Source organism: Mesorhizobium sp. WSM4823 (assembly GCF_055811195.1).
Map to the genome: position 1 here is coordinate 319,464 of NZ_JBVVQL010000003.1, position 54,655 is coordinate 374,118.

Annotated in this window: 58 protein-coding genes and 1 other RNA gene (2 of these 59 only partly in view); 24 read left to right on the forward strand and 35 right to left on the reverse strand. The window is 62.3% G+C overall.

Annotated elements, in window-relative coordinates; all coding sequences use genetic code 11:
• The 5 genes from serA to glmM form a co-directional block, all read right to left on the reverse strand.
• A protein-coding gene (gene serA / locus AC0L26_RS10250; protein ID WP_354492775.1) for a phosphoglycerate dehydrogenase crosses the window boundary here: on the reverse strand, positions 1 to 613 show its beginning. Its footprint begins 989 nt before the window's first position; only the first 613 of its 1,602 coding nucleotides appear in the window; the start codon lies at positions 611 to 613; the stop codon falls past the left edge of the window.
• Positions 614 to 682: 69 nt separating this feature from the next.
• Positions 683 to 1,858 carry a phosphoserine transaminase gene (locus tag AC0L26_RS10255; protein ID WP_473632407.1) on the reverse strand — a complete coding sequence of 392 codons (1,176 nt, stop codon included), beginning with the start codon at positions 1,856 to 1,858 and terminating at the stop codon, positions 683 to 685.
• A gap of 223 nt (positions 1,859 to 2,081) precedes the next feature.
• Positions 2,082 to 2,828 (reverse strand): outer membrane protein, encoded by a 747-nt coding sequence (locus tag AC0L26_RS10260; RefSeq protein WP_473632408.1) that lies wholly within the window; start codon positions 2,826 to 2,828, stop codon positions 2,082 to 2,084.
• 197 nt (positions 2,829 to 3,025) lie between these two features.
• Complete coding sequence (locus AC0L26_RS10265; RefSeq protein WP_473632409.1) at positions 3,026 to 3,856, reverse strand: outer membrane protein; 831 nt, start codon at positions 3,854 to 3,856, stop codon at positions 3,026 to 3,028.
• A gap of 225 nt (positions 3,857 to 4,081) precedes the next feature.
• A complete protein-coding gene (glmM, locus tag AC0L26_RS10270) occupies positions 4,082 to 5,434 on the reverse strand; it encodes a phosphoglucosamine mutase (RefSeq protein ID WP_126104543.1) in 1,353 nt (450 codons plus the stop codon).
• An 843-nt stretch (positions 5,435 to 6,277) separates the two neighbouring features.
• Between glmM and AC0L26_RS10275 the strand changes: the two genes are divergently transcribed.
• A complete protein-coding gene (locus AC0L26_RS10275) occupies positions 6,278 to 6,940 on the forward strand; it encodes a hypothetical protein (RefSeq protein ID WP_473632707.1) in 663 nt (220 codons plus the stop codon).
• Positions 6,941 to 7,266: 326 nt separating this feature from the next.
• On the opposite strand, the gene ftsH is transcribed toward AC0L26_RS10275, so the two are convergent.
• The 9 genes from ftsH to ybgC form a co-directional block, all read right to left on the reverse strand.
• The gene (ftsH, locus tag AC0L26_RS10280; protein ID WP_065011263.1) at positions 7,267 to 9,195 is read right to left on the reverse strand and encodes an ATP-dependent zinc metalloprotease FtsH; all 1,929 of its coding nucleotides are present in this window, start codon (positions 9,193 to 9,195) and stop codon (positions 7,267 to 7,269) included.
• A gap of 123 nt (positions 9,196 to 9,318) precedes the next feature.
• Positions 9,319 to 10,722 (reverse strand): tRNA lysidine(34) synthetase TilS, encoded by a 1,404-nt coding sequence (gene tilS, locus AC0L26_RS10285; protein WP_473632708.1) that lies wholly within the window; start codon positions 10,720 to 10,722, stop codon positions 9,319 to 9,321.
• Between the two features lie 58 nt (positions 10,723 to 10,780).
• Positions 10,781 to 11,908: a tol-pal system protein YbgF gene (ybgF, locus tag AC0L26_RS10290; RefSeq protein ID WP_473632410.1), complete on the reverse strand. Its 1,128-nt coding sequence runs from the start codon at positions 11,906 to 11,908 to the stop codon at positions 10,781 to 10,783.
• Between the two features lie 187 nt (positions 11,909 to 12,095).
• Positions 12,096 to 12,602: a peptidoglycan-associated lipoprotein Pal gene (gene pal / locus AC0L26_RS10295; RefSeq protein ID WP_095487393.1), complete on the reverse strand. Its 507-nt coding sequence runs from the start codon at positions 12,600 to 12,602 to the stop codon at positions 12,096 to 12,098.
• Between the two features lie 283 nt (positions 12,603 to 12,885).
• Positions 12,886 to 14,169 carry a Tol-Pal system beta propeller repeat protein TolB gene (gene tolB, locus AC0L26_RS10300; protein ID WP_473632709.1) on the reverse strand — a complete coding sequence of 428 codons (1,284 nt, stop codon included), beginning with the start codon at positions 14,167 to 14,169 and terminating at the stop codon, positions 12,886 to 12,888.
• A 67-nt stretch (positions 14,170 to 14,236) separates the two neighbouring features.
• Positions 14,237 to 15,394, reverse strand: a complete 1,158-nt coding sequence (locus tag AC0L26_RS10305) for an energy transducer TonB family protein (protein WP_473632411.1) — start codon at positions 15,392 to 15,394, stop codon at positions 14,237 to 14,239.
• 7 nt (positions 15,395 to 15,401) lie between these two features.
• A complete protein-coding gene (gene tolR / locus AC0L26_RS10310) occupies positions 15,402 to 15,860 on the reverse strand; it encodes a protein TolR (RefSeq protein ID WP_473632412.1) in 459 nt (152 codons plus the stop codon).
• A gap of 9 nt (positions 15,861 to 15,869) precedes the next feature.
• The gene (gene tolQ / locus AC0L26_RS10315; RefSeq protein WP_095487401.1) at positions 15,870 to 16,580 is read right to left on the reverse strand and encodes a protein TolQ; all 711 of its coding nucleotides are present in this window, start codon (positions 16,578 to 16,580) and stop codon (positions 15,870 to 15,872) included.
• 294 nt (positions 16,581 to 16,874) lie between these two features.
• Positions 16,875 to 17,348 carry a tol-pal system-associated acyl-CoA thioesterase gene (ybgC, locus tag AC0L26_RS10320; protein WP_473632413.1) on the reverse strand — a complete coding sequence of 158 codons (474 nt, stop codon included), beginning with the start codon at positions 17,346 to 17,348 and terminating at the stop codon, positions 16,875 to 16,877.
• Positions 17,349 to 17,480: 132 nt separating this feature from the next.
• Between ybgC and AC0L26_RS10325 the strand changes: the two genes are divergently transcribed.
• Positions 17,481 to 18,731, forward strand: coding sequence for a glycoside hydrolase family 5 protein (locus AC0L26_RS10325; RefSeq protein ID WP_473632414.1), 1,251 nt, complete (start codon positions 17,481 to 17,483; stop codon positions 18,729 to 18,731).
• 6 nt (positions 18,732 to 18,737) lie between these two features.
• Here the strand turns inward: AC0L26_RS10325 and AC0L26_RS10330 are convergent, their stop codons facing one another.
• The 8 genes from AC0L26_RS10330 to AC0L26_RS10365 all read right to left on the reverse strand — a co-directional run bounded on the left by AC0L26_RS10330 (position 18,738) and on the right by AC0L26_RS10365 (position 24,244).
• Entirely contained in the window at positions 18,738 to 19,646 is a 909-nt protein-coding gene (locus tag AC0L26_RS10330) for a metallophosphoesterase (RefSeq protein WP_473632415.1), read from the reverse strand.
• Between the two features lie 128 nt (positions 19,647 to 19,774).
• Positions 19,775 to 20,815, reverse strand: a complete 1,041-nt coding sequence (ruvB, locus tag AC0L26_RS10335) for a Holliday junction branch migration DNA helicase RuvB (RefSeq protein WP_473632416.1) — start codon at positions 20,813 to 20,815, stop codon at positions 19,775 to 19,777.
• A 43-nt stretch (positions 20,816 to 20,858) separates the two neighbouring features.
• Positions 20,859 to 21,479, reverse strand: coding sequence for a Holliday junction branch migration protein RuvA (ruvA, locus tag AC0L26_RS10340; protein ID WP_473632417.1), 621 nt, complete (start codon positions 21,477 to 21,479; stop codon positions 20,859 to 20,861).
• A gap of 27 nt (positions 21,480 to 21,506) precedes the next feature.
• The gene (locus AC0L26_RS10345) at positions 21,507 to 21,926 is read right to left on the reverse strand and encodes a type II toxin-antitoxin system VapC family toxin (protein WP_473632418.1); all 420 of its coding nucleotides are present in this window, start codon (positions 21,924 to 21,926) and stop codon (positions 21,507 to 21,509) included.
• The gene (locus AC0L26_RS10350) at positions 21,904 to 22,173 is read right to left on the reverse strand and encodes an AbrB/MazE/SpoVT family DNA-binding domain-containing protein (RefSeq protein WP_473632419.1); all 270 of its coding nucleotides are present in this window, start codon (positions 22,171 to 22,173) and stop codon (positions 21,904 to 21,906) included. Before AC0L26_RS10350 ends, AC0L26_RS10345 begins: the two co-directional genes overlap by 23 nt.
• Positions 22,174 to 22,332: 159 nt before the next feature.
• The gene (ruvC, locus tag AC0L26_RS10355) at positions 22,333 to 22,842 is read right to left on the reverse strand and encodes a crossover junction endodeoxyribonuclease RuvC (protein WP_473632420.1); all 510 of its coding nucleotides are present in this window, start codon (positions 22,840 to 22,842) and stop codon (positions 22,333 to 22,335) included.
• A 75-nt stretch (positions 22,843 to 22,917) separates the two neighbouring features.
• Positions 22,918 to 23,448 carry a protease adaptor protein RcdA gene (rcdA, locus tag AC0L26_RS10360; RefSeq protein ID WP_473632421.1) on the reverse strand — a complete coding sequence of 177 codons (531 nt, stop codon included), beginning with the start codon at positions 23,446 to 23,448 and terminating at the stop codon, positions 22,918 to 22,920.
• Positions 23,449 to 23,839: 391 nt separating this feature from the next.
• Positions 23,840 to 24,244: a hypothetical protein gene (locus AC0L26_RS10365; protein WP_473632422.1), complete on the reverse strand. Its 405-nt coding sequence runs from the start codon at positions 24,242 to 24,244 to the stop codon at positions 23,840 to 23,842.
• 349 nt (positions 24,245 to 24,593) lie between these two features.
• On the opposite strand from AC0L26_RS10365, the gene AC0L26_RS10370 reads away from it, so the two are divergent.
• Positions 24,594 to 25,145, forward strand: a complete 552-nt coding sequence (locus AC0L26_RS10370) for a DUF2269 family protein (RefSeq protein ID WP_473632423.1) — start codon at positions 24,594 to 24,596, stop codon at positions 25,143 to 25,145.
• Positions 25,146 to 25,171: 26 nt separating this feature from the next.
• Here the strand turns inward: AC0L26_RS10370 and AC0L26_RS10375 are convergent, their stop codons facing one another.
• Together AC0L26_RS10375 and AC0L26_RS10380 are read right to left on the reverse strand one after the other, a co-directional pair.
• Complete coding sequence (locus tag AC0L26_RS10375; RefSeq protein ID WP_473632424.1) at positions 25,172 to 25,942, reverse strand: sulfite exporter TauE/SafE family protein; 771 nt, start codon at positions 25,940 to 25,942, stop codon at positions 25,172 to 25,174.
• 111 nt (positions 25,943 to 26,053) lie between these two features.
• Positions 26,054 to 26,503: an Lrp/AsnC family transcriptional regulator gene (locus AC0L26_RS10380; RefSeq protein ID WP_473632425.1), complete on the reverse strand. Its 450-nt coding sequence runs from the start codon at positions 26,501 to 26,503 to the stop codon at positions 26,054 to 26,056.
• Between the two features lie 133 nt (positions 26,504 to 26,636).
• Between AC0L26_RS10380 and AC0L26_RS10385 the strand changes: the two genes are divergently transcribed.
• From AC0L26_RS10385 to AC0L26_RS10395, 3 genes are all read left to right on the forward strand, one after another.
• Entirely contained in the window at positions 26,637 to 27,554 is a 918-nt protein-coding gene (locus tag AC0L26_RS10385; protein WP_473632426.1) for a DMT family transporter, read from the forward strand.
• Positions 27,555 to 27,688: 134 nt separating this feature from the next.
• Complete coding sequence (locus AC0L26_RS10390; RefSeq protein WP_473632427.1) at positions 27,689 to 28,336, forward strand: thiamine phosphate synthase; 648 nt, start codon at positions 27,689 to 27,691, stop codon at positions 28,334 to 28,336.
• Between the two features lies 1 nt (position 28,337).
• Entirely contained in the window at positions 28,338 to 29,369 is a 1,032-nt protein-coding gene (locus AC0L26_RS10395) for a tetratricopeptide repeat protein (RefSeq protein WP_473632428.1), read from the forward strand.
• Between the two features lie 14 nt (positions 29,370 to 29,383).
• Here AC0L26_RS10395 and AC0L26_RS10400 read toward each other — a convergent pair whose 3' ends face one another.
• Positions 29,384 to 30,103, reverse strand: coding sequence for a zinc-dependent alcohol dehydrogenase family protein (locus AC0L26_RS10400; RefSeq protein ID WP_473632429.1), 720 nt, complete (start codon positions 30,101 to 30,103; stop codon positions 29,384 to 29,386).
• Between the two features lie 374 nt (positions 30,104 to 30,477).
• Here AC0L26_RS10400 and AC0L26_RS10405 point away from each other — a divergent pair, with 374 nt between their 5' ends.
• From AC0L26_RS10405 to AC0L26_RS10445, 9 genes are all read left to right on the forward strand, one after another.
• On the forward strand, positions 30,478 to 31,332 hold the full coding sequence (locus AC0L26_RS10405) for a LysR family transcriptional regulator (RefSeq protein ID WP_473632430.1): 855 nt from the start codon (positions 30,478 to 30,480) through the stop codon (positions 31,330 to 31,332).
• A gap of 137 nt (positions 31,333 to 31,469) precedes the next feature.
• Positions 31,470 to 32,036, forward strand: a complete 567-nt coding sequence (gene efp / locus AC0L26_RS10410; RefSeq protein ID WP_352928213.1) for an elongation factor P — start codon at positions 31,470 to 31,472, stop codon at positions 32,034 to 32,036.
• A gap of 78 nt (positions 32,037 to 32,114) precedes the next feature.
• Positions 32,115 to 32,915: an inositol monophosphatase family protein gene (locus tag AC0L26_RS10415; RefSeq protein ID WP_354492743.1), complete on the forward strand. Its 801-nt coding sequence runs from the start codon at positions 32,115 to 32,117 to the stop codon at positions 32,913 to 32,915.
• 137 nt (positions 32,916 to 33,052) lie between these two features.
• Positions 33,053 to 33,745 carry a PAQR family membrane homeostasis protein TrhA gene (trhA, locus tag AC0L26_RS10420; protein ID WP_473632431.1) on the forward strand — a complete coding sequence of 231 codons (693 nt, stop codon included), beginning with the start codon at positions 33,053 to 33,055 and terminating at the stop codon, positions 33,743 to 33,745.
• 105 nt (positions 33,746 to 33,850) lie between these two features.
• A complete protein-coding gene (locus tag AC0L26_RS10425) occupies positions 33,851 to 34,876 on the forward strand; it encodes a MotA/TolQ/ExbB proton channel family protein (protein ID WP_352928221.1) in 1,026 nt (341 codons plus the stop codon).
• A gap of 1 nt (position 34,877) precedes the next feature.
• Positions 34,878 to 35,909 carry a peptidoglycan -binding protein gene (locus tag AC0L26_RS10430; RefSeq protein WP_352928224.1) on the forward strand — a complete coding sequence of 344 codons (1,032 nt, stop codon included), beginning with the start codon at positions 34,878 to 34,880 and terminating at the stop codon, positions 35,907 to 35,909.
• 321 nt (positions 35,910 to 36,230) lie between these two features.
• Complete coding sequence (locus AC0L26_RS10435; protein ID WP_473632432.1) at positions 36,231 to 36,647, forward strand: hypothetical protein; 417 nt, start codon at positions 36,231 to 36,233, stop codon at positions 36,645 to 36,647.
• A 214-nt stretch (positions 36,648 to 36,861) separates the two neighbouring features.
• Positions 36,862 to 38,346 carry a carboxypeptidase M32 gene (locus tag AC0L26_RS10440; protein ID WP_473632433.1) on the forward strand — a complete coding sequence of 495 codons (1,485 nt, stop codon included), beginning with the start codon at positions 36,862 to 36,864 and terminating at the stop codon, positions 38,344 to 38,346.
• 241 nt (positions 38,347 to 38,587) lie between these two features.
• A complete protein-coding gene (locus tag AC0L26_RS10445; RefSeq protein WP_473632434.1) occupies positions 38,588 to 40,492 on the forward strand; it encodes a DUF3857 domain-containing protein in 1,905 nt (634 codons plus the stop codon).
• Between the two features lie 13 nt (positions 40,493 to 40,505).
• Here the strand turns inward: AC0L26_RS10445 and AC0L26_RS10450 are convergent, their stop codons facing one another.
• On the reverse strand, positions 40,506 to 42,308 hold the full coding sequence (locus AC0L26_RS10450) for an ABC transporter transmembrane domain-containing protein (protein ID WP_473632435.1): 1,803 nt from the start codon (positions 42,306 to 42,308) through the stop codon (positions 40,506 to 40,508).
• 232 nt (positions 42,309 to 42,540) lie between these two features.
• Here AC0L26_RS10450 and rpmE point away from each other — a divergent pair, with 232 nt between their 5' ends.
• A complete protein-coding gene (rpmE, locus tag AC0L26_RS10455) occupies positions 42,541 to 42,762 on the forward strand; it encodes a 50S ribosomal protein L31 (RefSeq protein WP_354492736.1) in 222 nt (73 codons plus the stop codon).
• Positions 42,763 to 42,828: 66 nt separating this feature from the next.
• Here the strand turns inward: rpmE and AC0L26_RS10460 are convergent, their stop codons facing one another.
• Positions 42,829 to 43,470 carry a TetR/AcrR family transcriptional regulator gene (locus AC0L26_RS10460; RefSeq protein WP_473632436.1) on the reverse strand — a complete coding sequence of 214 codons (642 nt, stop codon included), beginning with the start codon at positions 43,468 to 43,470 and terminating at the stop codon, positions 42,829 to 42,831.
• 120 nt (positions 43,471 to 43,590) lie between these two features.
• Between AC0L26_RS10460 and AC0L26_RS10465 the strand changes: the two genes are divergently transcribed.
• Positions 43,591 to 44,424 carry an NAD(P)H-binding protein gene (locus AC0L26_RS10465; protein WP_473632437.1) on the forward strand — a complete coding sequence of 278 codons (834 nt, stop codon included), beginning with the start codon at positions 43,591 to 43,593 and terminating at the stop codon, positions 44,422 to 44,424.
• A 1-nt stretch (position 44,425) separates the two neighbouring features.
• On the forward strand, positions 44,426 to 44,905 hold the full coding sequence (locus tag AC0L26_RS10470; protein WP_473632438.1) for an anthrone oxygenase family protein: 480 nt from the start codon (positions 44,426 to 44,428) through the stop codon (positions 44,903 to 44,905).
• Positions 44,906 to 44,935: 30 nt separating this feature from the next.
• On the opposite strand, the gene AC0L26_RS10475 is transcribed toward AC0L26_RS10470, so the two are convergent.
• The 3 genes from AC0L26_RS10475 to AC0L26_RS10485 all read right to left on the reverse strand — a co-directional run bounded on the left by AC0L26_RS10475 (position 44,936) and on the right by AC0L26_RS10485 (position 46,600).
• Entirely contained in the window at positions 44,936 to 45,262 is a 327-nt protein-coding gene (locus AC0L26_RS10475; protein WP_473632439.1) for an Rdx family protein, read from the reverse strand.
• A gap of 40 nt (positions 45,263 to 45,302) precedes the next feature.
• The gene (locus AC0L26_RS10480; RefSeq protein WP_023800014.1) at positions 45,303 to 46,052 is read right to left on the reverse strand and encodes a YebC/PmpR family DNA-binding transcriptional regulator; all 750 of its coding nucleotides are present in this window, start codon (positions 46,050 to 46,052) and stop codon (positions 45,303 to 45,305) included.
• A gap of 224 nt (positions 46,053 to 46,276) precedes the next feature.
• Positions 46,277 to 46,600, reverse strand: a complete 324-nt coding sequence (locus AC0L26_RS10485) for an ArsR/SmtB family transcription factor (RefSeq protein ID WP_473632440.1) — start codon at positions 46,598 to 46,600, stop codon at positions 46,277 to 46,279.
• A gap of 51 nt (positions 46,601 to 46,651) precedes the next feature.
• Between AC0L26_RS10485 and AC0L26_RS10490 the strand changes: the two genes are divergently transcribed.
• The 3 genes from AC0L26_RS10490 to AC0L26_RS10500 are packed head-to-tail and all read left to right on the forward strand — an operon-like array spanning position 46,652 to position 48,009.
• Positions 46,652 to 47,134 (forward strand): SRPBCC domain-containing protein, encoded by a 483-nt coding sequence (locus tag AC0L26_RS10490; protein ID WP_473632441.1) that lies wholly within the window; start codon positions 46,652 to 46,654, stop codon positions 47,132 to 47,134.
• Positions 47,135 to 47,150: 16 nt separating this feature from the next.
• Positions 47,151 to 47,513 carry a hypothetical protein gene (locus AC0L26_RS10495; protein ID WP_473632442.1) on the forward strand — a complete coding sequence of 121 codons (363 nt, stop codon included), beginning with the start codon at positions 47,151 to 47,153 and terminating at the stop codon, positions 47,511 to 47,513.
• Positions 47,514 to 47,541: 28 nt separating this feature from the next.
• Complete coding sequence (locus AC0L26_RS10500; RefSeq protein WP_473632443.1) at positions 47,542 to 48,009, forward strand: SRPBCC family protein; 468 nt, start codon at positions 47,542 to 47,544, stop codon at positions 48,007 to 48,009.
• A gap of 12 nt (positions 48,010 to 48,021) precedes the next feature.
• On the opposite strand, the gene AC0L26_RS10505 is transcribed toward AC0L26_RS10500, so the two are convergent.
• From AC0L26_RS10505 to ssrS, 4 genes are all read right to left on the reverse strand, one after another.
• Entirely contained in the window at positions 48,022 to 48,786 is a 765-nt protein-coding gene (locus AC0L26_RS10505; protein WP_473632444.1) for a TerC family protein, read from the reverse strand.
• 71 nt (positions 48,787 to 48,857) lie between these two features.
• Positions 48,858 to 49,682 (reverse strand): TIGR00282 family metallophosphoesterase, encoded by an 825-nt coding sequence (locus tag AC0L26_RS10510; protein ID WP_473632445.1) that lies wholly within the window; start codon positions 49,680 to 49,682, stop codon positions 48,858 to 48,860.
• Between the two features lie 83 nt (positions 49,683 to 49,765).
• On the reverse strand, positions 49,766 to 50,353 hold the full coding sequence (locus AC0L26_RS10515; RefSeq protein WP_473632446.1) for a 5-formyltetrahydrofolate cyclo-ligase: 588 nt from the start codon (positions 50,351 to 50,353) through the stop codon (positions 49,766 to 49,768).
• A 99-nt stretch (positions 50,354 to 50,452) separates the two neighbouring features.
• A non-coding RNA gene (gene ssrS, locus AC0L26_RS10520) (6S RNA) lies at positions 50,453 to 50,608 on the reverse strand.
• Between the two features lie 178 nt (positions 50,609 to 50,786).
• Between ssrS and AC0L26_RS10525 the strand changes: the two genes are divergently transcribed.
• Positions 50,787 to 51,626: an AAA family ATPase gene (locus AC0L26_RS10525; protein ID WP_473632447.1), complete on the forward strand. Its 840-nt coding sequence runs from the start codon at positions 50,787 to 50,789 to the stop codon at positions 51,624 to 51,626.
• A 58-nt stretch (positions 51,627 to 51,684) separates the two neighbouring features.
• Here the strand turns inward: AC0L26_RS10525 and AC0L26_RS10530 are convergent, their stop codons facing one another.
• Positions 51,685 to 53,253 (reverse strand): MFS transporter, encoded by a 1,569-nt coding sequence (locus AC0L26_RS10530; RefSeq protein ID WP_473632448.1) that lies wholly within the window; start codon positions 53,251 to 53,253, stop codon positions 51,685 to 51,687.
• A 139-nt stretch (positions 53,254 to 53,392) separates the two neighbouring features.
• Here AC0L26_RS10530 and AC0L26_RS10535 point away from each other — a divergent pair, with 139 nt between their 5' ends.
• Positions 53,393 to 54,256: a LysR family transcriptional regulator gene (locus AC0L26_RS10535; RefSeq protein ID WP_473632449.1), complete on the forward strand. Its 864-nt coding sequence runs from the start codon at positions 53,393 to 53,395 to the stop codon at positions 54,254 to 54,256.
• A 66-nt stretch (positions 54,257 to 54,322) separates the two neighbouring features.
• A protein-coding gene (locus AC0L26_RS10540) for a GNAT family N-acetyltransferase (protein WP_473632450.1) crosses the window boundary here: on the forward strand, positions 54,323 to 54,655 show its 5' portion. Its footprint extends 114 nt past the window's final position; 333 of the gene's 447 nt are visible here — the first part of the coding sequence; it begins with the start codon at positions 54,323 to 54,325; its stop codon lies off the right edge, out of view.

A 54,655-nucleotide genomic window follows, 5' to 3' on the forward strand; every position in this document is an offset into this window, starting at 1 on the left:
TGTGCAGGGTGATGAAATCGGCGCGGGCGAACAGCTCGTCGAGTTCGACCTTCTCGACGCCGAGCTCCTCGGCGCGGCTGTCGGACAGGAACGGGTCAAAGGCGATGACGTGCATCTTCAGGCCGACGCCGCGCGTGGCGACGATCGAGCCGATATTGCCGCAGCCGATGATGCCCAGCGTCTTACCGGTGATCTCGACCCCCATGAAACGGTTCTTCTCCCATTTGCCGGCATGGGTCGAGGCATTGGCTTCCGGTATCTGGCGGGCCAGCGCGAAGATCATGGCGACGGCATGCTCGGCGGTGGTGATCGAATTGCCGAAGGGCGTGTTCATCACGATGATGCCCTTGCGGCTCGCCGCCGGGATGTCGACATTGTCGACGCCGATGCCGGCGCGGCCGACCACCTTGAGCCTGGTGGCCGCGTTGATCAGCTTCTCGGTGACTTTGGTCGCCGAGCGGATGGCGAGGCCGTCATACTGGCCGATCACTTCGAGCAGCTTTTCCTTGTCCTTGCCAAGATCGGGCAGATAGTCGACCTCGATGCCGCGGTCTTTGAAGATCTGCACGGCGGTGGTGGAGAGTTTGTCTGAGACGAGAACGCGGGGCGCCATGGCGACCTCCTTCAAATGGGATTTGATCCGTTTGGAAATGGGCGGCCCGAGGGGCCGCCACGGGAATACTCAGGCGGCCGCTTTGAGCGACGCCTTCTGCTGGGCAAAGGCCCAGTCGAGCCACGGCAGCAGCGCTTCGAGGTCGGAGGTCTCGACCGTCGCCCCGCACCAGATGCGCAGGCCGGGCGGCGCGTCGCGATAGGCGCCGATATCGTAGGCGACGCCTTCCTTGTCGAGCGCCGAGACGATGCCCTTGGCGAACGCCGCTTGTCCGTCGGCATCAAGTGCCGCGACTTGCGGGTCGGTGAAGGAAAGACACACGGACGTGTTCGACCGCGTCGCCGGGTCGGTGGCCAGATGGCCGAGCCACGAGGACTTGTCGACGAAGCCGTCGAGAACGGCGGCATTGGCGTCGGCGCGGGCAATCAATGCCTCGAGCCCGCCGATCGACTTGGCCCAATTGAGTGCATCGAGATAGTCCTCGACGCATAGCATCGACGGCGTGTTGATGGTTTCGCCCTTGAAGATGCCCTCGATGAGCTTGCCGCCCGACGTCAGGCGGAAGATCTTCGGCAGCGGCCAGGCCGGCTTGTAGTTTTCCAGCCGTTCGACGGCGTGCGGACTGAGGATCAGCATGCCGTGTGCGCCCTCGCCGCCCAGCACCTTCTGCCATGAGAAGGTGACGACATCGAGCTTCTGGAAATCGAGCCTTTGTGCAAAGGCCGCCGAGGTGGCGTCGCAGATGGTCAGGCCGCGGCGAGCGTCCGGAATGAAATTGCCGTTCGGCACACGCACGCCTGATGTCGTGCCGTTCCAGGTGAAGACCACGTCGCGGTCGAAGTCGATTTTTGCCAGGTCCGGCAGCGCCCCGTAGCCGGCTTCGATCCTGCGCACGTCGGCGAGCTTGAGCTGCTTGACCACGTCGGTGACCCAGCCGGAACCGAAACTCTCCCAGGCGACCATGTCGACGCCGCGTTCGCCGAGCAGCGACCACAGCGCCATCTCGACCGCGCCGGTGTCCGACGCCGGCACGATGCCGATGCGATAGTCTGCCGGAACCTGGAGAATTTCCCGCGTCAGCTCGATCGCCTGTTCGAGCTTGGTCTTGCCGATCTTGGCGCGGTGCGAGCGTCCGAGCGCGGCATTGGTCAGCGCCTCGACCGACCAGCCGGGACGTTTTGCACAGGGACCTGAGGAAAAATTGGGATTCGCCGGACGGAGTCCGGGCTTCGTATGCGTCGTCATCGTGGTCTATCCTTCCAGATAGTGGCCCCTCGTTGGGGAGGGGTGGCCCACGGACGGCGATATGCGTTCAGGCCTCAGGCGTCAAGAGGAAAGTGTTTGTCGCGGGGAGAACAACGGATTGTGTCTCGCAAAATAAGGAAGACCGGCAGGAAGGAGCCGCGTCCACCCAAACGAAAACGACGGGACCGAAGACCCGCCGCTCCCAAAATCAGTGTTCGGCGTTCTACCAAAGATCGTAGCGTAGCCCGAGCTTGATCTGATGGGAGTTGATCCCTTTGCGGATCGGAGAGTCTTCCAAGTCAGTCACGATTGCATATTCGGCATCCGGCGCAGATAGATACTGGTAGCCAAGGTCAACCAGTACGTTCTTGGACAGTTGGTAAGCAAGGCCAGCATTCAGCGAATACGCAAACGAATACTGTGTTTTGCTGTCGCGCAGGACAAAATCGTCTGCCGGGTTATCGGCGTCGGCATAGTCCACCGAAAGACTGCGTTTGCCTCGATAAATACCGACACCGGCGCCGACATAGGGCGTGAGGCCAACGTAAGTTCCCAGATCGACATAGCCGTTTACCATGCCGGTCCAGGCGTAGTTTTCCACATTCGCGGAAGCAACAATGGTTCCATCGTCGAAGCCAACGGAAATCTCGTTGCCAGGCAGGTATCCGAGATTCACCTCGGCTCGAAGATAGTCGTTCAGATGATAGCCGAAGCCGATACTGGCAAAAACGGGATCCTCGCTTTCGTCATAACTTTCAGGCGTGAAAGTGAGGTCCACATTCCTGAAACTCTTTTCCGGCAAATAAGCGACATCGCCGCGCAGATACCATCCCGAACCGACTTCGACCGGCACGTAGTCCGGCGCCTGGTCGACATAGACCGGCGGATCGTAGTCGGCGCCAAGCGCCTGCGACAGCGGCGTCAGGGCGATTGCTGCAAGCGCCAGCGCTATGCGCGATTTGACTGTCATGATCCCGGCTCCCGAAGGTGGCGCCATTCGCGATCGCGAGCGCCGTTTCAGGAGGCATTGTTAACCATAGTGGTTAAGTGGCGGTTAAGGATAACAGGGCGTTAGCGAATTGATTTTGATTGGCTTTCGGCCGGCGTCGGCACAACGAAAGCCGCCCGGTTTTCACCGGGCGGCCTGCAAATCTGCTGTCGAAGCGATTACTTGGTGTAGACCGGTTCGGGTTCGTAGGCGACCGGCTCCGGCTGGGCACAATCCGAGTTGCCGAACTGGTAGCGCAAACCGCCACGCACTTCGTGGATGTTGATGCCCTTGTCATAGCCAGGACCGACATTGCTGGCGAAGCCGAACATCTTACCGCCGTCGATATGACTGAAGCGGTACCCGACATCAAGCTTGACGCGATCGGTCAAGCAGTAGGATGCGCCAGCCATGGCCGCATAGGCAAAACGCCAGCCCTTGCCGCCGGCATGCTCAAACGAGCCGTCCTCGATGGTGTTGTGGAGTTTATCCCACTTGACCCAGGCACCGCCGATGCCGGCGCCGACATAGGGCGTGATGCCGTGCCAGGTGCCGATATCGACATAGGCATTGGCGAGCAGCAGCAGCGCTGTATAGGATGAGGTGTCGACAGAAGTACAGGGATCTCCATCTTCGCAGATGCCGCTGGTCGAGCCACGGAAATCGGATTTGCTCATCCAATCGGCGGTCAGATCGGTGCGAAAATGCTGGTTGATCTGGTAACCGACGCCGGCACCGGCCGAGAAGGCGCTCTCCAGCTTGCCGCTGTCAAAGCGGCCGGTGCCGGGTGTTTCGCCGTAGGTGATGTAGTCGCCGCCGCGAAACTTCGACCAGTGATAGTCGATGTCGCCTCGAATGTACCAGCCGCCATATTCGGCCGGCTGCTCGTAGACGGCCGGCGGCGGGGCCGGCTCGATCACGGGCGGCTCGACGAAGTCGGCGGCGAATACTGGTCCGGCTACGCCCGCGAACAGCGCGGCAAATAGGGCCATTCTTGCTGTATTGAACATGCTTGTCACCCCTGAGAACCCTCGGCACAGCGAACGCGTCCGAATATGATTGGCTTCAGTTGTGGATAATGAATTGGAAAAGTTAAAAGGCGTTTAACCGTATCGCTTAACCATGAATCTCTAAATCTTTAGGATTTTCGCATCGTCCTCGTGGATGAATCGACGTACAGAGCAACAAAAAGCCCGCCGGCAGGCGGGCTTCTCCGACTGGCGCAAGCTGCGGAATCAGGCGGCGCTGCGCGTTTCCGAAATGATCTCGACGATGTCGTTGACGACGGCCTCGACCAGCTGCTGGTCGTCGCCTTCCGCCATGACGCGGATGAGCGGCTCGGTGCCGGATGGACGGATGACCAGGCGACCGGCCTTGCCCAGGCGGTGGCGTGCATCTTCGATCGCTGCCTTGACCGGGGCTTCCTCGAGCGGCTTGCCGCCGGAAATATGGACGTTCTTGAGAAGCTGCGGCACCGGCTCGAACTTCTTCGACAGTTCGCTGACCGGCCGGTTCTGCCGTTTGATGCAGGCGAGCACCTGGAGCGCCGAGACGAGGCCGTCGCCGGTCGTGGAAAAATCGGACAGCACGATGTGGCCAGACTGCTCGCCGCCGACATTCAGGCCGTGCGCACGCATGTGCTCGACGACATAGCGGTCGCCGACCTTGGTGCGGTGCAACTGCAGGTTCATGTCGCCGAGGAAGCGTTCGAGGCCGAGATTGGACATCACCGTCGAGACGACGCCGCCGCCGGCCAGCCGTCCGCTCTGATGCCAGGACTCGGCGATCAGCGCCATGATCTGATCGCCATCGACGATCGCGCCATTCTCATCGACGATGACGACGCGGTCGGCGTCGCCATCGAGCGCGATACCGATATCGGCGCGCACTTCGTGCACCTTTTTCTGCAGGCCGGCCGGATGGGTCGAGCCGCATTCCTTGTTGATGTTGAAACCGTTGGGCTCGACATTGATGGCGACCACCTCGGCGCCGAGTTCCCACAGCGCCTCGGGCGCCACCTTGTAGGCGGCGCCATTGGCGCAATCGACGACGATGCGCAGCCCCGACAGCGACATCGACCGCGGCAGTGTGCGTTTGGCGAATTCGATATAGCGGTCATGGACGCCGTCGACGCGCTTGGCGCGGCCGAGCCCGTCCGAATCGGCGAGCGCCAGGTCGATGTCCTTATCGAGCATCCCCTCGATTCGCTCCTCGATCTCGTCGGAGAGCTTGTAGCCATCCGGGCCGAACAGCTTGATGCCGTTGTCGTAGTAAGGGTTGTGCGAGGCCGAGATCATCACGCCGATGTCGGCGCGCAACGAGCGCACCAGCATGGCGACCGCAGGCGTCGGAATAGGGCCGAGCAGGAACACGTCCATGCCGGCGGCGCACAGGCCCGACACCATCGCATTCTCGATCATGTAGCCGGAAAGCCGGGTGTCCTTGCCGAGCACGACGCGGTGGCGGTGGTTGCCGCGCTGGAACGAAAGGCCAGCGGCCATGCCGACCCTCATAGCGATCTCCGCCGTCATCGGAAACCTGTTGGCGCGCCCGCGGATGCCGTCCGTACCGAAATAACTTCCTGCCATGCTAGTCAGCTTCCCGATGGTTCTTTTCCGGCACGTCATGCCACAAATTGGCCCGCGCCCTATCATCACAATGCATGATTATATGTCACCAATCCTTAGAAAATTGTTGTTTTGTGTGTTTTGTGTCACGCTAGTGTATTGATTTTCAAGTTTCCTGCTTTGCGCTCAGGAACTTCAACTCAAACCGCATCCGGATTCTTGGTGTGTGGCAGTATGGCTTTGAATTCGGAATCCGCGCGCCGTTCTGCTCCAGACCGAGGTGAGTTCAGGTCCACCGCACCAGCCGGCTCGACTGGCCGTCATGTGAGGCAGTCTCCTGACTGCGAACCGCTATATACGCGCTCTCCGTGTAAATGCACCCGGAAAAACCTGGCTGGGCGCCAGCACTCAGCAACGATTTCATCACCTTATTGGAAAGAATGCCCTTTCCGGCACTTTTTACGCTACTTAGCATCTGGCGCAACCAGCCGTTGAGCGCTATTGCTTTGCTGGGACATATCATGAACCGCTGTAGGGAGAAAACGCATGCTCATCCATCGACTTGCCACTTTGACGGGTCTTACCGTCGTGACCTTGTTCCTGGCGGCGCCTGCCAATGCGCTGACCATGGCAGAGTGCAGCACCAAGTATAACGCGGCCAAGGACGCCGGAACACTTGGCGGGCAGAACTGGAATCAGTTCCGCAAGGCCGAATGCGGCACCGACGCCAGCGCCACGGCAGAACCCGCCAAGCCGACGACCAAGGCGGCAGCAGCCACTGGCGATGACGCCGCGCCGGGCCTGACGGCGAAAGAGTGCAGCACCAAGTATCAGGCAGACAAGGCCGCCGGCACACTGAACGGCCTGTCCTGGAACCAGTATCGCAAGACTGAATGCGCCGCCGGCGCCACTGCAGCGGCAGCACCGGCCGTGGCAGCACCGGCTGCGGCGGCAGCGGCCACCGACGATGCGGCACCGGGCCTGACGGCGAAAGAATGCAGCACCAAGTATCAGGCTGCAAAGGCCGCCGGCACGCTGAACGGCATGAAGTGGAACGACTTCCGCAAGAGCGCATGCGCTGCCGGCGCCACTGCAACGGTAGAACCCGCCGCAGCGACGACCAAGGCAGCCGCAACTGCGGACGCCGGCAAAGGCCTCAGCATGGCGGACTGCAGCGCCAAGTATCAGGCGGCCAAGACCGGCAATACGCTGAACGGCATGAAATGGAATGACTTCCGCAAGAGCCAGTGCGGTGCCGGTGCATCCGACGATGACACCGTGCCGGCGGCCGATGAGGCGAGCTACACCAGCGACCCGGAAACACCGACCGTCAGCGCTCCCCAGGGTGTGAAGTTTCCGAAAGCGATCTCCCAGAAATACAGCACCGAAACCCCGGCCAAAGGCCGTATGCATACCTGCCTCGATCAGTACTACGCCAACAAGGATGCCAATGCGCTGGGCGGCCTCAAGTGGATCCAGAAGGGCGGCGGCTTTTACAGCCTGTGCAATGCCGCACTGAAGAGCTGATAGCTAGCAGTATCCGAAAGACGGAAGGCCCCCGAACCGCAAGGGTGGCGGGTCTTTTTAGCCGCCGCCGGCGGGCAAGGCGAGGATAATGCCGTATCTGCGCTGCAAGCGAGGCGCTGTCGGTGCCACTGCCAGTCTCCCCTGCGGGGGAGATTGGCCCTCTTCTCGGCTTTCGCAAACCTTCAGCGCCTACTTCCCCATTTGAGGCCTACGTCCGGCAAGGGGAAGCGACGGAGCTGCAGGTAGCGACGATCGGCAGCGCCTTCCAAACGAAAACGCCGCGGTCCAAGCCACGGCGTTTCTTCAATCAATCTCTCGCGCAAAGCTCAGCTTGACGGCTGGGGCTCCATGCCGCCTTCGGGCTCCGGGCCCTTCTTGCGGCGGCTGCCGGACTTCGGCACGGCCGAGCCACGGCTCGGCGGTGTGTCGTCGCCGAGATCGCGGGCGGGCTTGTGGCCGGCGATCAACTGCTTGATCTCCTCGCCGGACAGCGTCTCATATTCCAGCAGCCCCTGCGCCAGTGCGATCCATTCCTTCTTTTTCTTGGTCAGGATGGATTTCGCCGTCGAATAGGCCTCGTCGATCAGCCGGCGCACTTCGGCGTCGATAATCTGCGCCGTCTCTTCCGAGACGTTCTGCGTGCGCGCCACCGAATGACCGAGGAAGACTTCCTCCTGGTTGTCGCCATAGGCGACATGGCCGAGCTTGTCGGAGAAGCCCCAGCGCGTGACCATGGCGCGCGCCAGCTTGGTCGCCTGCTCGATGTCAGAGGAGGCGCCCGAGGTAATGTTCTCCTTGCCGAACTTGAACTCCTCGGCGACGCGGCCGCCCATCATGATGGCGAGGCGCGAGATCATGTATTTGTAGCTCATCGAATAGCGGTCGCCTTCCGGCAACTGCATGACCATGCCAAGCGCCCGGCCGCGCGGGATGATGGTCGCCTTGTGCAGCGGATCGGCCGACGGCACGTTCAGCGCCAGGATGGCGTGGCCGGCTTCATGATAGGCGGTGAGTTCCTTCTCGGCCTGGGTCATGGCCGACGAGCGGCGCTCGGCGCCCATCATGATCTTGTCCTTGGCGTCCTCGAACTCGGCCATGGTGACCAGGCGCTTGTTGCGCCGCGCCGCCATCAGGGCGGATTCGTTGACGAGGTTCATCAGGTCGGCGCCGGAAAAGCCCGGCGTGCCGCGTGCGATCACCTTGAGGTCGACATTGGGCGCCAGCGGCACGTTGCGCACATGCACCTTCAGGATCTTCTCGCGGCCGACGATGTCGGGGTTCGGCACCACCACTTGGCGGTCGAAACGGCCGGGCCTGAGCAGCGCCGGATCGAGCACGTCCGGCCGGTTGGTGGCGGCGATCAGGATGATGCTTTCGTTGGATTCGAAGCCGTCCATTTCGACCAGCAACTGGTTCAGCGTTTGCTCGCGTTCATCATTGCCGCCGCCGAGGCCGGCGCCGCGATGGCGACCGACCGCGTCGATTTCGTCGATGAAGATGATGCAGGGCGCATTCTTCTTGGCCTGGTCGAACATGTCGCGGACGCGGCTGGCGCCGACGCCGACGAACATCTCGACGAAGTCCGAGCCGGAAATGGTGAAGAACGGCACGTTGGCCTCACCGGCGACTGAGCGGGCGAGCAACGTCTTACCGGTTCCGGGAGGGCCGACGAGCAGCACGCCGCGCGGGATCTTGCCGCCGAGCCGCTGGAACTTCTGTGGGTCACGCAGGAATTCGACGATCTCTTCCAGATCTTGCTTGGCTTCGTCGACGCCGGCGACATCCTGGAAGGTGACGCGGCCATGCGCCTCGGTCAAAAGCTTGGCCTTCGACTTGCCGAAGCCCATGGCGCGGCCGGAGCCGGACTGCATCTGGCGCATGAAGAATATCCAGACGCCAAGGATCAGGATCATCGGCAGCCAGGAGATGAGATAGCCGAACAGCGAATTGGAGCCATCGGATTCGGGGCGCGCATTGATGGTGACGTTCTTGTCCTGCAGCCTCGAAACCAGCGACGGATCTCCAGGCGAATAGGTCTGGAAGCCGGTGGAGGTGTCGGTATAGGTACCGGAAATGCGCGCACCCGCGATGGTCACCGTCTTGACCCGCCCGGCCGCGACATCCTGCAGGAACTGCGAATAGGGGACATCGCTTGCTGCTCCGCGCGTCTGCGGCGTCTGGAACAGATTGAAGAGAGCGATGAGCAGGACCGCTATGATCGCCCAGAGCGCGAGATTGCGATAATTCGGATTCATCAATTGTCCCGTTGGCGTCCGCTGGCGGACACGCGTCGTGAGAGGAAACTTGGGTCTAACATAGGGATGGCGCCTCCCCTTGCCAAGCAGAACAGCATGTCGCGGTTAAGCTTTCGCCCATCATCAACCGGCAGTGTGGCCGGTGAAAGGCATGGCTGGAACGAGCGGCGCGCCGATCAGCGCAGCGACTGTCATGGCCGGCGCCAGGTCGAAGGACGGCAGGAAACGGGCAAAGGGCGCGACGACGGGCCGTACCGCCATTCCGGGCAAGACCGGGCTGTCCTGCGCCAGCCCAAGGGATTCGCCAGGATATTCGCTTGCGCGCCACAGCACCGGCTCGGCCGCCAGGGCTGCGCGGACAAGGCTTGGCGGCGTGCCGTCTTCGGCAATTGCCTGTTTTGCGGCACGAGCCGCGCCGAGCGGCGCGATCAAAAATGCACCTGGCGTGTCGCCCAATGTGATCCTTCGACGGCCGTCCCAGAGGGCATTGTCCGCGGCCGGAGCGGCGGGCGGCAGGTTGCGGGTTTCACGACGCAGGAAGATGCCGGCACGCCGCGCATCGACCACCGTCCGCGACAATGTGGCGCAAAACCGGGTAGCATAAAATGGCGTCACGCAAGAGGGGCCGGGCCTCAGCCGGGCGAACAGCGCCTCGCTGCGAGCCTGGTCGGGCAGAAAGGCAACGCCGCCGACGGTCGCCAGCAGGATGCGCAGCGCGTAGACGGCCGCAGGCTCGTCGCCGGCCGTCGCGAAACCCAGATCGAGACGGATAAGGCCGTCGGCGGGCCTGCTGGCAAATCCACGGATCAGCGCGGCCGCCCTATGGCCAAGCTGGTCGCGCTCCACCGCAGCCCGCACAGCCAGCGCCACCGCGTCTTCCACGCGCTGCGCACCGTTACCCGCCGCAAGTGCCGCGCGGACACGCGGCCGCTCGAAAGTCACGTCTTCATTGGTCGGGTCTTCCGCCCAGCCGACATTCGCCCGCCGCAGGAATTCGCGCAGCGTCGCACGCCGTGTACCGAGAAGCGGCCGGGCGATCCAGATCCGCCAATCGTACAGGGTGGCCGGTGCCATGCCGGCTAGGCCTCGCTCCGCCTCTCGCGGCCCCTCCTGGCGTGCTTGCCGCATCAGCACGGTCTCGGCCTGGTCGTCGGCAGTGTGGCCGGTCAGGATCGGGCCGATGCCTTCCGCCTGCGCTGCCTCGGCCAGCAGCCGGTAGCGTGCCTCTCGCGCGGCAGCCGGCAGGCCGGTCGACGGCTTGCGTCCGGACCAGACCAGGACGCGGTGGGCAATGCCGCGCTCCGCGCAAAGCCTGGCCACCGCATGCGCTTCCGCTGCCGCGCTCGGCCGCAGATTGTGGTCGATCGTCACAGCCAGCAATTTCGTTGCGGGCGCGGTACGGTCGAGATGGTCTTTGAGGAGGAGGAGAAGGGCGGTCGAGTCGCTACCGCCGGACACGGCCGCAACAGCGCCGTTGGTAAAGTCGATCTGCGAAAAAACCGAAAGGTCAGGCTCGGTTTCGAGCATCAATGCATGTCGCCCAAAAGTGGTCCCAGTTTTGGGGCACCTACATGCAAGAGAAAAACTAGCACGCCGCGAGCGCCCTTTCCTGCTTGACGCGTTCCTTGAGTGCGCCGGACACGTTGGGATAGCGCTTGCCGATCTCGCCGAAAGTGGCGCAGGCTACGTCGCGCTGGTTCAACCCGACTAGCGACACGCCGAGTTTCAGCAGCATGTCGGGAGCCTTCTTGGCCTTCGGATAGTCCTTGCTGGCGGCGAGGAAAGTCTCGGCCGCGTCGCGGTATTTCTGCTGGCCGAGCAGCGATTCACCCAGCCAGTAATGCGCGTCCGCCGTCTTGGCATCCTTGGGGAAGCGGGCGATGTGGTCCCGAAAACCCTGTTCGGCAGTGCTATAGTCGCCCGACAGGATAAACTGGTAGGAGTTGCGGTAAAGCTCCTCCGGGTCGTCGGTGGCGGGCAGCGCCGCGACCACCGTATTGTCGGACTTGTCGGCCTGGGCGCCAGTGGCTTGGTCGCCCGTGGCTTGACCGCTAGTGGCTGGGGCGGTGCTCGGCGCCGGTGCATGAGCCTGCGTGTTGCCGTCGGCGTCGATCACATTGCCGTTCTTATCGACAGTGATGGTGCCGAATGTCTTCGGCGGCGTGCCCGGGATCACCCTGCCGGGCTCGCCCGTCGGCGATTCGACGATGACGTCCTCGCCCTGAGCGCCGGCGGGCGGCGGGCCAGCATCGGCCGGGCCGTTCGTCGCCGGAGCCTCGGCGACGCTGCTGTCGGTGTTGGTCGTCGTGGCGTCCGACTTTTTCTGCTCCGCTGGTTGCGGCGCGCCTTGCGAACCGCCTTCCAACTGCTGGAAGCGGAACTCGTTGTCTTCCTGCTGCTTGCGGATCTGCTCCTGCATCTGCAGGACCTGGAAGTTGAGCTCCTCGATCTTGCCGTTCATTTGCCGGAGCTGTTCCTGCAGTGCGGTAGTGCCGGTGCCATCCTGTGCGAACTGAACCTGATCCGGCTTTTTCTTTTCACCGAAAATGCCCGGCTTTTCACCGAAAATACCGAGCGTCGGCAGGTGGAAGGAAAAGCCGCCTTTCGACGGTTGTTGCTCGTTGCCGCTTGCCCCGGTACCGGCAGCAAGTGCGGCGACGCTTGATACGAGCAGCAGCGCAAGCGTGCCGCTCAAGACCGATCTGAAATGCATGTGCCTCTCGCCGTGAAATTGTTAGCCTGTTGCATGCCTCCGACCCGAGTGGGACCGTCAGGCGCCTCGGCTCTTAGCAGGACGCAGGACTTCGGCCAAATTTTGTTTCAAGTTTCATATCCGGGCGCCGGACATGAAAAAGGCGGCCGCGGCCGCCTTTCGCATATATCTGTTGCATTTCTGCCGATCAGGAACCGGCGCCGCTGAGCGTGGTGACGGCGCGGCGGTTCTGCGACCAGCAGGAGATGTCGTCGCAAACCGCGACCGGACGCTCCTTGCCGTAGGAAATCGTCTTCAGACGCTGGCCGGAAACACCCCTGGCGACGAGGAAGTCGCGGGTGGCGGCGGCACGGCGGGCGCCGAGCGCCAGATTGTATTCACGCGTGCCGCGCTCGTCGGCATGGCCTTCGATGACGATGGCATACTGCCCATACTGGTTCAGCCACTGCGCCTGGCGCGAAAGCGTCGTCTGCGCGTCGGCGCGGATCGAGGACGAATCCGTGTCGAAGAAGATGCGGTCGCCGATGTTGACGGTGAAGTCCTGGGCCGATCCGGGCGTCGCCGCTCCGGCGCCGCTGAGACCGAGATCGGCGGCGCTGTTCGGGGTCTTCTTCGAAGCGCAACCGGCGATGGCGAGCGACGCCACCAACGCGATCATCACCGGGTTTCTGGTAAGTGCTGCGATACGGCCCATGCCGCCTCTCCTTCGCAATTCGAGTGATTTCGTTGATCGTCCAGTAACCACGTTTGGGTTAACCGGCGTTCAAGAAACACGGTTAAAATTTGGTTTCGGCTGCCGTCCGCAGCTGTTTGCCCGAAGGGCATTCGAGGGGTCACAATGCGCGCGGACGGTAGGCGGAAATGCGGCCAAAACGCGACCAAGGCGTGGAAAGAGGCCGAGAACGCCGCTTATCCGGCATCGTTGCAAGCCTGCAACTAAAGCAAAGGATGCTCAAGTTGAACATCCTTTGCTCTGGTTATTCCAGCAGCGGCGACCAGGCCGGATCCGACGCGAAATTCGCGGTCGGGATTGACTGTTCGTTGCGGCCGGTGAGATCGACCGAGACGAGTTTCGGCCCGCCGGCTGAATCGCGGAAGAACATCAGCACCCGGCCGTTGGGTGCCCAGGTCGGCCCCTCCTGCTGGAAGCCGGTTGAAAGGATGCGCTCGCCCGAACCGTCGATGCGCATGACGCCGATCTGGAATTCGCCGGCGGTCTGCTTGGTGAAGGCGATGAGGTCGCCGCGCGGCGACCACACCGGCGTCGAATAGACACCGTCGCCGAACGAGATGCGGGTCTGGCCCGAACCGTCGGCGCCCATCACATAGATCTGGGCGCGGCCGCCGCGGTCGGAGGTGAAGACGACCTTGCTGCCGTCAGGCGAATAGGACGGCGAGGTGTCGATGGCCGTCGAATTGGTGAGCCTGGTCGTCGAGCGGCTTCTCAAATCCATGGCGAAGATGTTGGAATTACCGTCGTCGCGCAACAGGCTCATGATCACCTTCTGGCCGTCGGGCGAGAAGCGCGGCGCAAAGGTCATGCCGGGAAAGTCGCCGACCAGTTCGCGCTGCCCGGTCTCGATCTGCAGCAGATAGACCTTCGGCTGGCCGCTTTCATAGGACATGTAGGTGATTTCCTGCCGGTTCGGCGAGAAACGCGGGGTCAGCACGATCGACCTGCCATCCGACAGGTAGCGGACGTTGGCGCCGTCCTGGTCCATGATGGCGAGGCGCTTCTTGCGCGCGTTCTTTGCGCCCGACTCGTCGATGAAGACGACGCGCGTGTCGAAATAGCCCTTCTCGCCGGTCAGCCGCTCGTAGATCGCGTCGGCGATGATATGGGCGACGCGCCTTGTATTGGCGTCGTTGGCGAAGAACTGCTCGCCCGACATCTGCTGGCCGGCAAAGGTGTCCCACAGCCTGTACTGGGCGCGGACGCGGCCGTCGGCCTCCTTGCTGACGCTGCCGGTGACCAGCGCCTGGGCATTGATCACTTTCCAGTCCTCGAAGCGAGGTGTGGCATCCGTGTTGGAGATCTTTTCGATGAAGGCGTTCTTGTCGATCGGCGCGAACAGGCCGGAGCGTTTCAGGTCCGCGCTGACGATGCCCGAAATCTCCGCGCCCAGCGCATCGCCGCCCTGGAAATCGGTGATAGCGATCGGCAGCGGCTCGACATTGCCTTTGTTGACGTTGAGCTCAACGAGCGCCCGCGCCGGCAAGGTGGCCGCGGCAGTCATGCCCAGCGCCATGGCTACGATCATCAGGAGCGGCTTGAGGATGGATTTCATGTCTTCTCGCTTCTCTTCAATGATTCTACGGGCGCCAGGCCTACAGGCCGAGCATCTCCCTCGGATCGAACGTGACCCGAACGTCGGCCCAGATGTCCTGCTTGCCGGCGGGAACCTGCAGGCCGGCCATGTCGCATTTCTGAACCGCGCGTACGGCACTTTCGTCGAACGGGCGGTTTCCGCTCGATTGTTCGACGGACGGCCGGCCATCCAGCTTGCCGGAGGCGTCCAGGTTGAACCGGACTACGACGATGAAATTCTCCGAACCCTCAAGCCCTGCCGGCAGCGTCCAGCAGCCGCCAAGCTGGGCCTCCAATGCGCCCTGCTCCGATCTTGAAAGCTTCTGGCCCTGATCCTTGTCGCCACCGAGTGACGCCTGCTGGGTCGAGCGCTTGGCGCCACCGCCGGACGGCTTCCGTTTGTCGAGCAGCGCTGAAATCTCGTCGGCGTTGAATTGCTTGTCATCCGACTTCGGCTTGGATGAGGCTTCCTTGACCGGCTTGTCGGCGTCCTTGCGCTCCGGCGCCTTGGCGCTTTCGGCCTGCGCCGGCTGCGGCTTCGGCCGCGCCTGCGGGGCCGGCGCAGAGTCCGGAAGCTGCGTCTCCTCAGTTGGCGGTTCCTTGGCAATCGCTTCGGCGACGGCGTCCGGCTTGAGCTCGGGCTTCGGGTCGATCGCGGCGGTCTTGTCCTGCGGCGGCGTCGGCGCCGGCTCCTTGGCTGGTGTCGGCTTGGGCTCCGCCTGCTTGACCGGCTCCGGCTTCACCTCTTCCTTCGGCTGCGGGACCGGTGCGACCTCGGTCGCCGGAACAGGCTTACGCTGCTCCTTCGGCTTCGGCACGTCCTCGGGCTTCGGCTTCTCGACCGGGGTCGGCGCGGGCGGCGGCGCAGAGGCCAGATCGACCGGGTTGGGCTTGGCTTCCGGCGTTATCGGCTTGTCGGTGTCGACGCTGTTCTCGCCGACTTTCTGGGCATCGGGAACGATGTCGGGGCGCTGTGTCGGCACCGGCGCCGGCTTCTCGTGCACCACGGCCTTCTTGTCGCCTTGCAGCGTCTGCGCGGTTGCTTCCATCGGCACGATGTCGACCGACACCGATTCGACATCGGACGCGGGCATCGCAGGCGGCGAGGACAACGTGAACAGCCCGAAGGCGATCGCCGTCGCATGCAAGATCACCGATGTGGTGAGGCCGGTCCTCATCTTGGCGTTATTGATCCTGTTCCTGCAGCGAAACCAGGCCGATATTCTTGTACCCGGCGGCCGAGATTCGAGCCATCACCTTCATGGCGGTGCCATAGTCCGTCGACTTGTCGCCCCGGATGAAGATGCGCTCGTCGTAACCGGTCTTCGAGATCGCCTGCAGTTTCGCCACCAGCTCCTCGATCGGAATTTCGGTCTCCTGGAGGTATATCTGGCCGGTGGAGTTGATCGAGACGGTGATCGGCTGCGTGTCGACGTTCATCGCTTTGGCCTGGGTGTCCGGAAGGTCGATCGGCACGCCGACCGTCAGCAAGGGTGCGGCGACCATGAAGATGATCAGCAGCACCAGCATCACGTCGACCATCGGCGTGACGTTGATTTCCGATATCATCGCGTGATGGCGGCCGCGCCGCCTGTGGCCGCGACCACCGCGTCCTCCGCCACCCCCGCCTACAGACATTCCCATGATCGTTCCTCAGGTCTTCTGCGCGACTTTTTCATCGATTTGGCGCGAGAGTATGGCGGAGAACTCGTCCGCGAACCCCTCCATGCGCACGGCGATCTTGCTCGCGTCCGACGACAGCTTGTTGTAGGCGATGACGGCGGGGATGGCCGCGAGCAGGCCTATTGCCGTGGCCAGCAGCGCTTCGGCAATGCCGGGTGCAACCACCGCCAGGCTGGTATTCTTGGATGCGGCGATCGCCTGGAACGAGGTCATGATGCCGATGACGGTTCCAAACAAGCCGATGAAGGGCGCCGCCGAGCCGGTAGTGGCGAGAAAGCCAAGCCGTCCTTCCAGCTTTTCCATTTCGCGGGTCAGCGCCAGATCCATCGCCTTGTCGATGCGGTTCTGCAGGCCGAGCGGCGATTTCGCGCCCTTCTCGAAGCTCTTCTTCCATTCGCGCATGGCGGCAACGAAGATGGCGCCCATGCCGGTCGTCTTGCGGTCGGCGAGCGTGCGATAAAGCTCTTCCAGCGACTGCCCCGACCAGAACACCTGTTCGAAGCGATTGAGCGCGAGCCGCATGCGGCCATAGGCGACGAGCTTGTCGACGATGATCGCCCAGGTCCAGATCGAGGCGCAGAGCAGGCCGATCATGACCAGCTTGACCACCCAGCCGGCCTGCATGAACAGCGCCCAAATCGACAAATGCGCGCCCGGTTCGGCGAGTGCGATGTTTTCCATGGTTACGTCCTTAAGAATTTTCCGGGCACGGCTGGCGGCTGGCCCATGGGCATCCCTTGTGGTCCGTTCGCGCAAAGCTTGCGGAATAACCCCAAAATGCACCGTTGGCGGCCTTTTCAGGGCAAATGTTGGTGAAAGGAAGGCGCTGGATTCCTCCAATCTTCACCACTCTCTTCATGAACCGTTATGGTTAAGGATGGGTTAGGACGTACAGCGCGGCGCATTGCCGCGCCTTGGGCGAGCCGCCAGGCATCGTCAGCGGATGATCGGCATCAGTAATTTACCGATTTGAACCTACCGATTTGTGTTGGGCATGAAGGCTGCGATCCATTCCTTCGGAAAACGTCTTGGCCGGCCATTCTCGCCGATGATCGCCGCCTCGACCCGCGCCTCGACCAGCACCTCGCCGCCGCGCTTCAGCTGCTGCGCCATGAAGATGCGGGCGCCCGAAATGTCCTCGGTGCGCGTCTCGATGGTCAGGATGTCGTCCATGCGGGCGGACCCGCGAAAGTCGATTTCCATGCGCCGCACCACCCAGACTATTCTTTCGCCATGCTTGCCTTCCGCCAGCTCGGTGTGATGGACGCCGGCAAGCCTGAGATAGTCGGAACGGCCGCGTTCGAAGAATTCGAGATAGCGCGCGTGATAGACGACGCCGGAGAAATCGGTGTCGGCATAATAAACCCGCGCCATCAGCCGGTGGCCGAATTCCGTCAGCGCACCGGAAAGTCCAGCGGATAGCGCCGCCGATTCACCATGATCGTCCATTGCGCTTCCCTTTTTGGGTCTGGCCGGGCACCTACAGTGCGACGCGTTTAGGTGGTTGTATCAGTGCGTGTCGTTGTCCCAAAACCGCTACACACTTTTGGGCGACACGCATTAGCTTGGCGCAAGAACCCGATGGCACTGTTGACGGCGATGATCAAGACCTTGATGGCGGCGCTGCTTCTGCTCGGCGTGCTGGCGTTGCCCGGCCGGGCCGCAAGCTTTTCGATGAAGCGCGGCCTCAACCTCGACCAATGGACGACCTGGCCGGGCGAGGACAAATGGAGCGACCGGCAAGCAATCCTGCCCTATCCCGAATGGCGCAAGTTCCTCAAAGACGATGACCTCGAGGCGCTGAAGAGCGCCGGCTTCGATTTTCTGCGCATGCCGGTCGACCCGTCACCGTTCCTGTCCGGCGAGACGCTGGCGCTGCGCGACGAGCTCTATGCCAGCGTGCTGAGTTCGGTGCGCATGATCAACCGCGCCGGCCTGAAGGTGATCGTCGACATGCATCTGATCCCGGCTGGCGGCAACCGCAAGATCGGCATGGGTCAGGTGATGGACGACCCGCAAACCTTCGACGCCTATGTCGAAATGGTGCGAAAGATGGCGCGCACGCTGGCCAGGGAAGACCCAACGAAGGTCGCCTTCGAGCCGATGAACGAGCCGATCGTCGACTGCGACAGCGACGGCACCAGCCTGTGGCCGGAGCGTCAGCAAAAACTGTTCGCGGCGGCGCGTTCGTCGGCCACAAAGCTCACCCTGATCCTGACCGGCGCCTGCTATTCCAGCGCGGCATCGCTGGCGAAGATCGATCCGAAGGCGATCCCGGACGACAACGTGATCTGGACCTTCCATTCCTACGATCCGTTCCTGCTCACCCATCAGGGTGCGACCTGGGCCGGCGATTTCATCCCTTATGTCACCGGACTGCCCTATCCGCTCACCGCCGTGCCGCGTGCCGAACTCGATGCGACGCTCGACACGATCCGCGCCAGGATCAAGGCCGAGGCGCCATGGGTGCGCCAGAACGGCCTGCTCGCCTACCTTGATGAACAGGTCGCCAGCATGGACACGCACGAAAAGCTGCTCGCTGTCATGGACGCGCCGTTCAAGACTGTCGAAGCCTGGGCGAGGGCCAATGGGGTAAAACCCGAAAACGTCACGCTCGGCGAATTCGGCATGATCCGCCAGGAATACGGCAATGCCTATGTGATGCCGGCAGAATATCGCGCCGCTTACGTCAAGGACATGATCGCGCGCGCCGAAGCGCATGGCTTTTCATGGTCGGTTTGGAGCTATGGCGGCGCCTTCGGCATCGTCGACGGTTTTGATGGCGAGAAGGCCGAGCCGGATGTGATGGACGCGATCAGGTCGCTTCATTGAAGCGATTCACGCTGAGCCCAGTTCGATCGAAAGAATCTCAGGACGCATCCCGAAACGCACCGGCAGGATGCTGAAACCGAGACCTCCAGAAACAATCAGGTTCCGGTTCTCCTCCACGACATGGCCATAGGCAAAACGGTTGCCGAACCGCGACGGCACGACCGGAGAATAGCCGAACAGCCGCACCTGCCCGCCATGGGTATGGCCGGAAAGCGTGAGCGAAACGCGTGACGGCACTTTCGGGAATATGTCGGGCTCGTGCGCGAGCAGGATGACCGGCGCCTCATCGATCACCTTTGCCAATGTGCCTTCGAAGTCGTCCAATCCCTTGAATCGGCTGCGGCCCCAGGCTTTGCCTGGTCGCAATGCAAGCTGATCCGCCAGCCCGGCAACCCAGAAGCCATGCCCGTCCTTTTCCAGGCGCACGACATCGTTCTCCAGCACCGGTATACCAGCGCTTTCGATCGCCTTGCGCGCCACCGTTGGCCCCACTCCGGCCCTTTGCGCCGAAAGATCTTCCCACCAATCGTGGTTGCCAAGGATCGCCCACACACCGAGCGGCGCCTTCAGCCCGGACAAAGCTGGCGCCCATTCAGAAGAATCCACCCATTCAGTCACCAGCCGAGTGCCGGCGGCATAGTCGCCAAGCAGGACAATCAGATCCGGCTGCAATGCATTTACCTGTTGGGCGAGCGAAGCGATCCGCTCCGGCGTCACCCATGGCCGGCAGGCATGGATGTCGGCAAGGGCAACGACCCGCAGCCTCAAGCCCGCCGGCCAGTTTGGCGGCGTCAGCGAATAACGCTTCACATGGGTCAGAAGCATCGGCTCGATGCCGACCGCATAGGCGCTGAGCGACACCATCGAAAAGAGCGAGCCGCCGATGAGGCGCAGGAAGCCACGTCTGGTGATCATCAGTCAGCTCCGGCTGTTCCAGGGACCGGCGGCCCCACAGGCGAGGCTTGCGTTAAATCCGGAGATTGCGCCGGCACGCTGACCGAGATGAGGAGATTTTGCGTAGGGATCGAGCAGAATGCCGGGAACTACTGCTCTTCTTGAAACAGGCTTATCTGCTGCTGCGCCAGATCCTTCGGCGCGTCTAGGCCGAGATGCCGCCAGGCATTGGCGGTCAGCACGCGGCCGCGTGGCGTGCGCTGAATAAAACCCTGCTGGATCAGATAGGGCTCGATGATGTCCTCGATGGCGTCGCGCGGCTCGGAAAGCCCGGCCGCGATGGTCTCGATGCCAACCGGCCCGCCGCCGAAATTGCGGGCGATCATTTGGAGATAGCGGCGGTCGAGCGCATCGAGGCCGAGCGCGTCGACCTCGAGCCTCGTCAGCGCCTCGTCGGCGATCTGGCGATCGACATGACCGTCACCGGCGACAGAGGCAAAATCGCGCACCCGGCGCAAAAGGCGGCCGGCGATGCGCGGCGTGCCACGCGCGCGTCTGGCAATCTCCAGCGCGCCGTCGTCGCCGAGCGGCATGGCAAGGATGCGGGCGCCGCGGCGCACGATCTGCTCCAGTTCCTCGACCGAATAAAAATTGAGACGAACCGGGATGCCGAAGCGGTCGCGCAGCGGATTGGTCAAAAGACCGAGCCGCGTAGTGGCGGCAACCAGAGTGAAGCGGGCGAGATCGATCTTGACCGAGCGCGCCGCCGGCCCCTCGCCGATGATCAGGTCGAGCTGGAAATCCTCCATGGCCGGATAGAGGATTTCCTCGACCGCCGGGTTGAGCCGGTGGATCTCGTCGATGAACAGCACGTCGCGGTCTTCGAGATTGGTGAGCAGCGCTGCGAGATCGCCCGCCTTGGCGATGACCGGACCGGAGGTCGAGCGGAAATTGACGCCGAGTTCGCGCGCCATGATCTGCGCCAGCGTCGTCTTGCCGAGGCCGGGCGGCCCGACGAACAGCACATGGTCGAGCGCCTCGCTGCGGCCCTTGGCGGCCTCGATGAACACTTTGAGATTGGCCCGCACCGCCGCCTGGCCGACGAAGTCGCCGAGCGTCTGCGGCCGCAGGGTCTGCTCGGCATCCTCGCCGCGCTTGTCGGGAGCAATGAGGCGTGGCGAAAGGCTCATGCCGCCTTCCTTGCACAGGGCAGGGAACGGGACAAGCGCAGACTCACCGCGCCAGTTCCTTCAGCCCGAAGCGGATCAGCTTCGACGCATCCGCATCCTCGCCGGCGCTTTTCAGTGCTGCCGCCACCGCATTGGCGGCGGTATCGCGCGAATAGCCGAGATTGACCAGCGCCGAGACGGCGTCGGTGATCGGCGCGGGGGCGACGCCTTCGCCGAGCTCCTGCTTCAGGCCGATGGTGTCGGAGGCAGTGCCTGCATAGGCTGGCGCCTTGTTCTTCAGTTCGGTGACAATGCGCTCGGCCACCTTCTTGCCGACGCCCGGCGCGCGGCTGACCATGGCAATATCACGCAGCGCGATGGCATTGGCCAGATCGGCTGGCGCCAGCGTCGACAGGATGGCCAGCGCCACCTTGGCGCCGACGCCCTGCACATTGCTCATCAACAGCCGGAACCACTCGCGCTCCAGCACCGACTGGAAACCGTAGAGCCGCAGCATGTCCTCGCGCACATAGGTCTCGATGAACAGCACCACCGCCTCTCCAGGCGCCGGCAGTGCCGCCAGCGTGCGCGCCGAGCAGTGGGCGACATAGCCGACGCCGTGCACGTCGACGATGCAGAAATCCTCGTCGACCTCGTCCAGCGTGCCTTTGAGCTTGCCGATCATGCCAAGGCTCTCATTTGTGCAAGGCCCTCATGGATAGGTTTCCGGAGACATGATGTCGAGGTCCGGGAAGTAGCTGCGATAACGCGCGGCATCGCGTGTCAGCAAACGATGTCCCGCAACGACGGCATGGGCTCCAATAAAGAAATCCGGCAGCGTTCGTTCGCAGACCCCGCCAGCGCGGCGATAGCGGGAATGCGTGACCCCGGCGAGGAATGCCGCTTCCCATGGCAAGAGTTCTCGATCCATCTTGAGCGTTTCGACTGCTTTGCGAAGCGCCGGCTCCGTCGCTATGAGCGGCGCGAGTTCGGACCAGACAATTGTGTTGATAACGAGTGCGCCATCGCGCCGGCATGCGGTGATCGCCGACGCCGACCACTTCGTCTCCCGCCCGGCAGGACCCCACACGTCGATCAGGACATTCGTGTCAATCAATGTCGAGATCTTCACGTGGACCCCTCAGCCACTCCATGTACTCGTCCGTAGTCATGCCTCCCAGATCCAACGTGCCGGCCATCTGATCGAGCAGCCGGCTGAAGGTTCGAGAAGCCTCTTCTTCGGAAATGTTTTCGTCGACCGCGACAACACGAACGCCATCGTCAGTAGGCAAGAACTCCACCTCCGAGCCTGGACCGATACCGAGGCGATCCCGTATCTCTTTCGGGATGGTCACCTGTCCTTTGGTCGTTACCCGCATGGTAATACCTCACAGGTATTACTTATTGCCGCTCCGAGAACAAGTCAAGAACAAACTTATCGCATCGGCCCGAAAATCGGAATCGATTTTCGGAAAGCACGATGCATAGATTCAAAGTGCTAGAGCGGACTTTGTGCGTCCAAATGGACGCACGTCGCTCTAGGCCAGCGCCGCCATCCTATAGACGACACTCTGCCGGTGGTGTGCGTGGCAGATGGCAATGGCCAGCGCGTCGGCGGCATCGTCGGTGTCGAAAGTCGCCTTCGGCATCAGCACCTTGACCATCATGTGGATCTGCTTCTTATCGCCATGGCCAACGCCGATCACCGCCTTCTTGACGGCGTTGGGCGCGTATTCGGCAACGATCAGGCCCGCCCGCGCCGGCACCAGCATGGCGATGCCACGCGCCTGGCCGAGCTTCAGCGTCGCTGCCGCATCCTTGTTGACGAAAGTCTGCTCGACCGCCGCCTCGTGCGGCATGGCGGTATGCAGGATATCAACGAGCCCATCATGCAACTGGCAAAGGCGCGTCGCCAGCGCCGCCTTGTCGTCGGAACGCACGGTGCCGGAGGCGACGAAGCGCAGCGAATTGCCGAGGCTTTCGACGATGCCCCAGCCGGTGCGCCTCAGCCCGGGATCGATACCGATGATGCGAATCGTTTCCCCCATCCGCCAAGTCTACCCCTAGCGGACAGCGATGCCAGCGAAATGTGAACAAACCAGAAACGACGAAGCGATTGCCTGTCAACCGCGGGCGAAAGCCGTGTTCAGCAGCGTGATCTGATCGGAAACCGGATTGACGCGGCGGCCGGATGGCGACACGTCAGGCACGGCGCTGCCGTAGATTTCCTCGTCCATGCGACGCACCAGCGCCTGCAGGCGCAGCGAACGGTTGATGAGGTCAAGAAAATCCTTGGGCAATTCGACCCAGCCTGCGGCATCGTTGTTGGCGGAAGCCGTGTCGAGACGCACCTTGGATTTTTCGGAAGCAACCTGGTCGCGGGTCATCTCTCCGGAATTCGCCGCGCGCTGCAAAAGCAGCCAGGAGGCGACCTGCATCAGCCTCGTGGTCAGCCGCATCGATTCGGCCGCATAGAGCGTCGCCGCCAGCCTGGACAGTTTCTTCGCCTCGGCCCGGCCCTCGCCGTCCAGATATTCGGCCGCCTGCTCGACCAGACCCATGCCTTCCTGGTAGAGCGGCTTGAAGGATTGGGAGAAAACCCGGCGCTCCGCCAGCTTGATGGTTTTCGCGCTTCCTTTCGAAGGATCGTTCATCGATACGCCCTGCACTTGCCTACAGCCGGCCGAATCGGCGTCATCGCCGTCACGTCCAGCAGCCTATATGACTGAGGCTTGAAAATGCGCTCCGGGGCGGGCGAAGGCAAGCACATGTTTAACAAACGGTTAACGGCGGCGCACACACCCGGGCAATCCGGAATCGCAGGCAAAAAAAGAGCCGCGGATAAGGCGGCTCTCAGGAGTTTAACAGGGAGGCGTCAAACAAAGTGGCTCCAACCACTCGGTAAGAATCCAGATCACTGGATGCACATAGTAAACGCCTGTAAAGCTTAATGAAGTCTTAACGACGCCGATATTTTTTGATCGAGCGTCGCCCGCCTGTGCCGTAACAGCACATGTTCAGGCCTTGGGCTCAGACCGTTGGAACTCAGGCCTTTTGCGCCTCGGGAAGCCGCTCGGTTTTCCACACCACCGGCAGCGCGATATAGGCGAACAGCAGCAATCCCGCGTAAAAGCCCATCGAGGACGTTGCTACCAGCGGCTCGATCGCCGGGTTGCCGCCAAGCATGATGTAAAGGCCGATCAACAGGCCGATGCCACTGATTGCCGTCAACCAGAAGTGGACGGTGGCAAGCCTCTTTTCCGCGACTGCCGGAAAAAGGTGGTAGAAGAAGGCGAACACCGCCGACATCAGCCATCCGGCCACCATGATGTGGGCGTGGGTCGGCATCTGGCCATGATCCTGGCTGATCGCCATCTGAAGGCCGAGCGCCATCCCGAACATCGCGTAGATGACGGCCAGCGTGAAGAAATTTCGTGCTACCTTTTGCATAGTAATCCCCCGATTTGCCTTTTCCCGTCATGGGAATGGGTTGAATTCAGGCGGTCGACCCGCCACCGGGTCCCCGGCATCGGTGCATTAGCATCGGCAATGTTTCTGGAAGATGCCGCATGGCGCCCGATCCCTCCCGGCGCTGCCAGAATAGCAGGAGACGGCGCGATGCGCTTGCGCAATCGTTGAACGATGCCGTTACGGCCGTGTCTCATCGGACGCCGAAACAAAGCCGCCTCCCACGCGACATCGTTCCGAAACAGGCGCCGCGCTAAACGCCCGCTCCTCGCAGCGAGACGGAGCAAATCTGCGCCGCTCGCAATCATCAAAACATCCAAGGAGGGGAACCATGGATTGGTACTCGATCGTCAAATTTCTGCACGTCGTCTCGGCGATCCTCTGGGTCGGCGGCGGCTTCACCTTGATGGTGCTTGCGGTGCGCGCCGACCGCGCCGGAAACATCGAAGGCATGCTGCAGGCCATGCGCGCCACCGGAGAGCTGGGCAACAAGTTCTTCGCGCCAATGTCGATGCTGACGCTCACCTTCGGCCTCATCATGTGCTGGTTTTGGGTCGGCTTCTCCGACCTGTGGATCCTGATCGGCCTTGCCGGCTATGCAACCACCTTCTGCATCGGCATGTTCATCTTCAAGCCGACCGCCGACCGCATGGCGGGGATGATCGCCAAGGACGGCGTCACGCCGACGGCCCTAGCCCAGGGCCAGCGCATCCTCACCGCGGCACGCTTCGACTATTCGGTGATGCTGGTGATCATCGCCGACATGGTGCTGAAGCCGACGCTGAACGATACCACCGTCCTGGGCTGCATGGTGCTGGTCGTGACCACTGGAATTGGTCTCGCACTCGGCGGAACGCGCCGGCTGATGCCGAGCGCCGCCTGAAATCTGCGGCTTCCATGAGCGGCGGTCTAGAGAAGGCCGGTGATCCCGTCCCACAGAAGCTTGACCGCGACGACCGCCACGGTCGCGTAGGTGAATGGATAGAACAATTCCGGCCGCATCCGCCGCACCAGCCAGGCGCCGGCGATGGTCGAGAGCGGCGCCAGCGGCACCAGGACCGCCGATGCGGTCAGGTTGGTGGTGTCGAACTGTCCCAGCGCAAAATAGGGGATGAGCTTCAATGCGTTGGTGGCGGCAAAGAAGATTGCGGCGGTGCCCGACAGCACTTTCGGATCGAGCCTGATCGGCAGCGCATAGACCTGAAAGGGCGGACCGCCGACATGGGCGACGAAGCTGGTGAAGCCGGCGACCGTCCCCCAGAAGGCGGCAGCCGCGCGGTTGGGCTCGGCGGAGTGGTTTGCACCATGCCGCATCTGCAGATAAACCCAGCGAAGCACGAAGATAATCGCCACGGCGCCGACGATCAGTCGCACCATTTCCGCTGTCACCAGCGCCGCGGTCAGCCAACCGAGGCCGATGCCGATTACCGCCCCAGGCATCATGTCTATAAGCATCTTGCGGTCGTAGACACCCCACCATGTCCATACGGAGACGATGTCCATCAGGCACAGTATGGGCAGCAGGATGGCGGCGGCCTGCACCGGCGGCATGGCCAGCGCCATCAGCGGCACGCCGACGAAGCCGACCGCACCGCCAAAGCCGCCCTTCGACAGACCGACCAGGATGACGGCTGGAATGGCGGCGGCATAGAACCACGGATCGAGAAGCAGGCCTGACATCTGAGGGGAGCAGTTGGAGGGAAGGTTGGGCTCTGAATAAACCAGAAATGGTCACGCCGCGACCGCAAAATACCAACGAATGCGCCTGAGCCCGGCGGCCACCGGAGCCTGTCAGATGTTTGGCATGTCGAGTGGTGGCGGGCGCCTCCGGATCGGCTGCGCCTTGATGATGGCGGTGCTGGTTTCGGCCTTGTCGGCGATACGGTCGAGGAGCTTGTCGAGATCGCCGATCGAGCGCACGAACAGCCGGGCAACAAAGCAATCGTCGCCCGTCACCTTATCGCATTCGCCAAACTCAGGGATTTCCTCGATCAGCTTCTGGACGATATGCAGCTTGCCCGGCAAAGGCCGGATGCGAACGATCGCCTGCAAGGTGTAGCCGAGCGCTTGCGGGTCGATCTCGATGGTAAAGGCCCTGATAACGCCGCGATCCTCGAGACGCCGAAGCCGCTCCGAAACGCTTGGCGACGACAATCCGACTTGCTGGGCCAACTCTTTCAGCGAGGTTCGCGAATCCCGGATCAGGATATTGAGAAGCTTTTTGTCCGGTTCGTCCAGCATTTTACGATCCTCAATCAAAAACGAAATTTGCCTCACTTAATTAGGCAAAACGAGGATAGAACCTTCTGCAAATCATATAAATCGCCGAAGCCACGTGAGATTGTCAAGTCTCAACAGAGCTCAGGGGTATTTCATGGACGGCACGGTGCGCGGCACGATCGAAATGACGGCCGCGATGGCGATCCTCGGTACAATCGGATGGTTCGTCGTCATGTCGGGCCAGCCGATCATGGATGTCGTCTTCTGGCGTTGTGCCTTCGGCGCGATAACGCTGCTGATCATCTGCGCTTCGCTGGGGCTGCTGCGCGGCACGCTGTCGTTGCGCGTCGTGGCGATCGCGGCTCTCGGGGGTGCTGCCATCGTCGTCAACTGGCTGCTGCTGTTCAGCTCGTTCTCCCGCGCCTCGATCTCGATCGCCACGGCTGTCTACAACACCCAGCCCTTCATGCTGGTTGGCTTTGGCGCGCTCTTCTTCTCAGAGCGGCTGACCATGACCAAGCTGGCCTGGCTTGGCATCGCCTTCGCCGGCATGCTGCTGATCGTGCAGGCCTCACCTGAAGCAGGCCCCGGTACGGGTAGCATCGGCACGGATTATTTCACCGGCATCGCGATGGCGCTGGGTGCGGCTTTCTTCTGGGCCGTCGCTGCCATCGTCACCAAGAAGCTCAAAGGCACGCCGCCGCACCTGATCGCCCTGATCCAGGTCTGCGTCGGCGTCGTCATGCTGGCTCCCTTCGCCAACTTTTCTCATCTTCCCGCCGATGCCTGGAGCTGGAGCATGCTGGCGACGCTCGGTGTCGTCCATACGGGTCTGATGTACATCCTGATGTACGGCGCCATTCAGAAACTGCCGACGCATCTGCAGGGGTCGCTGTCCTTCATCTACCCTGTGGTCGCGATCCTGGTCGATGTCGTCGCCTTCGGCCACCGGCTGCATCCGGCCCAGATCGTCGGCGCCGCCGCGATCCTGCTCGCCGCCGCCGGCATGAATCTCGGCTGGACGCTGTGGAAATCGAAGACCCCAGCCGACAGCACTCAGGCAATCAAGTGAGGGAAGAACGTCGCCCGACGACAATCATGCGCCAATGATCCTGCCCCGCCCGCCTGTTCAAGGCCGGCACTTTGCTCTATGCCGCAATGCAACCATGTTCGCCCGGCATAGGCGAAAACCGGGATCGAAAACCAATGAACGACGCAACGCCTCCAAATCGCTGCCGCATCGTGCTGATCGCGCCGCCCGGCGTGGCGGCTGAGCGCATCGGCGTGGCCTTCGAGGGCGGCGACGTCGCCTCGCTGATTCTGCCCGAGAACGGCATGGACGAGGCCTCCTTCCAGGCCTTCGCCGAGCAGATCGTGCCGGCGGCGCAAGCGGCAGGCGTTGCTGTCGTCATTGCCGGAGACACTCGCATCGCCGGCCGGGTTCAGGCCGACGGCATCCATGTCGAGGTCGGCAAGGCCGAACTCGCCGAGACGATCGAACGTTTTCAGACAAAAATGATGGTCGGCACCGGGGGCGCCAAGACCCGCGACGATGCGCTGGAACTCGGCGAGCTCAGGCCCGACTACATCTTCTTCGGCCGCTTCGGCTACGACAACAAGCCGGAGCCGCACCCGCGCAACCTGTCGCTGGGGCAATGGTGGGCGGATGTGATCCAGATCCCTTGCATCGTCATGGCCGGGTCCGACCTCGCCTCGGTGGAAGCGGTGGCTGCCACCGGCGCCGAATTCGTGGCGCTGTCCAGCGCCGTCTTTGCCGAAGGCGTCGACCCAAAGATGGCAGTCGCCAGCGCCAATGCGCTGCTCGACGAGACCGCGCCGCGTTTCGAGGACTGACGTGCCGGCGCGGACAATCCTTTTCAGTGCTTTGCTTGCGGCGCTCACGGTTCGGGCCGCCGTGGCGGAAACTGTCCCATTGTCGCAAGCCAAGCCCGACATCGGTGCAAAGACGGACAGGCCGATCGCCACGCCGCTGCCGCAGCCCGCCACTACGACCCCGTTGCCGTCGGCCGACGCCATCAATCCGGAACGCTTCGGTGCAAAACCATCGGATTCGGCCTATGGCGCGTTCCAGCGCGGCCTTTACAAGACGGCCTACAACCTCGCTTTGGTCCGTGCCCAGAACGGCGATCCGGCGGCGCAGACTCTGGTTGCCGAAATATTGTCGCGTGGTCTCGGCGTGCCGCTCAACGCGGCGGGGGCGGCAAAGTGGTACGCGCTTGCCGCCGAGCAGGGGATACCGGAATCACAGTTCCAGTACGCGCTGATGCTGCTCGACGGCCGCTACGTCAAGAAGGACGAGAAGGGCGCCTACGCGTTGATGCAGGCCGCCGCCGAGGCCGGAAACCGTCTGGCGCAGTTCAATTTTGCACAGCTGCTGGTCCAGCAGGATCCCGGCGATGCCGGCATCGCAAAGGCGGTGTCCTACTATCAACGAGCCGCGGCGACCGGCCTTGCCGACGCGCAATATGCGATGGCGCAGGTCTATGCCAATGGCGTCGGCGGCAAGCCGCGCGACGATGTCCAGGCCCGAGGGCTGCTGGCGCAGGCAGCACGGCAGAACTACGATACGGCACAGATCGACCTCGCCACCTGGATGATCGAGGGACGCGGTGGCGTCCGCGACCTGAAATCCGGCTTCGGCTGGATGAAGCAGGCCGCCGAGGGCGGCAATGTCGCCGCCCAGAACCGCCTCGCCAAACTTTACATGGGGGGAATCGGCACCGATCCGGATCCGATCCTCGCCGGCGCCTGGTACGTCGTCGCCCGTCGCGCCGGGCTCATCGACCCTGAGATGGACGATTTTCTGCGGGGCCTGACCGACGACCAGACGAAGCAGGCGCTGCAGAAGGCCAACCGCCTGCCGTAAAGCGCGATCCGGACTCATTGCGTGTGATCGAGAACGACTTTGCCGAAGGGCGAACCACGTTCAAGGTACCGAAAGGCTTCGGCAGCTTGGCACCACGGCAAAATGCGGTCGATCACAGGTCTCAACCGGTTGACGGCAATGGCGCGATTCATCGCCTCGAAGGATTGGCGTGACCCCACCGGAATACCTCGCGCACTGACCTGCCGGCGAAAAATGTCGAGCGGATTGACCGCGCCATCACTGCCGCCGAGATAGCCGATGACGTTGATCTGGGGGCCGCGCGCCGCGGCTTTCAGCGATTGTGCGAAACTCTGCGGCCCGCCAACCTCGATGACATGGTCGGCGCCGCGGCCATCGGTCAGCGTCAGCACCGCCGATGCCCAGTCGGGGTCGGTGCGATAGTTCACGCCATCATGCGCGCCCAGTTGCTTCGCCCGGGCAAGCTTCTCGTCGCTGCTCGACGTCACAATGACGCGCGCTCCGGCAATGGCGGCGAACTGCACCGCAAACAGCGAAACGCCGCCGGTGCCGAGGCAAAGCACGGTTTCACCAGGATTCACACTGCCTTCCGCAAACAGCGCGTGCCATGCCGTGACTCCGGCGCATGGCAGCGTCGCCGCCTCGACGTCGCTCAGATTGGCCGGCGCCATGACGGCGGCCTGTTCGTCGAGCCGGGCAACTTCGCTGAGCAGCCCGTCGATCGGGCCGCCGCGTTGATAGGAGGGCTCGGCCATCGCGAAACTGCCACCGACCCAGCGTTGCCAGAACGTGCCACAGACGCGGTCGCCGATCTTGAACCGGCTGACCTCGGCACCGACGAAAGCGGCACCAGTGGCAATCGAAAGTTCGTGTGATAGCTGCCGCGAACGATCTCCGCATCGCGGTAGTTCAGTGCAGTGGCCTTGACCTTGATTATCATCTCCTGGCGCCCCGGTTCGGGCATCGGCCGCTCGACCATTCTGAGGCTGTCGATCCCGCCCGGGCTCTGCAATTCGATCGCTTTCATTGCTGTTCCTTCCTTGCTGAAAGGAAAATCGCTTGCCACGCATCCGATTTCAAATTCATAATGTTTACAATAATTATGCCTCCGTGACATGTTCGGTGTCTCATGCTCGAAGAACTGAAAACATTTGCCCTTTTTGCCGAGGAGGGCTCGATCCAGAAGGTGGCTCAGCGTCTGCCATTGACGCAGCCAGCCGTCACCCGCCAGATCCAGCGGCTGGAGGAGATGCTCGGCACAGAATTGCTCGACCGCCGGCTAAAACCGTCGCGACTGACCCCGGCCGGCGTCGAGGTGCTGGCACGCGGCAAGGACATTCTCGCCGCCGTCGACGCGCTGAAGTCCTTCACCAAGGGCAACGAGCCGGAGGGCTTGCTGCGGCTCGGCCTCGCCCACGGGCTCTGCGACAAAGCTATGGCCGCCGCGATTGCCGGCGCCGTCGCGCGATTTTCGAAGGTTTCGTTGCGCCTCAAGAGCGGTTGGAGCATTGAGCTGGCCGATCAGCATAGGCGCGGACAGATCGACCTGGCCTTCATCCTGGACGGTGGCACCTCCAAAAGCGGCAGCGGCGTTGTTGGAACCGAGCCCCTCGGCATTATCGCTTCCGAAACCATCGGCCGGCAAGGCGACATCAAGACTATGCCTTGGGTCCTCAGCCCTGAGCCTTGCGACGCGCGCCAGCGGCTGGTGGCTGCCCTTGCCGAGAGCGGCCACAGGCTGACGGTCGGTGCCGAGATTCAGGACAGCGCGCTGCAGATCGAGTGGGTCCGCAGGGGCCACGGCCTCGGCCTGTTCCCCAGACGGCTGCTCCAGGGAGAGCTGCCGGAGGGCGTCGCCCTGGTCGACGCAGGTCTCGATCTTTCGTTGAGAATTGTCGTCTTGCGCTCGCCGCACCTGCATCTTTTGTCGAAGGTGGCCGAAGCCGTCATTGAGGCCGTAACCGCCATCGTCAGGACGGGCTAAGCCTGCCGCGCCGCGCTGCCAAGCCAAGCTTCGTCCCCTTCATCCGAAGGCGCTCCCTTGCCTCTCCAGGCGATTTGTGGTCTTGGAGGCGCCAAATTGCCCATTGGGCGACCATCTCATTCCGGATCAAGATCAGCATGGCCAAGATCAATGGCAACGAAATCCGTCCCGGCAACGTCATCGAGCACGACGGCGGCCTGTGGGTGGCGGTCAGAACCAACACCGTCAAGCCCGGCAAGGGCGGCGCCTATAACCAGGTCGAGCTGAAGAACCTGATCAACGGCACCAAGCTCAACGAGCGTTTCCGCTCCGCCGAAACCGTCGAACAGATCCGGCTGGAGATGAAGGATTTTTCCTTCCTCTACGAACAAGGCGAGGCACTGGTGTTCATGGATACCGAAAGCTACGAGCAGCTCGAATTGCAGAAAGATTTTGTCGGCGACCGCGCCGCCTTCCTCCAGGACGGCATGATGGTGACGGTCCAGCTCTATGACGAAAGGCCGATTGGTATTTCGCTGCCCGACCAGGTGACGCTGACCATTACCGAGGCCGATCCGGTGGTGAGGGGCCAGACAGCGGCCTCTTCCTACAAGCCGGCTATACTGGAGAACGGCATCCGCGTGCTGGTGCCGCCCTTTATCGGTTCGGGCGAGCGCATCATCGTCGACACCAACGAAATCACTTACGTGCGCCGCGCCGACTAAAGCGTGATCCCAAAAAGTTGCAGACTTTTTGGATAAGATCATGCCTCGAAGCAAATAGGCGCAGCAGGAAGAAACACTATGGCGCGTTCCGCGATCCTCAATGTCATGGTCCAGGCTGCCATGAAGGCCGGCCGCTCGCTGGCGCGCGATTTCGGCGAAGTGCAGAACCTGCAGGTCTCGATGAAAGGGCCGGGCGACTATGTCAGTCAGGCCGACCGCAAGGCCGAAGACATCCTCTTCACGGAGCTGTCGAAGGCGCGGCCGGGCTACGCCTTCCTGATGGAGGAGCGCGGTGTGATCGAAGGCGATGACGGCCAGCACCGCTGGATCGTCGACCCGCTCGACGGCACCACCAACTTCCTCCACGGCATTCCGCTCTTCGCCATCTCGATCGCGCTGGAGCGCCAGGGCCAGATCGTCGCTGGCGTCGTCTACAACCCGGCGATGGACGAGCTCTATACCGCCGAGCGCGGCGGCGGCGCCTTCATGAACGATCGCCGGCTGCGGGTCGCCGGCCGCACCAAGCTGATCGACACGGTGATCGGCTGCGGCGTGCCGCATCTCGGGCGCGGCCAGCACGGTAATTTCCTTATCGAGCTGCGCAACGTGATGGCCGAAGTCTCGGGCGTGCGCCGCCTCGGCTCCGCCTCGCTCGATCTCGCCTATGTCGCCGCCGGCCGCATGGACGGGTTTTGGGAGATCGGCCTGTCGGCCTGGGATATCGCCGCGGGCATCCTGCTGATCCGCGAGGCGGGGGGTTTCGTCTCCGACTTCGACGGAGGACAGGACATGCTGGACGGCGGTTCGGTCGTCGCCGGCAACGAGATCATCCAGCGCGCTCTGCTGAAGACCGTCAAGAAGCCGGTAACGCCGCGCTGACCAGTATCCGGAACGTTGGATTCAATCCGGATGGATCAAGCTGTAGCGGCGCGCTGAACCGCCGCAGTCGCAAGACCGCAAGCAAAGCTTGAAATACTGCCTGGCATCCGCCCAGATAAGGGGATGCAGGATCGTTCATGACGGACATCGGGCCCGAATCCCAGATCGAAATCCCGTTCGTGGGACGCTGGCACTACTCGCGCGCCGAAATGATCGCCGACGGCATCGTCCATGCGGTGGGCATCGTGCTGGCCATTGCCGCCGGCTCGGCGCTGTTGGCGCTGGCCGCCTTCCATACTGGTCCGGGCGAATACATCGCCGCTGCTTTCTACGTGGTTTCGCTGCTCACCGTGCTGTCGGTATCGCTGGCCTATAATCTGTGGCCCGTGTCGTCGCCAGCCAAGTGGATATTGCGGCGCTTCGACCATGCCGCGATCTATCTGCTGATCGCCGCGACCTATACGCCCTTCCTCGCCCAGCTCGACGGCTCGCCGCTGGCCATCTCGATGATCATCCTGGTCTGGGGTGCAGCAGCAATCGGCATTGCCATCAAGGTGTTTCTTCCCGGCCGTTTCGACCGTCTGGCGATCGTCTTCTATCTCGCCATCGGCTGGAGCGGTATCGTTCTGGTCGAGCCGCTCGTCCAGACATTGCCGACGACATCGATAGCGTTGATCATTGCCGGAGGTATCGTCTATTCCTGCGGCGTCGTCTTCTTCGCCTGGAAGGGCCTGCGCTTCCACAATGCGTTGTGGCACGGCTTTGTCGTCACCGGCGCCGGCCTACATCTGGCCGCCATGGTCGACTGCCTGGTCATCAACCGACTCTAACGCCAATGATCCGGTCGGCAATATTGCCACACGCCATTCAATTTCGTCATAATTCCGTTTAGAGTCGCGCTCAACGTGATCGGCGGCATCGGAAACGGGGCACGGATGACTTTTCTCAAATCTTTCGGCATGGGCAAACGCTCCGACGTCCTGATGTACGACCCTCACAAGCTGTCGAGCCCGCAGGTCTTTCTCATGACGATGGTCATCTTCCTGATGATCGTCGCCTTCATCGCCGCCATCCTGACCCGTCAGATCTCGAGCGCCTTCGTCACCAATCCCGGTCTCAACGGCCTGATCATCGGCGTGCTGGTGGTCGGTATCCTGCTGGCCTTCGTGCAGGTCGGCCGGCTGTTTCGCGAAGTGCGCTGGGTCAACTCCTTTCGGGCCGGCTCCGAAACCACCGAACCGGTGCTGCTGGCGCCGATGAAGGCGATGATCGGCCGCTCGTCGACGATCGCCTTTTCGACCAGTTCGATGCGGACCATGCTCGATTCGATCGCCACCCGCCTCGACGAAACCCGCGACACCTCGCGCTACCTTGTCGGGCTTCTGGTGTTCCTTGGCCTGCTCGGCACCTTCTGGGGCCTGCTCAACACGATCGGCTCGATCCGCGAAACCATCGAGTCGCTCGACCCCGGCACCGGAGATGCCGCCGCCGTGCTCGAATCCCTGAAGCAGGGGCTTTCCGCTCCGCTGGCCGGCATGGGCACCGCCTTCTCGTCCTCGCTGTTCGGCCTGTCCGGCTCCCTGGTGCTCGGGTTCCTAGACCTGCAGGCCGGCCGCGCCCAGACGCGCTTCTACACCGAGCTCGAAAACTGGCTGTCCTCGGTCACCGACCTGTCGTCCGACATCGTCGTCGCCGAACCGGCCAAGGCCGAATCCTCCGACGAGATCCGCGTCCTGTCGGAAAGACTGCGCAGCTTGCAGGAGAATGGCGGCGGCGCCAATCCGCGCGTCGCCACCGCCATGGCCAATCTTGCCGACGGCATTTCGGGCCTGGTCAAAAATATGCGCTCGGAGCAGCAGATCATGCGCGATTGGGTCGAAGCCCAGTCGGACGAGCAGAAGGCGATGCGCAGCACGCTGGAGAAGATCGCCGACGCACTGAAGAAGCCTGGGGTCCATTAGCATGGCACTCGCCAGGAGCCGGCGTACCGATCGCCGCATCGATTACTGGCCGGGCTTCGTCGACGCGCTGTCGACGTTGCTGCTCGCGATCATGTTCCTGCTCACGGTCTTCGTGCTGGCGCAGTTCCTGCTCGGCCGCGAAATCTCCGGCAAGGACACGGTGCTCAACCGCCTCAATCTGCAGATCAACGAACTGACCCAGCTTTTGGCGCTGGAGCGCTCGACGACGCAGGACAAGGAAGATTCGCTCGCGAATCTGCAGGCTTCGCTGTCGGCGTCGGAGGCGGAAAAGAGCCGGCTCGAGCAATTGCTGGCGCAAGGCGCCGGTGCCGGCGATGCGGCCAACCAGCGCGCCACCGCACTTTCGGGCGAACTCGACAGCCAGCGCCAGATCAGCCAGCAGGCACTGAGCCAGGTTGAAATCCTCAACCAGCAGATCGCGGCGCTGCGCAGGCAGATCGGAGCGCTCGAACAAGCACTCAACGTGTCTGAAACGCGCGATCGCGAGTCCAACACCAAGATCGCCGATCTCGGCCGCCGGCTGAACGTCGCGCTGGCACAGCGTGTGCAGGAGCTGAACCGCTACCGATCCGACTTCTTCGGGCGCTTGCGCGAAATCCTCGCCGACCGCGAGAACATCCGCATCGTCGGCGACCGTTTTGTTTTCCAGTCCGAAGTGCTTTTCCCGACCGGGTCCGAAGTGATCAATGATGCCGGCAAAGTCGAGATGAAGAAGCTCGCCGACGCCATAATCGACCTGCAGAAGGAGATCCCGCCGGAGATCAACTGGGTGCTTCGCGTCGACGGCCATACCGACGACAAGCCGCTATCGGGCACCGGCCGCTACCGCGACAATTGGGAATTGTCGACTGCGCGCTCGACTTCGGTGGTGAAGTTCTTGATCGAGAACGGCGTGCCGGCCAACCGGCTGGTTGCGGCCGGCTTCGGCGAATTCCAGCCGCTTGACCCCGCCGACACCGAAGACGCGCGCAACAAGAACCGCCGCATCGAGCTGAAACTGACCGAGCGCTGATCCGGATCGGGCTGGCTCAAGGCGAACGCGCGGATTTAATGCATGTCGCGCAAAAGTGTGCAGCGGTTTTGCGACAACCTAAAGCGCGTCGCATAAGACCGGTCAAACGCGACGCGCTTTAGGGCGCCAATGCGGGCCGGCAAGGCCTGAAAGATTACCTTTTTTGACTACACTTTGCCGAGAACCGCGCCTAGCCTGTGTTGCTGGGCCGAGGACCGCCGGCGATGGAACCTCCATTGCGACGCGACGTAACCGGACGGCCCACGGCCGGAAAGTCGGCGTCCCAGATCGCCGCCTTTCCCAGTAAAAGGAGACGCAGCCATGCGCTCTTTCACCCCCATGGCCCTCAGGGCCGCGGCGCTTGCCGCACTCTTCGTCACCGTCCCGTTTTCTGGCGCCTATGCAGCATCGACCGCCTTCCACGGCCCGCGTGAGACAGCTTTGATCGACCAGATCCAGAGCGTGGATACCGGTATCCGGGCCGCCACGCAGGCGAACCAGCTCGAGCCGGGCGAGGCGCGTGACTTGCGCGCGCAGATCACTCGACTTGATCGGGCTGCCCAGAGGGCCGCGCGAGATGGAACGATGCCGACCACGCAATATCACCAGTTGCTGGCGCAACTCGACGATGTGAGCCAAAAGCTGCGGGCCGCCACCGGCAGCGCGTTCCTTATCGGCAGCGGCGGCGATGGCGGATATTATCCAAACGGCTACGGCCCAAATTATCCAAACCCCTGAAGTCATCCGGACAGTGCCGCATTACGCCGCCGGCCTGTCCGGCGTCTTCGGGTTTTGCCTCGCGGGCGTCTTTTTCACTACAGCGCCGCGCGTCCTTTTGAGAAGCGCGGCGCTGTAGTGGGCGCTCAAAGCGCCTGTTGCAAACGGCCTTCAGGGTTGCCAATGCCAGCGCATTGGTATCTTTTCCCGCCGTTCAAATTCAGCGGAACCCACCATGTCCTTTCAAAAACTCGACGACCTCGGCCACAAGCTCGAAGCGCTGGAACATGCGCTCGCCATTCTCGGCGCCGATGAGGCAACCCACATGGCCGTCGGCGGCGGTGAGAAGCGCGCCGAGGCGATGTCGGCGCTGGCCGGCATGCATCACGCCAGAGCGACCGCGCCGGAGATCGCCGACTGGATCGCAGCGGCCGAACAGGAAACGCTGAACGAAGAACAGCAGGCAGCAGTCAAGGAGTTCCGGCGGCAGTACACCAACCTGACCTGCCTGCCGGTCGAATTCGTCGAGCGCCAAACGACCGCGCGCATGCGCTCCGAGCAGCTGTGGCGCGACCTGCGCGCGAAAAACGACTGGGCAGGATTCTTGCCGGCACTCGAAGGCGTCGTGGCGCTGGTGCGCGAGGAAGCCGCACTTCGCGCCGAGGTGCTCGGTCTCGATCCCTACGACGCGCTGATGGAGCAATATGATCCCGGCAACCGCGCCGCCGACATCACGCCGGTCTTCGCCGAGTTGAAGAGCTTCCTCAGGGATTTCGTGCCGGAGGCGCTGGCCGTGCAGGAGGCGCGGCTGACGAAGCGCCCGCTGAAGCCGCTTTCCGGCAGCTATGCGATCGAAAAGCAGCGCGAGCTCGGCCTCGCCATGATGGCAGCGGTCGGCTTCGACCTCACCCACGGCTCGCTTTCGGTGTCGCATCATCCGTTCTGCGGCGGCGTGCCGAGCGACGTCCGCATCACCACCCGCTACAAGACCTCCGACTTCCTGTCGGCGTTGATGGGCGTGCTGCACGAGACCGGCCACGCGCTTTACGAACAGAACCTGCCGAAGGCGTGGGCGCACTGGCCGCTCGGCAAGGCCCGCGGCATGGCCGTGCACGAAAGCCAGAGCCTGTTCGTCGAAAAGCAGATCGGTCGCAATCCGGAATTCTGGCGCTGGGCGCTGCCGGTGGTCGAAAGGCACCTCGGCGAGGCCTGGTCGATCGACGATATCCTGCCGCATGTGCATCGGGTCGAGAACGGCCTGATCCGTGTCGACGCCGACGAGGTGACCTACCCGCTGCATGTCATCCTGCGCTACGAACTGGAGCAGGAGATTGTCTCGGGGCGGCTGGAGGCTGCCGACCTGCCCGAGGCATGGGACGCCAAGATGCGCGACTATCTCGGCCTGTCGACCATCGACAACCCGGCCGACGGACCGATGCAGGACGTGCACTGGCCGGGTGCCGCCTTCGGCTATTTCCCATCCTACACGCTGGGCGCGATGATGGCGGCGCAGCAATGGGCGGCGCTGACCAGGGAGCATCCTTCGGCCGACGAGGATCTTGGCAGGGGAGACTTCGCGGCGATCAACGACTGGCGCCGCCAAAAGATTTGGTCGCAGGGCTCGCGCTGGTCAACGCCGGACCTGCTCGAACGGGCGACGGGTGAAAAACTCAACGCCACGCATTTCACGGAGCATCTGAAGAAACGCTACGGCACTTAGGGCCGTTCCCCTCCGCCTTGCCGATCGTTGGCATTCTCGAAGATACCGCACGATCCACCATTCTCGATCTCGGCAAGGCCACCCTGCCTTGCGGGGCGCAGTTTACTTTTCTATCACTAGTAGTGTTCGACTGTGATCTGGCGGGGCATACAGGGGCATGGGGCGGGTAAGGCACTTTCAGACGGCGGCGGTCGCAAGACTCACCGCATTGATTGTTATTTGCACGGTCTGCTGGCCAGCCATGGCCGGTACGAACGTGCACAAGGGCAGTCTTGGTAATTGGATCGAGCGAGTCGCACTCCCCAAGGCCGACCCGCAATTGGACAGTCAGATCAAGAACGGCATATCCAACCTGCTGTCGGATTATCAGATCCGGAAGCGTCCAGGCGGATCGGAGATTTTCGACCGCTATGCCTACAAGATCGTCGACCGCACAGGCCTGGAACACGGCGCCAGCATCAGTTTTGAATTCGATCCCGCGACATCCGACGTCACCGTGAACTGGATCGACATCATTCGCGACGGTGTGGTGATCCAGCATCTTTCCGATGCTGATTTCGACGTATTTCGGCGCGAGAAGGACGCGGAGAAAGGTCTCTTCGATGGTTGGCTCACCGCTTACGTGAATATCAACGATGTCCGGGTCGGCGACATCGTCGACTATGGCAAGACCGCGGTCAGGACCCCGATCATCGGCACGGAGCTTCTTTTCCGTTCCTTTGCCGTGGCTTGGGACGAACCAATCGCTCTGATCCGCCAAAGGGTGATATGGCCGACGGCGGAGCCTCTGAGTTTCCGACAGGTCAGGACGGACATACGCCCGAAAGTCCAGTCCGCTGGAGACACGACTAGCTATCTTTGGCAAAGCGCCAACCCAATTCCCGTGAAATCACAGGAATATCTGCCGCCGGACTTTCTCACCTATCCCTCCATCGAAATCTCCTCGACATCGGAATGGCAAGATGTCGTCAATACGCTCCTTCCGTATTACCGCCTCGACCAACAGTTGCCGGCAGATTTCGCATCGAAGCTCGATGCCATTGCCGCCAAATACGATGCGCCCGAAGACAGGATGGTCGAGGCAATGCGGCTGGTCCAGGACAACATCCGCTATGTCAGCCTGTCCATGGGCCGTGGTTCCTATATCCCGCGTAGCCCGACGACAGTGGTGGCAAGTGGCTTCGGAGACTGCAAGGACAAGGCGCTGCTTCTCGCCTCCAGTCTGCGGCGACTGGGAATTCACGCGAACGTGGCTCTCACTGACCTTGATGAGGGGCTTGCTCTCGCCACGATTCTACCGACGATCAGGGCGTTTGACCACGTCATCGTAAAGGTCGTCATCGACAGTGAGACATACTGGATCGACGCCACCAACTATCTGCAGGGAGGCAGAGCAGATAACCTTGTGTCGCCCGACTACGGCTTTGCGCTGCCCATTGTCGCGGACAACGCGGGGATGGAAAAGATGGACCGAAAGGAGCTCTACCAGCCGACCACCTTTGTGAGCGAGGAATTCGACTTTCCCAGGCGTAAAGGCGAGCCACTCAAACTGACGGTTACCACCACCTATTTGGACGCAGATGCCGATAGCATGCGCTATAAGCTTGCCTCGCAATCACCCACAAAGATCGCGGACGACTATCTCAAATACTACAATCGCCAGTATCCTGGAATGAAAAGCCTGGGGCCGTTGGTGACGAACGACAGCCGCGACAAGAATCTGGTTTCGATAATTGAATCCTACCATTTGTCGGCAGACGATCTCGACGCCGATGACCTATCCAAGGAATTCGCTCTGAAATCGGATGTCGGCATCAGGTCTCTGCCGGAGCCCGAACGCCTCGAAAGGAGCGCGCCAATCTGGCTGGGCAGTCCGATCTTTCGACGACACCGGTGCACCGTCAGAAATCTGAAGGCCCGCTTCGTAGGCCCCGAGGACAATGACGACATCATCACGCCCTACGCTGCATTCAAGGCTCGTTGGACGAGCACCTCCACCGATTTTCAGGTCGACTGGTTTTTCAAGACCATCAATGACCAGGTACCCGCCAAGAGCATCGGCCCCTATTTAAAGTCCCTCAAGAAGATAAACGACAACGCGACTTGGAATTACAATTTCGCCTATTCGGACGCCGAAGCGAACTGACCCAGTGGAAGGCCTATTCCGCGGCGCCTCTGAACGCACTCGCCCCGGTTTCGAACTGCAGCTTGGCCAGCCGCGCATAGATGCCGCCCTTGGCGACGAGGCTCTGGTGGGTACCTTCCTCGACGATGCAGCCGCCATCCATGACCAGGATCCGGTCAGCCTTCAGCACCGTCGCCAGACGGTGGGCGATGACGATGGTGGTGCGGTCCTGCATCAGCCGTTCCAGCGCCGTCTGCACCAGCGTCTCGCTTTCGGCGTCAAGTGCCGAGGTCGCCTCGTCGAGCAGAAGGATCGGCGCATCGCGCAGAATCGCGCGGGCAATCGCCACCCGCTGGCGCTGGCCGCCGGACAGCGTCACGCCGCGCTCGCCGACCTGGCTGTCATAGCCTTTTTCGAGCTTGAGGATGAACTCGTCGGCAAGCGCATCCTTGGCCGCAGCCTCGATCTCGGCGTCGCCGGCGTCCGGCCGGCCGAAGCCGATATTGTCGCGCGCGCTGGCCGCGAAGATGGTGACGTCCTGCGGCACGATGGCGATGCGCTCTCGTATGGCGGCGGGGTCGGCCTCGCGCACATTGACGCCGTCGATCATGATCTTGCCCGTCTCGGGGTCGTAGAAGCGCAGAAGCAACGAAAAGACGGTGCTCTTGCCAGCACCGGACGGGCCGACGATTGCCACCGTCTCGCCAGGCTTGACCTGGAAACTCAGACCATGGACGGCGGCGCGGTCGGGCCCGGCCGGGTAGGAGAAGGACACGTCGTCGAAACTTATCGCGCCTCTGGCCGTCGCCGGCAGCAGTTTCGGATGCGCAGGGGCTTGGATCGCGGGCTTCTCGGCCAGGATCTCGGTCAACCGTTCGGCAGCACCCGCCGCCTGGGAAAGCTCGCCCCACACTTCCGAAAGCGCGCCGAGGGCGCCGGCGGCGAACACCGAATAGAGCAGGAACTGGCCGAGCGTGCCCGGCGACAGCGTGCCGTCAAGCACATCGCGTGAACCGAACCAGAGCACCGCCACCACCGAGGAAAAAATCATGAAGATGGCGAAGAAGGTGAGGAAGGAGCGGGCAAAGATCGAGGATCGCGCCGCCTCGAAGGCGGCTTCCACGGCAGACGAAAAATGCCCGGTGACCAGCTTCTCGTTGGTGAACGCCTGCAGCGTGCGCACCGCGCCGATCTGCTCGCTAGCATAGGCCGTAGCATCGGCCAGCGTGTCCTGCGCCAGCCGCGATTTGCGTCGCACCGACCGGCCGAAGGCGACCAGCGGCAGCACGATCACCGGGATGGCGGCGATCACCAGACCAGACAGCTTCGGGCTGGTGAAAACCATCATCGCTACGGCGCCGAGGCCAAGAATGACGTTGCGCAGCGCCACCGATGCGGTGGCACCGACGGCCGATTTCACCTGCGTGGTGTCGGCGGCGAGCCGCGACACGATCTCGCCCGACTGAGCGGTGTCGAAGAAGGACGGCGACAGCGTCGTGACATGGCGGAACACGTCGCTGCGAATGTCGGCGACGACACGCTCGCCCAGCGTGATGACGAAATAGTAGCGGCTGGCTGACGCCGCAGCCAGCAAGGCGGCCATCACCACCAGCATGGCGAAATATTCGGCGATGAAACTGGAATCGGAAGCGGAAAAGCCGTGGTCGATCATCCGCCGCACGGCCAGCGGCAGCGCCAGCGTCGTCGCCGCCGCGACGGTCAGCGAGACGACCGCGCCAATGACCATTTTCCGGTAGCGGGTGATGTAGGGGTACAGGCGCCGCAGCGGCTTGAGCGAGCGCCTACGCTCGTCCGTATCGCCGCTGATGTGCGCCATGACCGTTTCCTCTGGCTCTCTTCTGGGTATGCGCCTCAATATGCGCTTACCGCGGCCTGTCGCTTACCGCGGGCTTGTGATTCAATTCCGGCTGATGTATAGGCTCGCCGACCGTTTTAGAAGCCGTGGCTCCTCAATAGCTGCGGCTTCGAGTTTTAAAAAGGGGCGCATCGACGCAGGCTTTATGCCCGTCGGCAGCCGCCCAGCAAAAACAGAGCCCAGGAATAGCACAATGAAGACCGACATCCATCCCGACTACCACGCCATCAAGGTCGTCATGACCGACGGCACCGAATACATGACCCGTTCGACCTGGGGCAAGGAGGGCGACACGATGAACCTCGACATCGATCCGACCACCCATCCGGCCTGGACCGGCGGCCAGCAGACCCTGCTCGACCGCGGCGGCCGCCTGTCGAAGTTCAAGAAGCGTTTCGAAGGTTTCGGCATTTAAGCCGCAGGCCTTTTCGCATTGAAGAAACCCGCCCTCGTGGCGGGTTTTTTGTTGCCGAATGCGGCTCTATTCGCCGATCAGTTCACGCAGCGCCATGCGCTTGTAGGCGGCGACCAGATCGTCCCCTTCTTGCCGCCCCACCGAAATCGCCAGCCGCACGGTGGCTTCGCCCATCTGCCAGATGAGAAACGCCGTCGTTTCCAGCGCCGCCGGATCGGCAGTGGGCCGCAGCCGTTTCAGCACCGCCGTGAGGAATTCGGCATTGGCCCGGCTGTCGGCGAGCTCGAGCTCGCGCAGTGCCTTGTCGGCCTGCGTGCCCGACCAGATGTCGCGCATCACCGGCTCCGCCAGGAACAGCCCGTAATAGATATCGACAAGCTCGGAAAACGCTCGCCGCAGCCCCTCGGCGTCGCTGACATCCGCAAGTGCTGCTGAGATGCAGGCCTGGCTTTGAACGGTGTAGCGTTCGGCCAGCGCCCAGATGATCGCCCGCTTGTCCGGGAAGAACTGGTAGAGCGAACCGATCGACACGCCTGCCCGTTCCGCCACCTCCCCCATGCGCATGGCGTCGCTGCCTTGCTCGGCGATCAGCGCGGCGGCGGCGGCAAGCATCCGTTCGACCCGTTCGCGGCTGCGCTGCTGGCTCGGCGCCCGGCGCGGCGACGCGATCTGGCCATCCTGTGAACCGGCTACGGTCGAGCCTTCCATCACTGTCTCCTGGTCTCCTGACGAATAATCAACAAATTGGCTTGACTCCCAAAATACGAGGGTTTATCACGTTTTGCAAATGTGAGGATTACTCATGTTTGTGAACAAAGGAGAATCGTCATGATCGACACAACACGGAAACCGACTTTGATCCTCGGCGGCACTGGCAAGATCGGCCGCCGCCTCGCCGAGCGACTGACAGCGCGTGGCCAGCCGGTGCGGATCGGCTCGCGTTCCGGCACGCCATCCTTTGATTGGGAAGACAACGCGACCTGGGGCCCGGCAATGCAAGGCGTGGGCGCCGTGTACATCAGCTACTATCCCGATCTCTCCGTGCCCGGCGCGGCCGAAGCGGTCGGCGCCTTCGCCAACCTTGCCGTTCAAAACGGTATCACACGGCTGGTGCTGCTGTCAGGGCGTGGGGAAACGGAAGCGCAACGCGCCGAAGAGATGCTGAAAGCCTCAGGCGCCGACTGGACGATCCTGCGCTGTGCCTGGTTTTCCCAGAATTTCAGCGAGAGTTTTTTGCTCGATCCGCTGCTCGCCGGTGAGGTGGCTTTGCCGGTCGGCAATGTCGGAGAACCGTTCGTCGACGCCGACGACATCGCCGACGCCGCCATGACCGCGCTTACCCAACAGGGGCATGTCGGTCAGCTGTACGAGCTGACCGGGCCACGGCTGCTGAGTTTCGCCGACGCGATCGCCGAGATCGGCAAGGCAGCTGGCCGCAACATCGGCTTCAAGCAGATTTCCCATGCCGAGTTCGCCGCCGCAATCGCCGCGCACGAGCTGCCGGCCGAGTTTGCCTGGCTGCTCAACGAACTGTTCACCGAAGTGCTCGACGGCCGCAACGAGGCGCTGGCCGATGGCGTCGAGCGCGTGCTCGGCCGAGCGCCAAGGGACTTTTCCGCTTATGTAACCGAAACTGCCGCTACTGGCATCTGGAGCAGCTGACATGATCATGAAACTGCTTCCCACCCTCACCTTCATCGCCGCGCTCGGCTCAGGCGTCGTCGCTGGTGTCTTCTTCGCCTTTTCCAGTTTCGTCATGCCGGGCCTCGCCCGCATGCCTGCCGCAGGTGGCATCGCCGCGATGAATTCGATCAACGTCACTGCGGTGACGCCGATGTTCATGACCGCGCTTTTCGGCACCGGGCTGGTCTGCCTCGTCCTCGCCGTCGGCGCCATCCTCGGCTGGAGTCAGCCAGGTTCGTCCTGGCTTCTCGCCGGCGCCCTGATCTATCTCGTCGGCAACCTGATCGTGACCATGATTTTCAACGTGCCGCTCAACAACGCGCTAGCCGCCGTTGATCCGGCGAGCGCCAACGGCGCCGCCGTGTGGACCACCTATCTCAAGGATTGGGTGATGTGGAACCACGTCCGCACCATTACCGCCATGGTGGCGCTGGGCTGCTTCATCGTGGCGTGGCGGTGAATGCGGCGCAGAAACGCAAAAGACCCTGCGTCAGGCAGGGTCCCTTGATGTCGGATCTTTTGACTCGTGGCGCTTGCGATCGGCATGGCCGAGATCGCGGTCCGGATCGATCACGTCGCGAACCAGCTGCTTGAGCCTTGCGGCATCGGGAAAGCCGCCGTCGCGCTTGCGGTCCCAGATGAGCGTGTCGTTGCAGGAAATGGTGAAAATGCCGCCGGTGCCGGGCACCAGCGTGACCTCACCCAGATCCGTTCCAAAGGTCGAGAGCAGTTCCTGCGCCATCCAGCCGGCCCTGAGCAGCCACAGGCACTGCGTGCAATAAGTGATGCGGATCGTGGGCAGCGCCTTTTCGGTCATGTCAGATTGAGCTCCGCTCATATGTCGGACTGAGCTCCGCTCATGCCGCGCTGAGCTTCGCCATGGTCTCGTCGTCGACCTCGAAATTGGCGTAGACGCTCTGCACGTCATCATCGTCCTCGAGCGTGGCAACCAGCTTCATCAGCGACTGTGCCCGCTCCTCGTCGACCGCAATGTTGGTCTGTGGCTTCCAGATCGGCTTCACCGACTCTGCCTCGCCGAGCGCGCCTTCCAGTGCCTTCGACACTTCGCCGAGATTCTCGAAAGCGCAGTAGATAGTGTGGCCTTCCTCGTCCGACTGGACGTCGTCGGCGCCGGCCTCGATCGCCGCATCCATGACCTTCTCGGCACTGCCGACCGACGCCGGATAGAAAATTTCGCCGACACGGTCCCACATGAACGACACCGAGCCGGTCTCGCCCATCGCCCCGCCGGCCTTGGTGAAGGCGGCACGCACATTCGACGCCGAGCGGTTGCGATTGTCGGTCAGCGCCTCCACGATCAGCGCGACGCCACCCGGCCCGTAGCCTTCGTAGCGCACGGCTTCGTAAGTTTCGGCGTCGCCCATTGATGCCTTGTTGATGGCGCGCTGGATGTTGTCCTTCGGCATCGACACCGCCTTGGCGTTCTGCACGGCCAAGCGCAGGCGCGGGTTCATCGACGGATCCGGCGTGCCGCTCTTGGCCGCGACGGTTATTTCGCGCGCCAGCTTCGAAAACATTTTGGACCGCACCGCGTCCTGGCGGCCCTTGCGGTGCATGATGTTCTTGAACTGTGAATGGCCAGCCATGGCACCCCTGTCGTCTTCTTGGCAGAGCATCCTGCAGCGAGGTTATCACCTCGCAATAGCCAAAATGCTCGAATTCAAAATTTCAGAACGTTCCTGGTGCGTCCAGATGGACGTACGGCGCTCTATCTCGGAATGGCCGGCTTATAGATAAATCGGCTCAATTCGTCCAGCCGCGCCGTAACGGTGGTGCGCAACGCGCCCGCCAGCTGCATTCCTGCGGTCATTCACCCTTCCAGATCGGATTTCAGCCGGTCAAGAATGCTGATCGCGTGCGTGGCGTACTGGCTGATCCAGCGGTCGTGGATCTGTTTGATCGGCAGCGCATTGAGATGGTTCCAGCGTTCGCGGCCCTCGCGCCGCGCTACGACCAGGTCGACATCTTCGAGTACTTTCAGATGCAGCATGACGGTGCAGCGGTCCATATCGGGAAAGGCATCGCACAGCATGCCGGTGGTCCGCGGAGCGTCTTTCAACTCGTCCAGCAGCGCACGCCGGCGCGGATGCGCCAGCGCCTTGAAAACATTATCGTCCTGCGTTTTGCTTGACATGTTATATTTTTATAACATAATGCCGATCCGATCAAGGAAGGAGCTGTGGATATGTCTCTTGGATTCAGGATTTCGGGCCGTATCGGCAAACCGGTCGCAGAAGTCTTCGATGCGGTCGTCAATCCGAAGAAGCTCAGCGGCTATTTCACCACGATCGGCGGCGCCAGCGCGCCGCTGGTGGCGGGTGCCGGCGTCGTCTGGTGGGGCAAGGTTCCGGTCGAGGTCGACGAGGTGGAGAAAGACAGCCGCATCGTGCTGCGCTGGGATGCAACCGACGCCGACGGCAAGCCGGCCTACAAGACGCGCATCGAGATGAATTTCGAGCCGCTGGACGATGGCGGCACCTTCGTCACCATCGCCGAGACCGGCTGGCACGAGGACGCCGTCGGTCTGAAGAAGTCTTACCTCAATTGCGAGGGCTGGTCGCAGATGCTGGCCTGCATGAAGGCCTATGTCGAATACGGGATCAATCTGCGCGACGGCTATTACCGCAGCGAGATGAAGGGGGAGCCAGCCAGTGAAGACAACATCTGAGAGGACGGAGGAAAGAATGACTGCGAAGCTCACCGGCGGCATCAACATCGCCATGAAAGTGCCGCCCCACCAATACCAGGAGACGATCGCCTTCTATCGCGATGTCGTCGGCCTGAAGCCGTTCACGGCCAAGGCTCCCGCTACCGGCTTCGAACTTGGCCCCAATCGCCTATGGATCGACGAAGCGCCGATGCTGAGCCAGGCCGAGATATGGCTGGAGCTGTTCACCGATGATTTTCCGGCCGCAGCCAGTCATCTCGCCAAGGCCGGTGTCGTGCGCTGCGACGCCATCGAGGCGCTGGGCGACGGTTTTCGCGGCGGCTGGATCACCAATCCGGCCAACATCGTTCACATGGTGCGCGAACCCGACGCCTGGTGACAGAAGCCCGTTCGGAAAGGAGGACAATATGGAAATCCGTGAGACACCGGTCGCCGAAGCCGGCATGCTGATCCGGCGCCCGGTCGCAGACGTGTTCGAGGCCATCGTCGATCCGGCGATCACGACGAAATTCTGGTTCACCCATAGCAGCAACAGGCTGGACAGCGGCAAGGAGGTTCGCTGGGAGTGGCGCATGTACGGCGTCTCGACGCCAGTCACGGTCAGCGAGTTCGTCAGGAACGAAAGGATCGTCATGCAGTGGAGCGATCCGCCGACCACCGTGGTCTGGACCTTTACCGAGATGGCCGGCGGCACGACCTTTGTCGAGGTTCGCAATCTCGGCTTTGCCGGCAGTGCCGACGAGCAGGTCAAGCAGGCGATCGACTCGACCGATGGCTTTGCGCTGGTGCTCGCCGGCGCCAAGGCGTGGCTGGAGCAAGGCCTGACGCTCGGCCTGATCGGCGACCGTCATCCGAAGGGCGTGCCTGCGAGTTAGAAGGCGCCAACCTCAGTGCCCGCCGGCCTTTGCCTTTCTGCGGCGTCGCGCCAGCATGTTGAGACCCTCGACAAGGGCGGAAAAACCCATGGCGGCGTAGATGTAGCCCTTGGGCACATGGAAGCCCATGCCGTCGGCGATCAGCGTCATGCCGATCATCAGCAGGAAGCTCAGCGCCAGCATGACGATGCTCGGGTTCTTGGCGATGAAATTGGCGAGCGGCCCGGCCGCCAGCATCATCACGGTGACCGCCACGATCACGGCGATATACATGATGGCGATCTCGTCGGTCATGCCGACCGCGGTGATGATCGAATCGATCGAGAAGACGAGGTCGAGCAGCAGTATCTGGAAAATCGCGCCGGCCAGCGAAAGCTGCAGCGTCTGGCCCATCATCGTGTCCTGGTGATCCTCGAGATCGACCGTGTGGTGGATCTCCTTGGTCGCCTTCCAGACGAGGAACAGGCCGCCGGCGATCAGGATCAGGTCGCGCCAGGAAAAACCATGGCCGAAAGCGGTGAATACCGGCGCCGTCAACTGGACGATAATCGAGATGGTGGCAAGCAGCACCAGCCGCATGATCAGCGCGGCCGAAATGCCGAGTCGCCGGGCGCGGGCTCTTTGTGCCTCCGGCAGTTTGTTGGTGAGGATCGAGATGAAGATCAGATTGTCGATGCCGAGCACGACCTCCAGCACGATCAGCGTCAGCAACGCGACCCACGCGGTCGGATCGGAGACAAAGGCGAAATGTGGCGCCAGGAATTCGATGAGCTGCATGGAGGTCGTCCCCTCTTACGATCTAGAGCAGTGTCGCCGGCAGTTAGGTATCGCAGGCGTTCATATCAATGTCACGACCAGAAAGATGGCGCCGTTTCCTCCAGCCGCGGCCCGCGGCGAAACGGCGCAATCCGCTCTGTCAGGCCGCTGCGATCCGAAATGTCGACGCCGACTCCACACAATGTCGCTGGGCCGGTCGCCGCCTCGAAGCGTCCTTTCGGCACCTTCGACAGAAACCGGTTGAGCGGCTCCTCCTTATCCATGCCGAGCGAGGAATCATAGTCGCCGCACATGCCCGCGTCGGAGATATAGCCGGTGCCGCCATTGAGGATATGGTGGTCGCCGGTCGGCTGGTGAGTGTGGGTGCCGACGACCAGGCTGGCGCGGCCGTCGACGAAATGCGCAAAGCACATTTTTTCAGAAGTCGCCTCGGCATGGAAATCGATGATCACCGCATCGGCCTGCTCGCCAAGCGGACAGGCCGCAAGCTCGCGCTCACCGGCCTGGAACGGATCGTCGAGTTCAGGATGCATGAACACCCGGCCCATGATGTTGGTAACCAGAACGCGCGCGCCATTCCTGGCGATGTAGACGCCGGAGCCGCGGCCAGGCGTACCCTTGGGGAAATTGGACGGGCGCAGGAACCGCTCCTCGCGCGGGGCGAAAACCAGCGCGTCGCGCTGGTCCCAGACATGGTTGCCGGTGGTGACGACGTCGGCGCCCGCCGAGATCGTCTCGCGAAAGATCTCTTCGGTGATGCCGAAGCCACCGGCGGCGTTCTCGCCGTTGACGATGACGAAGTCGAGTTTGAAATCCGAGATCAGGCCGGGCAATTGTTCCCACACCGCCGTGCGTCCGGTCTTGCCAACCATATCGCCGAGGAAGAGAAGTCTCATCTAAAACATGATCCAGAACCAAAGGTCGGCAAAGCAAAAAAGCTGCATGACTTTCGCAAAAGACCATGCGTCCAGGAACTTATCTACAATTTCGGCGCGAACCGGCGCAACCCGCTCTCGGTGAGTATTTCCGGAATGATCACATCGTGCGGCTCGTCCGGCACCAGCGCCACCTCCTGGCAGTCGAAAGCAATGCCGATCAGCCGGGGCGGCTGCCCCTTGTCGGCAAGACGTGCAATCGCGCGGTCATAGTAGCCCGCGCCATAGCCGATGCGGTGTCCGCGCGCGTCGAAAGCCGCGAGCGGCACCAGCATCACCTGGGGATCGAGCACCTCGGCCTCCTCATGTGGCCCAACGGTGCCGAAGCCCATCTCGACCATCGGCGCGCCACGCACCAGTTCGCGAAAAACGATGGTGGTCTTGTCGAGAATCGCCGGCAGGCAAAGCCTTGCGCCCTTTTCGCGCAAGGCGAACATCAGCGGTCGTACGTCGGCTTCCGAGCGCATCGGCCAGAAGCCGGAGACGATCTGTCCCGGCTCGACGGCGATGCTATCCCGTGCCGTCTCGGCCATTTCGAGCGCCGCTTCCACCCGCCAGAACGGATCGAGCGCGTCGCGGCGCCCGAGTGCTTCGCGTCGCAAGTTTTTTTTCAGTTCTTTGGGAGAAATCATGGAGCCAAGGTAGAAAAGGTCGGATCTGGTTGAAGTTTTGGGAGCGACGTTTTCCACCGCATGATCCACCGAAACGCGAATGGATACTTGGGGGTCGAGTGACGATCCACACAACCGGTGGAGAGAGCGATCCCGGGAACCTACAAAGTAGGTGGGCGCCGTATGAGAAAACCCACGGGTCTTCCCAGGGACAGCTCCCTAGGGATCATTAAGGCCCCGGGGAAAATGTTCTCCTGCCGGGAAGCGCAGACCGTCGCAACCAATATAGGCCGGCGGTCGGCCAAGCGCCAGAGAGACAACCATGTTCGGCGCCTTAATCGTCACAAAGTCTGCTTGGGGCTGCGCGGCACGAGGTTTCACTGCGCTCTCGCCGCTGCGCCTTGCGCTGACCAAGCTGTCTCCTTACGGTTGCCTCGAAAACAGAGGAGCAAGAATGCGTTTCGAAGGCACGGCGGCCTATGTCGCCGACAAGGATCTGATGGTGGCAGTCAACGCAGCGATCGCGCTGGAGCGGCCATTGCTGGTCAAGGGCGAGCCTGGCACCGGCAAGACCGAACTGGCCAGGCAAGTGGCGGCGGCGCTCGGCCTCGAGCTGATCGAATGGCACGTCAAGTCGACGACGAGGGCGCAGCAGGGCCTCTACGAGTATGACGCTGTCTCGCGGCTGCGCGACAGCCAACTTGGCGATATCAGGTTCAACGACATCAGGAACTACATCAAGCGTGGCAAGCTGTGGGATGCCTTCGCGACGGCCAGGAAAGTGGTGCTTCTGATCGACGAGATCGACAAGGCCGATATCGAATTCCCCAACGATCTGTTGCAGGAACTCGATCGAATGGAGTTCTTCGTCTACGAGACTGGCGAGACGATCCGCGCCGCCGTGCGCCCGATCGTCATCATCACCTCCAACAACGAGAAGGAACTGCCGGACGCATTCCTGCGCCGCTGCTTCTTCCACTATATCCGCTTCCCCGACGTCGAGACGCTGCACAGAATAGTCGACGTGCACTATCCCGGTATCAAGCAGAACCTGGTGCGTGCAGCACTGACCCAGTTCTATGAGATCCGCGATGTGCCGGGCCTGAAGAAGAAGCCGTCGACCTCCGAGGCACTCGACTGGATCAGGCTCTTGGTCGCCGACGATATCGCGCCGGAGGATCTGCGCGCCGACCCGAAGAACGCGTTGCCCAAGCTGCACGGTGCGCTTTTGAAGAACGAACAGGACGTCCATCTGTTCGAGCGGCTGGCTTTCATGGCGCGAAGGCAGGGGTGAGGAACGGTCATCCTGGGCCGCAAGAACTCGGCCTCTGACGCCGAGCTGGAAGGCGTTCCTATGAGCGGGCTTCACCTGCGCTCTGAGCAGGATGATGGCCTCTGGCCTCCTGCAGCGCGACGTTTTGGGGGCCGAAGATGATGAAGCTGATGACGGCAAGAGCAAGAACGCCGATCCCGCTATAGAGCATGACCCAGCCAAAACCGTTGACCAGGGCGGCATGCACGATGGCGCCGGACGGATCGAGGGTCGCGAGCTTGGGCGAGTGTTGCGAGAGGCCGTCCAGATTTCCGGCGGCGATCTTTTCCGCCAGCGCGTGCAGTTCAGTCGGACCCAAGGCCGGGCCCAATGCGTCGCGCAGATAAGAAACAATCCCCTGCGTCAACAGCAAGCCCACCACCGCGATGTTGATGGCGAGCGTGATCAGCCGCGCGCTGATATCGATGCCCGAAGCCATGCCGGCACGATCCGGCGACACTGAGCCGGTCGTGGTGTTGGTGGTCGGCGAATTGGTCAGGCCGATGCCGATGCCGGCAATCAGCGTGCCGGGCAGCATGGTCAGCCAGTTGGCTCCGTCGAGCCCGGAACCTATCCACATGGCAATAAAACCGATCCCCAATGTCAGCAACCCGAGCGGGATCGCCACCCGCGCCTGATAGCGGGCGCGCAAGCGCTCGGCGATCGAGGACATCAGCATCAGGGGAAGCGTGTAGACGAGCAGCAACAGGCCGGTCGTGGTGCTGCCGTAGCCGAGAACTCCCGAAAAATAGATCGGCAGATAGATGATGAACGGCCAGTAGCTGAAATTCATGCCGATGCCGCCGATGATCGCTCCCGAAAACTGGCGAATGCGGAACACCGAGAAATCGAACATCGGATAGGGATTGATTTTTTCGGCAACAAGGAACGCGATGAAGGCCAGCACGGCCGCGCTTGCCACACCGATGCGGGCGCCAGAGCCGAGATCGGCCCCTTGCGTGATCAGATAGGAGAAGCCGAACACCGCAAGCGAGAGCGTCAGGATGCCGGTCCGGTCAAGCTTCTGGGCATTGCGATCGGATGATTCGGTGACACCGGCGCCGATGAAGACCAGGGCAAGGATGGCGAGTGGCACGTGGATGAGGAACACCCACTGCCAGTTCGACAGCGTTACGATCAATCCGCCAATGGCGGGACCAAAACCGAGCCCGATGCCCGAGAGGACGCTCCACGCGACGAAGGCCTTGCCGCGTTCACTGCCGTCTTGGAACTGGTGGGACAGCACCGCCACGCTGCAGGTGAACATCGCGCCGCCTGCAAGGCCTTGCAGAAAGCGCGCGACGATCAGGAGTGGAGCGCTCGGTGCGAGACCGCATAGCAGAGAGGCGAAGCCGAAGGCGACGGTGGTGATCACCATCACGCGCTTGCGGCCGAAACGGTCGGCCAATGTCCCCGTCGCCATCAACACCGTCGTGCAGGCAATGGTGTAGGCGTTCATGATCCATTGCAGATCCTTGAAGTCGGCGGCGAGCACGCTTTCCAGTTTCGGAAGGATCACCGGGACACTGGAGATTTCAAGGCCAAACAGCAGCGAGGCAAGGCAGGCGCCTGCGAGTGCAACGGTGTTTCGGTCAGTTTGAAACGTCATATCGATCACTTTCCATCGGAGCATTCAGAGGGGCTGCGAGCGGCACCTTTAACTGCGGCCGACATGACATAGACGAGGCTTGACTATGAAAAAAGGCTATGCGTTTCTATTTCAGAAATGACAAAATGGAATGATCGTAATGACCAGCCTTGATGTCGACGCCGTGCGCACCTTCGTCATGGTGGCCGACCTGCAGAGTTTCACCCGGGCGGCTGCCGCGATGGGGAGCTCCCAGGCGACGATCAGCGTCAAGCTGCGGCGGCTCGAAGAAAAGCTCGGCGCGCGTTTGATCGAACGAACCCCGCGCCGTGTGGCTCTATCCGCAAGGGGAGCGGTCTTCCTTCCCGCGGCCCGTGAATTCCTTGCCGCCCATGAACGCGCCGTCGCGGAGTTTTCCGCGGCGCCGTGTCGGCTTGCTCTCGGTTTTGTCGATCATGTAGCGGGGCCTAAGCTTTCCACACTGATAGCCCAGCTTCATGCCCATGATCCGTCGCTCGCGCTCAACATAAGGATCGACACCAGCTCGATGCTGGAAGGAGCTTTCGATCGCGGCGAGCTCGACGCTGTGATCGTGCACCAGGAAGATGACAGTCGACGCGGCGAAGCCCTGTCGCGCACCCACTATGGCTGGTTCGCGGCCCCTGCCTTCGAATGGCGGCCCGGAACGCCATTGCGCCTGGCCCTTTTGAGCACCGTATGCAATTGCCCAGACCGCCTGAGGGCGGTTGAGGCGCTGGATAGGGCAGGCATTGCCTGGAGTGAGGCTTTCGTGGGCGGTGGCGGCGCGGCCGTCAACATCGCGGTATCGGCCGGCTTCGCCATTGCCGCCCTCGCCCACCGTGTCGTTCCCCCCGGCTTGGTCGAGGTGGGCCGCAAACTCGGCCTGCCGCCAATTCCGTCTTCGGAGATCGTTTTGCACTCGCACGCTTTGGCGCCGCGGGCACGAGAGGCGCTGCGCATGCTCGCGACCGCTTTTCGCGAGTATAATTTGCCGGCGGGATAGGCAAAGATATTCCTGACCCCGATTCTATTGGGATGGATCGGGTTGCAGACCTCAGAGGGAAATGAAATGACCGAGATCACCGTCCGCCCACTTGTACAATCTGACCATGCCGACTGGCAGCGTCTGTGGACCGCCTACCTCACCTTCTACGAAACCAAGCTGCCGGAGGACGTCTACGCCGTCACCTGGAAGCGCCTGTTCACGGCAGGCGAGTTCGAGCCGAAAGGTTTCATCGCCACCCTCGACGGCAAGGCGGTCGGCTTGACGCACTATCTCTACCATCGCTCCTGCTGGTCCCAGGTAAACAACTGCTATCTCCAGGACCTGTTCGCCGACCCGGGTGTGCGCGGCAAGGGCGTCGGCGCCGCCCTGATCGAGGCGGTGAAGCAGGAAGCCGGC

Bases quoted from the DNA above. Each gene is read 5' to 3' on its own strand.
- AC0L26_RS10255 (WP_473632407.1), bottom strand. From the start codon at position 1,858: ATGACGACGCATACGAAGCCCGGACTCCGTCCGGCGAATCCCAATTTT.
- AC0L26_RS10260 (WP_473632408.1), bottom strand. From the start codon at position 2,828: ATGACAGTCAAATCGCGCATAGCGCTGGCGCTTGCAGCAATCGCCCTG.
- AC0L26_RS10265 (WP_473632409.1), bottom strand. From the start codon at position 3,856: ATGTTCAATACAGCAAGAATGGCCCTATTTGCCGCGCTGTTCGCGGGC.
- glmM (WP_126104543.1), bottom strand. From the start codon at position 5,434: ATGGCAGGAAGTTATTTCGGTACGGACGGCATCCGCGGGCGCGCCAAC.
- ftsH (WP_065011263.1), bottom strand. From the start codon at position 9,195: ATGAATCCGAATTATCGCAATCTCGCGCTCTGGGCGATCATAGCGGTC.
- tilS (WP_473632708.1), bottom strand. From the start codon at position 10,722: ATGCTCGAAACCGAGCCTGACCTTTCGGTTTTTTCGCAGATCGACTTT.
- ybgF (WP_473632410.1), bottom strand. From the start codon at position 11,908: ATGCATTTCAGATCGGTCTTGAGCGGCACGCTTGCGCTGCTGCTCGTA.
- pal (WP_095487393.1), bottom strand. From the start codon at position 12,602: ATGGGCCGTATCGCAGCACTTACCAGAAACCCGGTGATGATCGCGTTG.
- tolB (WP_473632709.1), bottom strand. From the start codon at position 14,169: ATGATCGTAGCCATGGCGCTGGGCATGACTGCCGCGGCCACCTTGCCG.
- AC0L26_RS10305 (WP_473632411.1), bottom strand. From the start codon at position 15,394: ATGAGGACCGGCCTCACCACATCGGTGATCTTGCATGCGACGGCGATC.
- tolR (WP_473632412.1), bottom strand. From the start codon at position 15,860: ATGGGAATGTCTGTAGGCGGGGGTGGCGGAGGACGCGGTGGTCGCGGC.
- tolQ (WP_095487401.1), bottom strand. From the start codon at position 16,580: ATGGAAAACATCGCACTCGCCGAACCGGGCGCGCATTTGTCGATTTGG.
- ybgC (WP_473632413.1), bottom strand. From the start codon at position 17,348: ATGGACGATCATGGTGAATCGGCGGCGCTATCCGCTGGACTTTCCGGT.
- AC0L26_RS10325 (WP_473632414.1), top strand. From the start codon at position 17,481: ATGGCACTGTTGACGGCGATGATCAAGACCTTGATGGCGGCGCTGCTT.
- AC0L26_RS10330 (WP_473632415.1), bottom strand. From the start codon at position 19,646: ATGATCACCAGACGTGGCTTCCTGCGCCTCATCGGCGGCTCGCTCTTT.
- ruvB (WP_473632416.1), bottom strand. From the start codon at position 20,815: ATGAGCCTTTCGCCACGCCTCATTGCTCCCGACAAGCGCGGCGAGGAT.
- ruvA (WP_473632417.1), bottom strand. From the start codon at position 21,479: ATGATCGGCAAGCTCAAAGGCACGCTGGACGAGGTCGACGAGGATTTC.
- AC0L26_RS10350 (WP_473632419.1), bottom strand. From the start codon at position 22,173: ATGCGGGTAACGACCAAAGGACAGGTGACCATCCCGAAAGAGATACGG.
- ruvC (WP_473632420.1), bottom strand. From the start codon at position 22,842: ATGGGGGAAACGATTCGCATCATCGGTATCGATCCCGGGCTGAGGCGC.
- rcdA (WP_473632421.1), bottom strand. From the start codon at position 23,448: ATGAACGATCCTTCGAAAGGAAGCGCGAAAACCATCAAGCTGGCGGAG.
- AC0L26_RS10365 (WP_473632422.1), bottom strand. From the start codon at position 24,244: ATGCAAAAGGTAGCACGAAATTTCTTCACGCTGGCCGTCATCTACGCG.
- AC0L26_RS10370 (WP_473632423.1), top strand. From the start codon at position 24,594: ATGGATTGGTACTCGATCGTCAAATTTCTGCACGTCGTCTCGGCGATC.
- AC0L26_RS10375 (WP_473632424.1), bottom strand. From the start codon at position 25,942: ATGTCAGGCCTGCTTCTCGATCCGTGGTTCTATGCCGCCGCCATTCCA.
- AC0L26_RS10380 (WP_473632425.1), bottom strand. From the start codon at position 26,503: ATGCTGGACGAACCGGACAAAAAGCTTCTCAATATCCTGATCCGGGAT.
- AC0L26_RS10385 (WP_473632426.1), top strand. From the start codon at position 26,637: ATGGACGGCACGGTGCGCGGCACGATCGAAATGACGGCCGCGATGGCG.
- AC0L26_RS10390 (WP_473632427.1), top strand. From the start codon at position 27,689: ATGAACGACGCAACGCCTCCAAATCGCTGCCGCATCGTGCTGATCGCG.
- AC0L26_RS10400 (WP_473632429.1), bottom strand. From the start codon at position 30,103: ATGGCCGAGCCCTCCTATCAACGCGGCGGCCCGATCGACGGGCTGCTC.
- AC0L26_RS10405 (WP_473632430.1), top strand. From the start codon at position 30,478: ATGCTCGAAGAACTGAAAACATTTGCCCTTTTTGCCGAGGAGGGCTCG.
- efp (WP_352928213.1), top strand. From the start codon at position 31,470: ATGGCCAAGATCAATGGCAACGAAATCCGTCCCGGCAACGTCATCGAG.
- AC0L26_RS10415 (WP_354492743.1), top strand. From the start codon at position 32,115: ATGGCGCGTTCCGCGATCCTCAATGTCATGGTCCAGGCTGCCATGAAG.
- trhA (WP_473632431.1), top strand. From the start codon at position 33,053: ATGACGGACATCGGGCCCGAATCCCAGATCGAAATCCCGTTCGTGGGA.
- AC0L26_RS10425 (WP_352928221.1), top strand. From the start codon at position 33,851: ATGACTTTTCTCAAATCTTTCGGCATGGGCAAACGCTCCGACGTCCTG.
- AC0L26_RS10430 (WP_352928224.1), top strand. From the start codon at position 34,878: ATGGCACTCGCCAGGAGCCGGCGTACCGATCGCCGCATCGATTACTGG.
- AC0L26_RS10435 (WP_473632432.1), top strand. From the start codon at position 36,231: ATGCGCTCTTTCACCCCCATGGCCCTCAGGGCCGCGGCGCTTGCCGCA.
- AC0L26_RS10440 (WP_473632433.1), top strand. From the start codon at position 36,862: ATGTCCTTTCAAAAACTCGACGACCTCGGCCACAAGCTCGAAGCGCTG.
- AC0L26_RS10445 (WP_473632434.1), top strand. From the start codon at position 38,588: ATGGCCGGTACGAACGTGCACAAGGGCAGTCTTGGTAATTGGATCGAG.
- AC0L26_RS10450 (WP_473632435.1), bottom strand. From the start codon at position 42,308: ATGGCGCACATCAGCGGCGATACGGACGAGCGTAGGCGCTCGCTCAAG.
- rpmE (WP_354492736.1), top strand. From the start codon at position 42,541: ATGAAGACCGACATCCATCCCGACTACCACGCCATCAAGGTCGTCATG.
- AC0L26_RS10460 (WP_473632436.1), bottom strand. From the start codon at position 43,470: ATGGAAGGCTCGACCGTAGCCGGTTCACAGGATGGCCAGATCGCGTCG.
- AC0L26_RS10465 (WP_473632437.1), top strand. From the start codon at position 43,591: ATGATCGACACAACACGGAAACCGACTTTGATCCTCGGCGGCACTGGC.
- AC0L26_RS10470 (WP_473632438.1), top strand. From the start codon at position 44,426: ATGATCATGAAACTGCTTCCCACCCTCACCTTCATCGCCGCGCTCGGC.
- AC0L26_RS10475 (WP_473632439.1), bottom strand. From the start codon at position 45,262: ATGACCGAAAAGGCGCTGCCCACGATCCGCATCACTTATTGCACGCAG.
- AC0L26_RS10480 (WP_023800014.1), bottom strand. From the start codon at position 46,052: ATGGCTGGCCATTCACAGTTCAAGAACATCATGCACCGCAAGGGCCGC.
- AC0L26_RS10485 (WP_473632440.1), bottom strand. From the start codon at position 46,600: ATGTCAAGCAAAACGCAGGACGATAATGTTTTCAAGGCGCTGGCGCAT.
- AC0L26_RS10490 (WP_473632441.1), top strand. From the start codon at position 46,652: ATGTCTCTTGGATTCAGGATTTCGGGCCGTATCGGCAAACCGGTCGCA.
- AC0L26_RS10495 (WP_473632442.1), top strand. From the start codon at position 47,151: ATGACTGCGAAGCTCACCGGCGGCATCAACATCGCCATGAAAGTGCCG.
- AC0L26_RS10500 (WP_473632443.1), top strand. From the start codon at position 47,542: ATGGAAATCCGTGAGACACCGGTCGCCGAAGCCGGCATGCTGATCCGG.
- AC0L26_RS10505 (WP_473632444.1), bottom strand. From the start codon at position 48,786: ATGCAGCTCATCGAATTCCTGGCGCCACATTTCGCCTTTGTCTCCGAT.
- AC0L26_RS10510 (WP_473632445.1), bottom strand. From the start codon at position 49,682: ATGAGACTTCTCTTCCTCGGCGATATGGTTGGCAAGACCGGACGCACG.
- AC0L26_RS10515 (WP_473632446.1), bottom strand. From the start codon at position 50,353: ATGATTTCTCCCAAAGAACTGAAAAAAAACTTGCGACGCGAAGCACTC.
- AC0L26_RS10525 (WP_473632447.1), top strand. From the start codon at position 50,787: ATGCGTTTCGAAGGCACGGCGGCCTATGTCGCCGACAAGGATCTGATG.
- AC0L26_RS10530 (WP_473632448.1), bottom strand. From the start codon at position 53,253: ATGACGTTTCAAACTGACCGAAACACCGTTGCACTCGCAGGCGCCTGC.
- AC0L26_RS10535 (WP_473632449.1), top strand. From the start codon at position 53,393: ATGACCAGCCTTGATGTCGACGCCGTGCGCACCTTCGTCATGGTGGCC.